This is a genomic window from Kitasatospora sp. MAP12-44, from assembly GCF_029892095.1.
Lineage (GTDB): Bacteria > Actinomycetota > Actinomycetes > Streptomycetales > Streptomycetaceae > Kitasatospora.
Genome location: NZ_JARZAE010000004.1, coordinates 7,763,454 through 7,820,224, shown reverse-complemented (window position 1 = coordinate 7,820,224; position 56,771 = coordinate 7,763,454). Strand labels below are relative to the sequence as shown.

The window sequence follows — 56,771 nt, the reverse complement described above, 5'->3', positions numbered from 1 at the left end:
ACCGCTGCGTCGTCGGCGTCGCCGTCGACCACTCCGGCGTTGCTGACGGCTCCGTTCTTGAGGCGGGCACCGAAGGTGCCGGGCGCCTGGGCCCGGGTGTCGCTGCCCTCGTCCTCTGCGGCGGAGTCCCCGGTACCCGAGGCGTCCCCGGTACCCGCGGTTCCGCGGTGGTCCAGGCTGGCGGCGTAGCGCCCGCCGGTGTCGGTGAGCTGCTGGTCGAGGCGGACCGTCAGGAAGTGGCGCAGCATGTCGGTGGTGGTCAAGCCCACCCCGGCGAAGGTGAGCAGCAGCAGAACGAGCATGCCGGAGATCAGCCGGGAACGCAGCGTCCGGAGCACCGGTCGGCCGCGGCCCCAGCGCGTCACTGCGGGACTCTGAGGACGTAGCCGGCGCCCCGCACCGTGTGGATCACCGGGGGGAAGTCCTGGTCGACCTTCTTGCGCAGGTAGCTGATGTAGAGCTCCACCACGTGCGCCTGACCGCCGAAGTCGTAGGACCAGACGGCATTGAGGATCTCCGCCTTGCTCAACACCTGCCCCGGGTGCTCCATCAGGTAGCGCAGCAGCGCGTACTCGGTGGGGCTCAACGTGATCGACCGACCGTCCCGGATCACCTCACGGGCCTGGTCGTCGAGCACCAGGCCCCCCACCTCCAGAGCCCCCTTCCGCGGCCCGGCGGGAAGGACGCTCCCGGGTTCGGCCCGGCGCAGCAGGCTGTGCAGCCTGGCCATCACCTCGGCGATGCTGAAGGGCTTGGTGACGTAGTCGTCTCCCCCGGCGGCCAGACCGGCGATCCGCTCCTCCACCGCGTCCCGCGCGGTGAGGAAGAGCACGCGCACCTCGGGCTGCTCGGCGTGGATGCGCCGGAGCACCTCCACTCCGTCGAACTCCGGCAGCATCACGTCCAGCACCACCGCATGCGGCCGCCAGTCGGCGGCGGCCGCGACGGCGGCCGGACCCGTCGTCGCCGCGCGGGCCTCCCAGCCCTCGTAACCGACCGCGGCGCAGAGCACCTCGACCAGGTCGGGCTCGTCGTCGACGACCAGGATCCGCTGCCGTGACCGGTTGAGGTCGGGGGCGATGTTCATAGCAGTTCCTGCGATTTCTGGTCGACGAGCAGAGACGAGAGGAGTCGGGAGGAGAGGAGAGGGCGACGGCGCGGGCAGCTCTGAGGCTCCCTCAGAACTCGCTGCCCGCGCCGGTCCCGCTGAAGCAACGTCAGCCGTGCGTCACGCACTTGGCAGCACTGTTGGACCACAGGCCCTGCAGGTCGAAGCTGCCGGTGCTGAGCGGGACGAAGGCGTCCATGTTCTCGCACTCGTCGCCGATCTCGCCGCCGCCGCCGTTCCAACCGATGCTGGGCCAGGTGTCGGTCACGGTCTCAGCGTACTCGTGGGTCTCGGTGGACTCGATGCCGGAGAGGGCCCGGCCGTCGGTCAGGGTGGTGCAGCCGTCGACGCCGGTGTCCGGGACGTAGGGCAGGTTGGTGTAGGCGAGGTTGCCGTACGACGAGGCGGTGTAGTCGTGCCAGGCGCAGAACCCGCTGCTGGGGAACCCGTCCGGGTGGGTGCCGGTGGCGGAGAGGATGACGTACTGGGAGTTCAGGTTGGCGGCCTGGGTGGTGTTGCCGAAGTGCTTGGCGGCCTTGACCGCCTCGGCGGCCAGCTGGGCGGCGGTGGCACTGGAGGGTGCGGCGGCGGCGTTGTCGAACCAGGTGCCGACCAGCGGGGTGGTGGTCGGGTGGACGATGTGGGTCCCCTTGGTGCCGCAGGTGCTGGTGCCCTTGGCGACGCCCTCGCAGTACTGCGACAGGATCGTGCCCCAGGTGTCCTGGCTGCCGTAGAGGCCCTTGAACATGGCCTGCATGTCGGGGGCGACACCGGCCGGGTCGTTGGACCACTGCGAGCCGTAGAACACCAGGTAGACCTTCGGCGTGGGCGAGACCACGCCCTGGGTGGCGCTGGAGCCGACCTTCAGGGTGTTGCTCGACGTCGCCATGGGCTGGATGCCCTGGTGGATCGGCTTGACTCCGTGGTGGCCGGTGACGGCGGCGGCCGGGCCGGCGTTGGCGAAGGAGGTCGCGCCGAGCGCGGCGAGGCCGACCACGGCCAAGGCCCGGGCGGTGAACGAGAAGGGGCGAATACGCATGGTGGGGGTTCTCCCGTGTCGAGGGGGGTGCACGGCGTTCGCGGTAGCTCCACGCACCCAACCAGTCCGCCCCGGGAGGCGTCTATACGCGGGACATGACAAGGTGCCAGTTTTTACGGATTCGTCATCAGGTTTCGGCAGCATTTCCCGCGCGAGGCGCACATACCGGGAAAAAGGCGCGACTGGGACACGTGCGCCGGCGCCGCAGCGGCGGCAGTGCCGCCAGGCCTTTGGCCGAGGCCCGCCGACACTGCCGCCGCGACAGGTCGACCACGAAATTCAGAGGAAACTCAGAAGTTGACCTCTTCGGGCACCGATTTCGCGGAAACCATTGAGAAGTTTCTCAAAGCTATGGATACTTGGCAGCCAGTCCGGCACCATGCCAGGATTGCCCCACCGCAGCGGCGTTTGTGCGCCGATGACGGCCTATCGGGTAGGTGCGGGCATGCGCACTGTCCCGATCAGCAGTGGCCCGGGCTTTAGACAGATCGCCCACTCCGCGACACTCGCCAATTCTCGGCGGGGCGTCACTCGGGAGCACGGTCTTTCCCTGGACGACTGTCGACTGTTCCCGCCGGGTGAACCCGTGGGGTCGGGGGCGCGAGGGGGTCTCGCACACCCGGCGGGGGCTGCCGACCCACTGCTCCTCTCCGCACCTCCCGCCCGTCCGACTCGGTGAGACGCCGTCCGCGCCGCCGAGCCCACACCGGGGCAAACCCTCCCAGTAGCGGCACCCTCCTGCCCGGTCACCGGGGATTCGATGCGCGAGACGCACGATCCCCGACGGAACCGACACCCCCGCCAGGACGTCGGAAAAATACGCGACAGTCCGTCAAATAACCCTTTGCCCACGTCCCCCCAATCTATTCAGTTCTATTCAGTTAATAACTACGCGCGTTGACGGCGACTTCCGCACGAGGCAGCTGACCTGGGGAGACCCACTTCCTATGAGTTTCCTGACTCTCACCTGTTGACCGCCGTTCACCAACTCTGCTTTGCTTCATCCCGGCAGGCGGCGGACCACCCCCACATGATGACGATTCATCAGCTCCACGGTCTGCACCGGCGTCGGTTCCACCCTCATGTGCGAGGGGCGGAGAGCAATTCGGCGGAATGCATTTCCGGCTTTCCGTTTCTCTCCGTTGTGCGGTCTTCCGGCGCAAATGTGCGCATTGCCGTCTGCCCTGTCCACGCAACGAACCACCCGTCGCCCACCGGCGTCCGGGTGGTCGGCACGAGAAGAGGCACCCTCGATCATGGGTAGTTCCCCCACCAGCCGCCACGCGGGACGTACGGCGCTCACCGGCGTCGCCTCGCTCGCGCTCGCCATCGGCGGCCTCGCCGCCGCCGTCCCCGCCCAGGCCAGCACGGCTTCGGCCTCCGCGGCGGCCTCGCAGAGCGCCAACCCCTTCTCCCCCACGTACCAGCACGCCTACCGGCACGGTGCGGTACCGACCCTCCAGCAGACCGCCAAGATGAAGGGGTGGGCGACCACCCACGCGGCGACCGCGGCGGCGACCGGCCCCGAGACGCTGTCCTACGGCGGCGGTGTCGACGGTATCGGCGTCCAGAGCGGCCACTCCAAGGTCTACCTGGTGTTCTACGGCTCCCAGTGGGGCACGCAGGGCTCGGACGCCAGCGGCAACGCGACCTTCAGCGGTGACCCGAGCGGTGTCGCGCCCGTCACCCAGCAGATGTTCAAGGGCATCGGCACCAACAACGAGCTGTGGTCGGCCGACCTGACCCAGTGGTGCGACGGCCCGAACGTGGCCACCGGCGCGACCAGCTGCCCCTCGAACGCCAACTTCATCCCGTACCAGGCCGGTGGCGTGCTCTCCGGCATCTGGTACGACAACTCGGCCGCCTCGCCGAGCGCCGCGACCGGCAACCAGCTGGCCCAGGAAGGCATCAAGGCCGCCGGCCACTTCGGCAACACCACGGCCGCCGCCAACCGTGACGCCTACTACGTCGTCATGTCGCCCCACGGCACCGACCCGGACGGCTACCAGGACCCCAACACCGGGTACTGCGCGTGGCACGACTGGAACGGTGACACCACGCTGACCGGCGGCGCGGCCGCCTCGAGCTACGGCGACATCGCGTTCAGCAACCAGCCGTACAACACCGACCAGGGTGCGGGCTGCGGCGTCGGCTTCGTCAACTCGCCCGGTACGACCGACGGTTACACCATGACGCTCGGCCACGAGTGGCACGAGATGATGTCGGACCAGAACCCGGCCGGCGGCTGGACCAACCACACCGGTGACGCCACCTACAACGGCCAGGAGAACTCCGACGAGTGCGCCTGGCTCAAGCCTGGCACCACGGGCGGCGCGGCCAACATCGCGTTCGGCACCGGCACCTTCGCCGAGCAGGCCAGCTGGTCCAACGACACCAACGCCTGCTCCATCTCGCACCCGATCGTGGGCGGCGGCTCGACCGGCGGCAACACGGTCACCGTGACCGCCCCGGGCAACCAGTCCGGCACCGTCGGCACCGCGGTCTCGCTGCAGGTCAGCGGCTCTGACAGCGCCTCCGGCCAGAGCCTGACCTACTCGGCCACCGGCCTGCCGGCCGGCCTGTCGATCAGCTCCACCGGCCTGATCACCGGCACCCCGACCGCTGCCGGCACCTCGACCGTCACGGTCACCGCCAAGGACAGCACCGGCGCCACCGGCAGCACCACCTTCACCTTCACCGTCGCCGCCGGCTCCACCGGCTGCACCGCGGCCCAGCTGATCGGCAACGGCGGCTTCGAGACCGGCTCCGCCGCTCCGTGGACCGCGACCGCCGGTGTCATCAACAGCGACACCGTCTCCGAGCCCGCCCACTCCGGCAGCTACGACGCCTGGCTGGACGGCTACGGCAGCGCCCACACCGACACCCTGTCGCAGGCCGTCACCATCCCGGCCGGCTGCAAGGCCAGCTTCAGCTACTGGCTGCACATCGACACCGCCAAGACCGGCAGCACCGCGGCCGACAAGCTCACCGTCACGGCCAACGGCACCACGCTGCAGACCTTCTCCAACGTGAACGCCAACACCGGCTACGCCCAGGAGACCGTCAACCTCTCGGCCTACGCCGGCCAGACGGTCACCCTGAAGTTCACCGGCGTCGAGAACTCCTCCTCGGCGCAGACCAGCTTCGTCATCGACGACGCCGCGGTGAACGTCTCCTGACGCACCGCACCTGAGAACACCTGAGAGCACCGGGGTGGGCCACCAGGCCCGCCCCGGTGCTCTCGTTTCCGGGGGGATCCGATTCGCACTCTCGCGCGTCCGATCCGTGTCGGCCGCGACGCGGTCACTCGGGGGAGAAGATGGAGACCATCATGACCATGAAAAGAACTGCCGCAGCGAGCTTCGCCCTGCTGGCTCTGGCCGGATGCGGCTCGACCGCCACGGTCACGGCCGGATCCCCGTCCACGGCACCGAGCCCCGCCGTGGTGGCACTGGACGAGCACGCCAACCACACCACCGTCGACGTCGCCGTCGGCGCGACGATCCGGATCGACCTGCACAGCACCTACTGGTCCGGCGTCACCAGCTCCGCGACACAGCTGGTCCAGCCGATCTACACCCCCTCCTCCTCGCTCTCCCCGTCCTGTCGCCCGGGCGGCGGCTGCGGGACGGTCAGCAGCAGCTTCGTGGCCCGCACGGCCGGTTCGGCCCAGCTGACCTCGCAGCGGAGCAGCTGCGGGGAGGCCATGCCCTGCGCCCCCGACCAGCGCACGTTCACCGTCACGATCAAGGTCGGCTAGGGCCGTCCGTCGTCCGTCCGGCGCGTCGTCCAGGGGGATAGCCCCCGCGGGGGTCGGGGGCGGTCCGGATGGGTTGTCAGAACCGTTTGGCCGAGGCTGAGGGGACGGAAATCGACGGCCGCCGGAGGCGGCCCGGGCCTGGGGGACGGTCGGCATGCGCGGATGGGGAACAGAGAAGCGGCTCGGCGGGCGGGGCGGATCGCCGGCCGCTGCGGCTGCCGCGGCGGCCGTGAGAATCGGCGCCGGCCGGCTCGGGTTGCTCCCGCTGCTGCTGCTGCTGTGCCTCGCGCTGGCCCTGCTGCCCGCAGGACGCGCGGCGGCGGCCGCTCCCGCCGGTGTGCCCGCCGGTGTGGTGGCCACCGAGGTCTCCTTCGCGGGGGTCGGCGGCATCGCGTTGCACGGAACAGTGGTGGCGCCGGCCGCGCGGGGAGCGGCCGGCGTCCACCCGGGGCTGGTGATGCTGCCGGGGGCGGGGCCCGGCGGGCGGGCGGAGCTGCGGACGGCCGCGGAGGCGTACGCGCGCCACGGGGTGGTCACCCTCATCTACGACAAGCGGACGGCAGGCTACTCGACGATCCACCGGGACTACTCGCTGCTCGCCGGCGACGCGCTCGCCGCCCTCCACCTGCTCCAGCAGCGCCCGGACGTCGACCGCGGACGGGTCGGACTCTGGGGGCTCTCCGAGGGAGCATGGCCTGCCTCGCTCGCCGCCGGCCGCTCCGCCGACGTGGCGTTCCTGATCACCGCCGGCGCGGTCGGACTCACTCCCGCCCAGCAACAGGCCTGGGCCTACGGCGAGTTCCTCCGTCACCACCAGGTGTCCGGCTCCCTGCTGAGCACCCTGCAGAACACCTCCACCCGGCAGCTGGTCGGGGCGGGGCTGTTCCCGGAGGCCGACTACGACCCGCTGCCCGCCTGGGAGCAGGTCCACCAGCCGGTGCTGGCCCTCTGGGGGGACCTGGACCGCGAGGCCGCCCCTGCGGAGAGCTCGCAGCTCATCCGGCAGGCACTGGACCGGGGTGGCAACACGCACTACACGATCCACTTCGTGCCGGGAGTCCGCCACAACCTCAACCTGACCGCCGACGGCGGCTTCGACCGGCCCTCCACCCTGCCGGCCGACTACGCCGACTACGAGAGCTCCTGGATCCGGCGGCTGGGCAACGGCGGCGTCCTGCCGCCGGCCAGCGTCGACCCGGCTCCGCCGCAGGACCGGCAGAGTCAGGCGCTCGCCCCGCTGCGCGGATACGAGTCGCCCTGGCTGCAACTCGCGGCGCTGCTGCTGTTCGCCGCCGGCTTCGCCGGATACCCGCTGGTCGGCGCGGTGCGGATGCTGCGCGGTGGCCGGCGCCCCGCGCCGCTGGGCCGCCCGGCCCGCTGGCTCGCCGGAGCCGGGTTGGCGGCCACCGTGGGAACGCTCGGTTACCTGCTCTTCTCCGTGCTGACGGCCGCCAACCTGATCGGACCGGTGCTCCTGGGCCGACCGCTGCCCTGGCTCGCCGCCCAGTGCCTGGCGGTAGTCACGGTGGTGGCCGCCGGCTGCACCGCGATCGCCTGGCGGCGCTCCCGCCCTGTGCTGTCCTGGTCGGAGCGGACCCGGCTCGGCCTACTGCTGGCAGCCGGCGCGGTGTTCGTCCCGTGGGCCCTCTACTGGGGCCTGCTGCTGCCCTGACGGTGATGTCGTAAATCCTGTCAGTGGCGGGCTGTTGAATCAGTGTCGTGACCGTCCACGACCTCATCGCCGTCCTGCCCGCACCCGCCGTACTCCTGGAGCGCTGCCGGGCCTTCGCCGTGCTCGACGCCGTACTCGACCCGCACGCTCCGACCCACACCTTCGAGCCCGCCTGGCGTGACGGGGTGGCGCTGGCCACGATGGAGAACGGCTCGGGAGACCAGTACGCTCTCGCGTTCGACCCGGCCGGGGTGTTCCTCTACGGCTTCGACCACGAGTGCGACGCCACTCCGTGGCGCGAGCAGCCCCGCGCCCACTGGCCGGGGCTGCTCGACGGGCTTCCGGCCTCGCTCGCGCGCTACGCCGGCGAACCGGCATTCCAGTTCGACGACTTCTTCGACGCGACCGTCTGCGCCTGGCGCGAGACCGGGGACACCGCGTGGCGATGCGGTGCCGTGGTCTTCGAGGACGGGGACTCGGACGGCGCGGAGTGGCTGTTCGACCTGCTGGCCGACGGCGGCGCCGAGGCGTACGCGGAGTACGCCTCGGCGTACTTCGGCCGTCCGATCGACCGCCCTGCGGTGGCGTCGGTGCTCGCCGGCCTCCCACTCGCCCCGCAGACCGTCGCCGCTCTCGACCCGTCGGCGGACTTCGCGGCGGTCGCCGCCGTGGCGACCGCCATCGGCTTCCCGGTCCGCACGACGACTGCGGCGCCCTGACCACTGGTCCGCCCGGGCTCACCGCTCAGTGCTCAGTGCTCAGTGCCGATGGTGGTTGTCGGGCTGGGCCGGGTCACCGGGGTGCTCCAAACCCGGTACCAGGGTGAGGCGTTCGGCGCGGGCGCGGTCGAGCCAGCGGACGAAGGCGATCCGCTGGGCACAGCCGCGCAGATGCTCGGCCGGGTCGGCGGAGTCGGAGACAGGGACCGGGGCGGAGTCGGGGACGGGGTCGGGGTGCGGGTCGAGCAGGGTCGCCGTCCACGCCCCGACGGTGACGCTCTCGCCCGGGGGCGCGCTGCGCAGTGCGGCCGCCAGGTCGGCCGGGAGGGTGGCCGGGTCTGCCTCGAAGTCCCCGTCGGGCGTGCTGAGTTGCCAGCGGGTCGAGGGCTGCCGGCGAGTGGCGGCGAGCGCCGCGAGGTAGGCGGTGGTCTCCGCCGTGGTGGGCCCGACCTCGGCGGTCACCGCGGCGAAGACGGCCCGGACGGCCGCGCTGCCCTCGTAGGCGGCCGCGGCGATCGAGCCCAGCTCGACCGCCGCCCGCTGGTCCAGGCGCACGGGCGGGGTGGCGGCGCAGTCCAGGCCGCGCGCGGTGGCCTCGGCGCGGCAGAGCTCCTCGGTCAGCAGCACCTGGGCGACCCAGCGGGTCAGTTGGCGGTCCTCGGCGCTGCCGGGCGCGGGCAGCGCCGAGGCGCGCGGGCCCTGGCGCAGGGTGAGCAGCCGGCGGTCGAGCTCGGCCCGCGGCAGCGGACGCCCGTCAAGCAGGCCGAGCACGCCTGGCGGTGCGCTCACGCCGTGCTGCGCGCTCATGGCGCGACCACCAACTCGACGGTGGGCGCGTACTGGCAGCGGCCGAACCACATGACCTTGGTGACCGCCCACGAGACGCCCGGATCGGCGTCCGGCGGCGGCGCGATCGCGAAGGCCACCGTCTGCCGCTCCCCCGGCGCCAGCGCGAAGCCGCGCACCGGCTCGCCGACCACCTGCCAGCTGCCCCACGGGGAGACCGTCTGCAGCTCGCCGCGGATCTCGCCGCGCGTCCGGTTGATCAGCACGACCACCAGCTCGGCCCGCCCACCGGGCGCCACCCGCACGGACGTGTCCGCGACCTCGACCGTCAGGCCGGTGTCGCGCCCGGTCGCCGCCTTGCTGCCCTGGGCCTGGCTCCAGCCGTCCGGGAGTGCGCCGCCGACCGGCAGCAGCTCGGGCAGGTCGCCGACCGCGACGGTCGCCACGTCCTCGACCTGCTGCCCCGCGTACTCGGTGCGCACGGCGACGAAGTAGAGGCCCGGCTGCGCGTCGGCGGCCGGGGTCACGGTGACCGGGAAGCGGACGTGTCCACCGGCCGCCAGCCGGTAGGGACGGCGCCGGGGCCCGACCTGCCAGCCCTCGGGCGCGATCACCTCGGCGGTGCCCTCCACCGCGGCGTCGCGCAGGTGCGAGGCGAGCACGGCGGACAGCTCCAGAGGCTCGCCGCTCCGGGCGGTCAGCAAGCCCGGGCTGACGCCGACCGAGACCGGCAGATAGCCCAGCGGTGCGGGACCTCGGTTGTGCAACCAGTAGCGGGCGTAGACGGGTTGGGCGATCTCGCGGACCGGACCGAGCGGCCTGCCGCCGGTCATGGCCTCGAACGGCGTGGCGAGCAGCGTGGCGACCTGGGCACCCGTCAGCGTGAGCTCCCGGTCGCCGGCCTCGGCCGCCTCCACAGCCGGCACCTGCGGCTGTTCGAGCAGATCGGCCCAGCGCAGCAGGCCGAGCCGCAGCGCGCCGCCCAGCCGGGCGGTGCCCCCCAGACCGGTCGACTCCACCAGCCGCAGCGTCACCCCGCCCGCCGGGTCGACGAACTCCGCCGAACCGGCGGCCATCGGGTTGCCGGTCGGCTTGAGGGCTCCCAGCCGCACCGCGCGCGCCGGCTCGACCCGCAGCCAGGAGTGGGTGGCCGGCAGCGGCCCGTCGCCGGCCGGGAGCAGCCGGGTGAGCAGCGCGTGGTTGAACTCCTGGCCCTGCGAGGGCAGCGCCAGGGCTCGCCAGTCTCCCTCCCCGGAGACCAGCGCATAGCTGAACTCATGTGTCCAGTGCTGGAGTTGGAAGGAGGAGCCATCCGGGGCGGTGCGCCGCGGCGGGTCGATCCAGACGCCCGAGGGCCAGCCGGTGCAGGAGCGCAGCAGCGAGAGGTGCAGGGCGCCGGTGGGATCGACGGCGAAGCCGGGCAGCCCGTAGCTGAGCAGCGCGGCGGTGTGGTCGACCAGCCGTTCGGAGCTGGGGAGTTCACCGGCGCAGACGGCCTCGATCCGGGCGTCGTCGAGGTCCGCCACCAGCGCGGCAGGGTCGGTGACCAGCAGGGCGGGCAGCGCGCGCAGGTCGCGCAGGTCCGCGTTCGGCTGCCAGACCTCGGTCAGTGGCTTCTCGGCCGGCACCCAGACCCGGCCGCGAGCGGCCAGCAGGTCCGCCGGGCCGGCGCCGACCCGCTCCAGCAACTCCCGTGCTGCGGCGTTGGTTTCGGGGCCGCCCAGGATGATCCGGAAGTCCGGCAGGTTGGAGTCGACGTCGAGCCAGCCGTAGCGGGACCGGTCGGCGCTCGCGGTGGTCGCCGTGACGCCGACCGCGGCGAGCGCCACCACCAGGTCGCGGGCGTCGGCGGCGGCAGCGGGGTCGGGGACGACCACCTCGGCGACGCCGAGCGCGCGATCGCCGAGCGGAGCGCCGTCCGGGGCGGTGAGCGCGACGCGGGCGGTGGCGCTGAGGCCGAACCAGGTGTTGGCGGGGTTGTCGAGGGTCCAGGGAGCCTCGGCCACATCCACGTCGGGCAGCCCGAAGCCGCGGCCGACGACCGCGTCGGCGACCTCGCTGACCGGCAGCGTGCCCGGCAGGTCGAGCGGGAAGCGCAGGCGCAGCAGCCGGTCGGCGCAGGCGTGGTCCAGCACCCGGGTCCGGCAGTCGACGCGGTCGACGCCGTGCCACAGCGTTACGGTCTGCTCGTAGCGGAGGCCGTCGACGGTGCCGGTGACGAGCAGCCGCTCGCCCAGCGGTCCCACCTCACGCCGCACCGCAGCCGCGCTCTCCCGCGCGCCCACCACCGGGCCCTTGGGCAGCAGGTGCCAGGGGCCCTCGCCGAAGTCGGGGTGCTGCGGGTACTCCTCGTACATCCGCAGCTCGTTGCCGACCTGGCCGGACCGGATCAACTCCCGCTCGTGGAGCTTGTCGTGGACGCTGCTCAGGCCACCGCCGCGCTCGGGGTCGGCGGTGACCCGGTAGCGCCGGTTCTCGATCGTCAGGCCATCGCCGGTCTGCCACAGCGCATCTGACAGTCCGTCAACCACCCGCCAGGTGCGCCAGCCCAGGGCCGGTACGTCCTCGGCGTGGAAGTGCAGCGTGCCGCGGTCGACCGCACAGGCCACCGGCACACCGGTGTCGTCCAGCACCCGGACCTGCGCCAGGTCCGCCGGAAGGCGGACCGAGACGGTGCCGGAGCGGTCGAAGGAGAGCGTGTTGGTGACCACGACGGCCTGCCCCTCCCCCGTGGTGTCGATCCGGCCGACCAGCGCGTCCAGCGCGGTGTCACGCACCCGGGCGGCGAGGTCGTGGGCCTCGCGCCACCCGCCGAGCAGGTCGAGGTAGACCTGGTCGGACTCCGAGCCGGTGACGGCGTCGTGGTGGGCGCCAAAGGCGAGATGGCGCCAGGCCTTGTCCAGGGCGGCCTGCGGATAGCTGCCGAGGCCCTGCAGAGCGGCGATGGTGGCAAGCTTCTCGGCATCCAACACGGCGACCTCGCCGGCCCGTTGGGCCTGCTTGGTGTCGATGTAGGAGACGTCCTTGCCGGTGTAGACCGGGTTCATGTCGCGGGTCTGCGGGCACGGTCGGCGCCCGGTGGCGGCGAGTTCGGCCCGGACCGCGCTCAGGAAGTCGCGCGGGATCGCGCAGACGAAGCGCGGCCAGCGGTACTTGGCGGCCCAGGAGCGGTGGATCTCGGTGACCCACTTGTTCGGCGGCGTGTAGTCGGTCCCCACCGGCAGCAGCAGGTTCCTGGTCGCGCCGACCGGCTTGAGCTTGCGGTACAGCGCGTAGACGGCCTCCTCGGCGGTGGCGAGATCGGCGGAGGAGTCCATCCACCAGCCGGCCGAGTAGTGGTTGGGCATGTAGTGGGTGAGCACGCCGCGACCCGAGGGCGCGATCCACTCGAACTCGCTGGGGAACTGCATCACGGTGGCGTCGTCCTTGGCCACCTGGAAGTTCTTCTGGATCGGGCCCCACTGGTGGAACGGCCCGCGCGCCCAGGCGCTGCCGGTCAGCCCGGCGTCGGCCGCGTAGCCGGGGAACTGCGGGTCGTGGCCGAACACATCCAGCTGCCAGGCGGTCTGCGGGTCACCGCCGAGGATGTCGCGCTGGTAGCCGATGCCGTGCACCAGGTTGCGGATGGTCGTCTCGGCGCCGGTCAGGTTGGTGTTCGGCTCGTTGTAGGTGCCGCCGACCAGCTCGACCTGGCCACGCTCCAGCAGTCGGCGCAGGTCGGCGCGGCGCTCGGGGTGCTGGTCGAAGTACGGCTTGAGGTAGTCGACTTCGGCGAGCACGAACTTGTAGACCGGGTCGCGCAGGGCCAGCTCGAGATGCGCCTCCACCAGGGCGAAGCCGTTGCGCTCCCAGAGCGGCCGGGTGGTGGCGTCGCCGCAGAGCAGCTCCCAGGGCGAGGTGTAGGCGGCCTGGGTGTTCCACCAGACCGGGTCGTAGTGGAAGTGCGAGACCAGGTACATGGTCCAGCCCGGCTCGGCGACGGTCACGACGGCCTCGGCGCGGGCCCCGCCCGCAGTGACGGTGACCGGGATCTCGGTGCCCGGTGCGGCGGCGTCCGGCAGTTCGAGCGGGACTTCGACCGTACCCGTGCCGGTCGCCTCACCGCGCACGCCCGTTCCGTGCACGGTGACCGGGGTGGGCGGGCCTTCGATGACCACCCGCAGCACCTGGCGCGGTGCGTGCTCGGTGCCGACGAACAGGTCGGTGCAGTCGACAGCGGTGATGGTGACCGGCACGGGTCGTTCCTCTCTGACGGACGGCGGACGACGGAGGACGGACGACGGACGACGGACGACGGAGCTCAGACGGACGGGAAACCCGGGAGGCCGGTGCTCAGCCCGTCCAACGCGTGCGAGCAGACGCAGTCACGGACCGTCGGCAGGTTCTCGACAGCCCGGAAGAGCACCGTGCGCAGCCGGTCCACGCTGCCGGCGAAGACCTCCAGCACCTCGGCATGGGTCACCCCCTCCCCCGACTCGACGCCGGCGTCCAGGTCGGTGACCAGCGCCAGCGAGCTGTAGCAGAGCCCCAACTCCCGGGCCAGCACGGCCTCCGGGTGGCCGGTCATGCCGACCACCGACCAGCCGCTGGCGGCGAACCAGCGCGACTCGGCGCGGGTCGAGAAGCGCGGGCCCTCGATCACCACCAGCGTCCCGCCGTCCACCGGCTCCCAGGCCAGCGCTCGGGCCGCCGCCAGCGCGGCGGCCCGGCCGTCGGGGCAGTACGGATCGGCGAGCGAGACGTGCACGACGGCGGGGACACTGCCATCGGGCAGCGGCAGCCCGTCGTAGTAGGTCTGCGACCGCCCCGAGGTGCGGTCCACGAACTGGTCGGGGACCAGCAGCGTGCCCGGCCCGTACTCGGCGCGCAGGCCGCCCACCGCGCAGGGTGCGATCACCTGGCGCACGCCCAGCGCGTGCAGCGCCCAGAGGTTGGCCCGGTAGTTGATCCGGTGCGGCGGGATGCCGTGCCCGCGCCCGTGCCGGGGGACGAACGCCACCGACCGCCCGGCGATGGCACCGACGAAGAGCGAGTCGCTGGGCGGGCCGTAGGGCGTGCCGACGGTGATCTCGGTGACGTCGTCCAGCAGGGCGTAGAGGCCGGAGCCTCCGATCACCCCGATCTCCGCGGTGGCGGCGGTCATGGCGGAACCCTTCGCTCGGTGCCGGTGGGGAGCGCAAGTCACGCTCCCCACCGGCACCTTACGAGGGCTCGGGCACTGCGTCGGGCACATCGCCCCTTACGGAACACGAACGGTACGGACGGTACGAACGGTCAGTGGTGCACGGTCGGCTTCAGCGCCTGCTTGAACGCCGGTACGTGCCAGCGGCCCTGGATGGCGATGTCCTCCTCGTTCTCCCCGGAGTGCCGCTGCTGCCAGTACGGGTTCTCGTGCGGCAGGTGGCCGCTGACTCTGCCGTACATCCCGAAGGTGGCGAGCACCAGCCCGAAGGCGAAGCTGAACAGCACGTTGGCCATCCGGAAGGCCAGGTGGTTCCAGGAGCTGTCGAGTGCGCACAGGCCCACGAAACCGGCCACGAAGAAGATCATACCGACGCTCATGTTGATCCAGGAGGCGATATTGCCGCCGATCACCGCGCCGATCATCAGAATGGCGCCGAAGACGATGGACAGCACGCCCAGCGCGCCGTTGCTGGAGAGACCGGCGATGTTCTTGCCGGTGACGGCCAGATAGCCGGGCTGGCCGGCCACGCCGAAGCAGCCCCAGATCAGCAGAAGCAGTCCGCCCAGGCCGGCGCCGAACCGGTAGACCTGCGCCAGGCGGTGGTCGATGGGGAGTTCGTTCTGGAGTTTCATTGCGGCCTCCACCAAGCGGTCCCAGAGTTCACGGACGACCGGTCGTCTCCACGCTACGCCTGTCGGCGCTCCTTCGAACGGTTGGCGACCGCGAGCGCCCAGAGCACCAGCGGCACCTGCAGCGGCAACCGGGCGAAGGCGAGGCGCTTGGCGAGCGGGCCGCGGTCGCGCCAGTCCAGCGCCATCTTGACGTTGGCGGGGAAGACGGCCGCGAAGAAGCCCGCGCTGGCCAGGCCGCCGACCCGCCGGGTGGCGGGCACCGCCACCGTGGCGGCGAGCGCGAGCTCGGCCACCCCGCTGGCCTGGGTCCAGACCCGCGCGCCGCCCGGCAGCCACTCGGGGACGATCGCGTCGAACTGCCTCGGCTTGCGGAAGTGCGCGGCACCGGCCGCGCCGAGCAGGGCGGCCAGCACGTACGGGGAGAGGCGGCGGAGCGACAAGGAGGACCTGCTTCCGGTCGGAACGAGACTGGTGTGAACGAGGTGGCTGGAGACAGATTACCGGCCGGTAGCAACCTGCGGAATGTTCGAGCGAGCGCGAATTGACAGAACCTCATGCACAGTTCGAACGCGAGGCGTAGCGTGACCCTCTGCACACGGATCGAAGCAGCGGACGACCCTGCTCCACTCGAACCCGCAGGGCTGCCGCTGCCGCCCGCCCCGATCGGGGCGGCCTACCAAGGGAGTCTGCAAGAGATGTGCGGGATCACCGGCTGGGTGGCGTTCGACCACGACCTGACGACCCAGCAGCAGACGCTGGACGCGATGACCACGACCATGATCTGCCGCGGCCCCGACGCGGGCGGCGTGCACCTGACCCCGCGTGCGGCGTTCGGCCACCGACGGCTCGCGGTGATCGACGTCGAGGGCGGCGTGCAGCCGATGACCGTCGAGGAGGACGGCCGGCTGCTGGCCTCACTCACCTACAGCGGCGAGGTCTACAACCACCTGGAGCTGAAGGCCGAGCTGGAGAGCCACGGGCACCGATTCCGGACCCGCAGCGACACCGAGGTGGTGCTGCGCGCCTACCTCCAGTGGGGCAGCGGCTTTGTCGAGCGGCTGAACGGCATGTTCGCCTTCGCCATCTGGGACAACCGCAGCGAGGAGCTGCTGCTGGTCCGGGACCGGATGGGCGTCAAGCCGCTGTACTACTACCCGACCGCTGATGGCGTGCTCTTCGGCTCCGAGCCCAAGGCGATCCTGGCCCACCCCACGGTCGACCCGGTGGTCGGCCTGGACGGGCTGCGCGAGCTGCTCTCGCTGGTCAAGACCCCCGGACACGCCGTCTACGAGGGCATGCGCGAGGTCCGCCCCGGGCACTTCGTGCGGGTGCGCCGCCAGGGCCTGACCGTCCACCGCTACTGGGCCCTGGAGGCCCAGGAGCACACCGACGACCTGGACACCACCATCGGCACGGTCCGCGGCCTGCTCGACGACATCGTGACCCGCCAGCTGATATCCGACGTTCCGCTCTGCTCGCTGCTCTCCGGCGGCCTGGACTCCAGCGCGATCACCGCGCTGGCTGCCCGCGGCCTGGCGGCCGGCGGCGCCGGGCCGGTGCGCTCGTTCTCGGTCGACTTCCTCGGACAGACCGAGAACTTCAAGCCCGACGCGCTGCGGGCCACGCACGACGGCCCGTTCGCCCACCTGCTGGCCCGGCACGTCGGCGCCGACCACAGCGACATCGTGCTCGACGCGGCAGCGCTGGCCGACCCCGGCAACCGCAAGGCCGTGCTGCAGGCCCGCGACCTGCCGTCCGGCTTCGGCGACATGGACACCTCGCTCTTCCTGCTGTTCCGCGAGATCCGCCGGCACTCGACGGTCGCGCTCTCCGGCGAGTCGGCGGACGAGGTGTTCGGCGGCTACCCGTGGTTCCACCAGCCGGCCGCCGTGGCCGCCGACACCTTCCCCTGGCGCGCCGCGGCCGAGCAACTGGCCGGCCCGGGCGTGGCACCGCGCGAGGGCCTGCTGGACCCGGACCTGCTGGCCCGCCTCGACCTGGCCGGCTACGTCGCGGACAGCTACCGCACCGCGCTCGCCGAGGTGCCGCACCTGCCCGCCGCCGACCCGCACGAGCGTCGGATGCGGGAGATCTGCTATCTGCACCTGACCCGCTTCGTGAACCTGCTGCTGGACCGCAAGGACCGGATGAGCATGGCCAGCGGCCTGGAGGTGCGGGTGCCGTTCTGCGACCACCGGCTGGTCCAGTACGTCTTCAACACGCCGTGGGCGATGAAGACCTTCGACGGCCGGGAGAAGAGCCTGCTGCGCGCGGCCACCCGGGACGTGCTGCCGACCGAGATCGTGGAGCGGGTCAAGAGCCCCTACCCGAGCACCCAGGACCCGGGCTACCCGCTCGCCCTGCACACCGAGCTGACGGCGCTGGCCTCCGACCTCAAGGCACCGGCGCAGGGGCTGCTCGACCAGGCCGCGCTCTCCGCCGCCATCGCCCCCGGCAGCGACCCGCAGGCGGCGCGCGCCGGCGCCGAGGTGGTGCTCGGTCTGGACGGCTGGCTGCGCGAGTACCCGATCTCGCTGCGGGTCTGACGCAGCGGTCCGGCCGCCCCGCACCCCGGGGCGGCCGGACCTCCCAGAACGGTCTTAGCGGTACTCGTCCTCGTCGACCGGGACCTCCCGGCTCTGCTCGACCGCGTCGCCCTCGTCCGCCGCGGCGTCCAACGGGAGCTCGCTGAGCGGGGGCACCGCCTGCGAGGCCGGCAGATCGGCCTCGGGATCCTCCGGGTCCAGCGACTCGACAGCGAACTCCGTGGCGTTGTCGGACATGACCTCACCCCTCACGGCTCGGGGACCTCGGCGGCCCCTGCTGTGCCCAACACTTACCCGACCAGACGCGCCCCACTCAGGACCCTCCCCCGCACGTCGGCGTGTTGCCGCCGACGGCCACTCGGCGCACCAGCGCTTGCGCCGACGCGTACGGCGGCCACGCTGGAAGGATGGAACAGCGCGCACGCGAGGAGAGAGCGGCGAACTACGCCTACTGGTCGCTGCGGGTCATCTCCTTCCTGATCGACATGCTGGCCTGCTGGATGCCGAACATCGTGGCGGGCGTGGTCGACCCCGACAACACCGCGCTGCAGGTCGGCCTCCTCGCGGTCTCGATCGCGCTGCTCGCCTTCAACCGCTGGTACCTGGCCGGCCGGACCGGTCAGAGCTGGGGCAAGCGGCTGATGGAGACCCGGCTGGTCCGCCTGGACGGCGGCAGCGGCAGCGACGGCGAGATCGGCGTGCTGAGGTCCTTCCTGCGCGACCTCGCCCATCTGCTGGACACCCTGCCGTGCCTGCTCGGCTGGTTCTGGCCGCTCTGGGACACCCGGCGGCAGACTTTCGCCGACAAACTCGCGGGCACCGCGGTGGCCGACGAAGCCGAGAGCCCTGCGGCGATTCCGGCTCGCTGAGATCCGCCGAGCTCCGCTGAAATCCGCTTTCCGTACACGTTCTGCATATGGGCCGCATATCAGCAGGCAGCAGGCCTGTTGGGAAATCCTCGCGGGTTGACAGCGAGTTCCCCGGAGGGCTTTTCTCTAACTCGTCAACCCTTGTTCCGGGAATTCTCGACGAAGTGGGGTCAGCCTCGTGCCCGTGCCAATCCCCCTACCGTCGAACCCACCATCGAACCCACCATCGAACCCACCGTCGGACCCGCCGTCGGACCCCCTAGCGGTCGGCGCTCCTGAACGCCGCGAGCAGCGACTGCACGGCGACCTCGCTCCGGTTGAGCACCGCCGACTGCAGCGAGGCCATCGTGCGCGAGGGCTCCACACCCAGATCGGCGCGCAGCAGCCGACGGAACTCCTGGTAGCAGGCCAGCGCCTCGGCCAGGTCGCCGCTGCGGTGGTGGGCTGCCATCAGCACCGCCCACGGCCGCTCGCGCAGCGGGTGATCGGCGATGATCGCGCGCGCCCGCAGTACGGCCTGCGTGCCAGGTCCGGCGTACAGGGCCGCCTCGGCGAGGTCCTCGCAGCAGTGCAGCCACAGGGAGTCGAACGCGCACAGGCGCCGGCGCAGCCGCGAAGAGCCCGCCGCGTCCGCGCCGGCCGGCCCGCGCCACAGCGCCAGCGCCTGGCCTAACACCCGCTCGCTGTCGGCGGAGTAGCCCTCGTCCAGCAGCCGGCGCCCGCCGCGCACCAACTCGGCGAAGCAGCGGTGGTCCACCTCGCAGTCAGGAGCATCGAGTTGGTAGCTGACGCCGAGCCGACCGGCACGCGGGCCGGAGACCACGCCGCGCCCCGCCACCAGCAGCTCCTTGCGCAACCGGCTCACGTACTGGCGCAGGTTGGCGTGGGCGGAGGGCGGCGGCTCGTCCCAGAGCAGCTCCACCAGGCGGGCCTGCGACATCCCGGCGCCGGGCTCCAGGCTCAGCGCCGTCAGCGCGCCCCGGACCATCACCGACGCCGGCGCCCGCTCCACTCCCCCGGCCTCGATGCACACCGGCCCGAGAATCCGGATCACCGCAGCCCCCTTTGATCTGTTCAGAACACGCGATTCTAGCGCTCGGCCGACCAAGCCCACTTGAGAGGTGTCCAAGATGACCCGCAGTCAGCAGGCCGACCAGGCCTACCAGGTGGCGGTGGTCGGCGCCGGCGCATCCGGGACGCTGGCAGCGGCTCGCCTGCTCCAGCACGCCCGTACCCGTCAACTGCGCCTGGACGTACGGCTGATCGACCCGGCCGAGGCCGGCCGAGGCGTCGCCTACGGGACGCAGGATCCGCGCCACCTGCTGAACGTACCGGCGTGCAAGATGAGCGCCTACGGCGAGGACCCGGGGCACTTCCTGCGCTGGGCGAGCACGCAGCAGGACACCGCGCCCGACCCCGGCGAGTTCCTGCCCCGGCGGCTCTACCACCGCTACCTGGTGGACGTCCTGGCGCGGGCGGCCGAGCCGGGCGCCGGCGTCCGGCTGCACCACCTGCGCGAGCGAGTGCTCGGCCTGAGCGCGCACCCCGACCGGGTCGCACTGCGGCTGCGCCCCAAGGCCGAGGAACCCGCCGCCGAGGAGCTGCACGCCGACGCCGTCGTCCTGGCGCTGGGCAACTTCCCTCCCACGCTGGGCTGGGCGCCGCCCGAGCTGCTCGAGTCGCCGCACTTCGTGGCCGACCCGTGGGCGCCCGGCGCGCTGTCGGCGGTCCCTGCGGACGCCGATGTGCTGCTGGTCGGCACCGGGCTGACCATGGTCGACGCCGCGCTCACCCTGGACCGCCCGGGCCGGGTGGTGTACGCGGTGTCCCGCAACGGCCTGCTCCCCGAGCCGCACGCGGCCGGCCTGCTGCCCGAGCTGGCCCCGCCGGTGCTCGACGAGTCGGCCGACCCGCGCGCCGCGGCACTCCGCCAGATCGCCACCAGCCGCCGCCTGCACGGGGACTGGCGCCCGGGCGTGGACAGCCTGCGGTCGGTCACCGCCGCGCTGTGGCAGCGGCTCGACCTGGCCGAGCGGGCCCGCTTCCTGGCCGAGGATCTGCGGCACTGGGAGGTTCACCGCCACCGGATCCCGCCGCGCACGGTGAGCGCCCTGGACAGCGCGCGGGCGGACGGGCGGCTGCGGATCGGCCGGGGCGAGGTGGCCCAGGTGGTCGAGACCGCTGCCGGCCTCAAGGTCCAACTCGTGGACGGCAGCATCCTGGAGGTCGGCGCGGTCATCAACTGCACCGGCTCGCAGGCCGACTTCCGCCGGTCGATCGACCCGCTGGTGGACGCCCTGATCGAGTCCGGCGCGGCCCGGCCAGGCCCGTGCGGCCTGGGCCTGGACACCACCGGGGCCGGCCTGCTGGTCCCCGGCTCCGGTTCGGCGCCGTCCCCGCTGTGGACGCTGGGCCCGCTGCGCCGCGGCAATCTGCTGGAGACCACCGCCATGCCGGAGATCCGCGACCAGGCCGACAGCCTGGCCGACGCGCTGCTGGCGGCGCTCGTGCGGTGACCATCGGGCGAACACTTGGTGCCTGACAGGCGAACAGTTCGATCGGCCGCCCCGGAATTCCCGGTTCAGGGCGACCCCGGCCGCCCTGAGCGCCACGTCTGCCCGGTTAGGGTGCCGACAGCTCCCGCACCCGACAGATCGGATCCCCTCGTGTCCAGCAGCTGGCCCGCCGGCCCCCGCCGTGTCCTGGTCGTCGGCATCGACGGCGTCCGTCTCGACCTCCTGCCGGAGCTGGACACCCCGCACCTGGACTCGGTCGCGGCCGCCGGCTTCCTGGCGCCCGTCGAGGTGGACGACGCCACGCCCACCATGTCCGGTCCCTGCTGGGCCACCATCGCCACCGGCGTGGGCGTGGCCAAGCACGGGGTCTTCGGCAACCACCTCGGCGGCAACCGGCTGAACGTCTTCCCCGACTTCACCACCCGGCTGGCCACCGTCCACCGCCGCCGCACCTTCGCGGTCGGCGGCTGGGAGCCGCTCTTCCTGGCCCGCCAGGGCGGCCCGCTGTTCGCCGCACCCGGCCGGCTCGCCTACATCGCCCCGCTGGAGGACACCCCCGAGGCCTGGGAGGTCTGCGACGAGCGGGTGACGGCCGAGGCTACGTTCATCCTGGGCGGCGACGACGATCCGCAGGCGTCCTTCGTCTACCTGGGCGCGGTGGACGAGACCGCGCACTTCCTGGGCTGCGGCGAGGAGTACCGGCAGTCGATCCGCACCGCCGACCAGCGGCTCGGCCGCCTGCTGGCCGCCGTCCGCGCCCGCCCGGGCTACGCCGAGGAGGAGTGGACGGTGATCGTGGTCACCGACCACGGCCACCTCGACCAGGGCGGCCACGGCGGGCGCAGCGAGTTGGAGCGCACGGCCTGGGTGGCCGCCTTCGGACCGGGCCTGGTCCCCGGCGCGCCGGTGGAGACGGTGCGCCACACCGACGTCGCCGCGCACGTGTACGCGGCGCTCGACATCGCCCCGGACCCGCACTGGACGCTGGACGGCCGCCCGTTCACCCCGGCGGCGAGCCTGGTCTGACCCGCGTCGCTCGAGACCTCAGAGCGGCTTGACCAGCGTCTCGAAGGCCAGGTCAGGCCGCTTGGGGATGCCGAACCGCTCCTCGCCGTAGGGGAACGGCGAGAGCACCCCGGTGCGCTGGTACCCCCGGCGCTCGTACCAGGCGATCAGCTCGGAGCGCTGGACGATCACCGTCATCTCCAGCAGCGCGGCCTGCCACTGCTCGCGGGCGTAGCGCTCCGCCTCGGCGAGCACGGCCCGGCCCAGGCCGCCGCCCTGGCTGTCGGGCCGCACCGAGAACATCCCGAAGTAGGCGCGCTCCCCGCGCCGCTCCAGCTGGCAGCAGGCCAGCAGTTCGCCGTCGCGCTCGGCCAGCAGCACCCGGCTGTCCTCGCGGGCGAGCAGCTCGGCGACCGCGGCCGCGTCGGTGCGCCGGCCGTCCAGCAGGTCCGCCTCGGTGGTCCAGCCGGCCTTGCTGGCCTCACCCCGGTAGGCGGACTCGACGAGCGCGACGAGCGCGGCCGTGTCGCTCCCGGTCGCGGGGCGGAAGGCCAGGACGGCGGCGGATTCCATGCGGTACTCCAAACGGACGGACGATTGCTCTCCCCCGCATGCTGCCACAGCCGGGACACGCCCCGGATGGCTCACAGGATGGCGGCTTTGCGGCACCCGCGAGCCAGGATGAGGGGATTTGTCCGTCCACTTCGAGCTCCAGGGGACTTGCCGCCATGCATCCGCGCGTCTTCGCGATCCTCACCGCGTTCCTGCTCGGGGCCCTGGGCCTCGGCGCGGTGGCCGTCACCGAGTGGGTCCCGCCGAAGCGCGGGGCCCCCGCCACCGGGGTCCTCGCCGCGGCGGCGGGCTCGGCCTCACCCACCGGGGACCCGGCGGTATGGACCCGCAGCACCCTGCGGAACAAGTTGATGGCCGAGATGACGGCCACCGACCCCGGGGTCGCGCTGGCCGACCTCGACCAGATCACCAAGAAGGACCCCTATACCGTCCGGTTCTGCCACCCGGTCGCGCACGAGCTGGGCCACGCCGCCGTCAAGCGCTACAACCGCGACTTCGCCAAGGTGATCTCCTTTCCGCACGACACCTGCGCGGAGGGCTACCTGCACGGCGCGGTCGAGGAGATGCTGGCCACCTCCAGCGACCCGGGCAGCGACCTGCTCAAGCTGTGCGCCCCTGAACTGCGGGGTCCGTGCGTGCACGGAGTAGGCCACGGCACGATGTTCGTCGCCAAGCAGGACGTGCCCACCGCGCGCACCCTGTGCAACAGCTTCGGCAACGACCACCTGCGGATCACCTGCTCCGAGGGCCTGTTCATGCAGCTCTTCGGCCCGGACGAGGAGGATGAGAAGGCCAAGGCGCAGCTGCCCGCCGACAAGCTCGCCGCGGAGCCGCTCTACCCCTGCCCGGAGCAGCCGGCGCTCTTCCAGTCCGCGTGCTACTTCTACGCCCCCACCTTCTTCCTCAGCAGCCACGACTACCCCGACCACCCGGAGGTGTACGCCCAGGCGCTGAAGTGGTGCCTGGCCGGCCAGGCCACCGGCGGCGCCAACGACTGCAGTCGCGGCGTCGGCTCGCGGACCATGAAGTACAACCTGGACCGCGAGGACTGGGTCGGCCAGCAGTGCGCCTCGGCCGCCGACGGCTGGCAGCGCAAGGCCTGCGCCGAGGGCATGGTCAGCTACTACACGGTCAACTACACCGACAGCGGCGCGGCCGCCCGGCTCTGCGGCAAGCTGACCAACACCGAGATCGCCCGCTACTGCCGCTCCGCCGCCGGGCTCTCCGCCTCCTTGGACTAAAACCGACCGGTCTCCGCCCGTACGATCATCCCCATGCCCGAGTCCTTCCGCGAAGCCGCCCACGCCACCGCCGACCTGGTCGCCGACTACCTCCAAGGGGTTCCCGGCAACCCGGTCTGGCAGCCGATGGACCCGGCGGCCCGGCAGGCCCTGCTGGACGCGCCGCTGCCCGCCGAGGGGCGCGCCCTGGCCGAGCTGCTCGAGGTGATCGGCGCGCAGGTGATGACGGCGCCGATGGGCAACGGGCACCCGCGGTTCTTCGGCTGGGTCAACTCGGCGCCGGCCCCCGCCGGGGTCCTGGCCACCCTGGCGGCGGCCGCGATCAACCCCAGCTCGGCGGGCGGCGACCACGCGGACGTCCACCTGGAACGGGCAGTGGTGCGCTGGATAGCCGAGCTGGTGGGGTTCCCGCACCCTCCCGGCGGCGGCCTGCTGACCTCGGGCACCTCGATGGCCACCATCGTCTGCCTGGCCGCCGCCCGCGGCCGGGCGGCGGCCCGTCTCGGCCACGACGTGCGGGCGGACGGCCTGGCGGGCCTGCCGCCGCTGGTCGGCTATGTCAGCGGCGAGACGCACTCCTGCGTGCGCAAAGCCGCCGAGCTGCTGGGCCTGGGCAGCCGGCAGCTGCGCACGGTGGCCACCGACGCCGAGGGCCGGCTGGACCCGGCCGCGCTGCGCGCGGCGGTGGCCGAGGACCGGGCGGCCGGGCGGCTGCCGTTCCTGGTGGTCGCCTCGGCCGGCACGGTGAACACCGGCGCGGTGGACCGCTTCGAGCCGATCGCCGACCTCTGCGCGGAGCAGGGCCTGTGGCTGCACGTCGACGGCGCGTACGGCGCCTTCGGCGTGCTCGACCCCGTCATCGCGCACCGCTACGCGGGCCTGGCGCGCGCCGACTCGCTCGCCCTGGACCCGCACAAGTGGCTCGGCGTGCCGGTGGACTGCGGCTGCGCGCTGGTGCGCGACGCCGAGGAGCTGCGGGCGACCTTCAGCCTGGTCCCCTCCTACCTGCGCGACGAGGAGGCCGGCGGGCTCGGCTGGTTCTCCGAGTACGGCACCGAGCAGACCCGCCCGTTCCGCTCGCTCAAGGTCTGGGCCACCATCGCGCACCGCGGCCGCAGCGGCATCGCCGCCGACATCGCGCACTGCACCCGCCTGGCCCGCCGGCTCGGCGAACTGGTCGAGGCCGACCCGGCGTTGGAGCTGCTGGCACCGGTGGAGACCTCCATCGTCGCCTTCCGGGCCCGCCCGGTGGGCCTGCCCGAGCCGGCCGTCGACGCGCTCAACCAGGCGCTGCCGCTTGCCGTCCAGCGGCGCGGTCGCAGCTTCGTCACCGGGACGGTGCTGGACGGGCGCGAGGCCGTCCGGGCCTGCCTGCTCAACGCCGCCACCACGGAGGCGGATCTGGCCGTCCTGCTGGCCGAGGTACGCTGCGCGGTCGATGAACTGACTACCCATCAGTAGCAGTTCGTACTACGCCGAAGACATTAACCGGCCGGTCACAAGGCATTCGTGATCGTGAAACACCCGCAGGGCATCGTGATGGCATGACTGAGCTTCCTGTGCCGCCCCAGCCCGACCAGCAGCCCTCGCGTGCCCGGCGCCGCAGCAGAGCGGACCGATGGCGGCACGACGCCGTCGAGCTCGCCGCGGTCTTCCTGGCCGTCGCCACCGCCGATCTGGTCGCCGACGTGGTGGTGCACGGCCACGACGGACCGGTGCTGCTGGTCTCCTCGGCCTTCGCCCTGATCGCCACGGCGGTGTTCCACTCCTGGTGGCAGCACCGCCATCCGCACGGGCCACCGGGCCCCGAGCCGACCGCACCGCCCGGCGGCTCGGCCCTGCCGCCCGCCGAGACCGTGCTCTGGCGGCTGCGGGCCACCGTCTCGGACGCACCGGGCAGCCTCGCCACGGTCTGCGCCGCGCTGGCCGAGCTGCGGGTGAGCATCATCTCGCTGCAGACCCACCCGCTGCCCGAGGCCACCGTGGACGAGTTCCTGCTGCGCGCGCCGCGCGAGCTGTCCCGCTCGGTGCTGGCCGGCGCGGTCGCCCGGGCCGGCGGACGGGAGATCTGGACCGACCCGGCCGACGCACACGACCTGGTCGACCTGCCGACCCATGTGCTGGCACTGGCCACCCGCACCGCGCTGGACGCCGCCGAACTGCCGGTCGCGCTGCGCCGGCTCTTCGGCCAGTGCGCGATCCGGCAGTTCCCGTCCCTCCCGGCGGACCAGGACGCGCCCAGCCTGGCGGGCCATCTGATGCGGCTACCGCTGCCGTCCGGCGGTCTCGTCGAGCTCTCCCGGCCGCATCTGCCGTTCACCCCCACCGAGTTCGCCCGGGCCAAGGCGCTGGTCGAGCTGGACGCGGTGCTCGGCCCGCGAGTCCCGCAGGTCGCCGCCCGGCTGAGCCTGCCGGCCGGCGCCGACCTCACCGTGCGCCGGGCCGACCCGGCCGACAAGGCCGAGGCGCTGGCCATGCACCGGCGCTGCTCCAGCGGCACGCTGCGCCGCCGCTACCACGGCCCGGTGGCCGACGCGGACCGCTACCTGGAGCACCTGCTCGACCCGCGGCACGGCCAGACCCTGGCCGTGCAGAGCGCCGACGGGCGGATCGTCGCGCTGGCCCACCTGATGTGGGACGACGACAGCGCCGAACTGGCCGTCCTGGTCGAGGACGACTGGCAGCGCCGGGGCCTGGGCCACGACCTGCTGCGCCGGATGGCGGCGCTGGCGGCCGAGGCGGGGGTGGCCACCGTCTACGCGGTCACCCAGGCCGCGAACACCGCGCTGATCGGCGCGATGCGCAAACTGCAGCTGCCGCTCGACTACCAGGTCGAGGACGGCACCCTCGTGATCACCGCCCACCTGGCGGGCGCCACCGAGCAGTTGCCCACCCCCTGGCCCGCCGTCCCGGGGCGCTGATCGGATCGCGTCACTGCGCAACAGGGGGCGTGGCTCGGCCTGCTCCGGACAAGCCGTTAGGCTGAGCCCGTCCCTGCCGCCCAGCGGCCCGACCAGGCCAAGGGGGGTCGTCAGCAACAGGAGGAACCCCTGAGCATGCCAGGCACCGGATCGGAGGCCGCAGCCCACGGCGCGCGCGACTCCTCACTGCCAGCCCGCGCCAAGCTCGCCGTCACCGCCGGCAAGGTGGCCGCGGCCGCCTCCCGGTCGGTCGGCCGCGGCAGCGGCTCGGTGATCGGCGGCAAGGTCGCCCTCAAGCTGGACCCCGACCTGCTCGCCAAGCTCGCCGACCACCTGGACGTCGTCCTGGTCAGCGCCACCAACGGCAAGACGACCACCACCCGGCTGATCGCCGAGGCGCTGCGCGCCGCGGGCCCGGTCGTCTCCAACGCGCTCGGCGCCAACATGCCGGCCGGCATCACCGCCGCGCTGGCGGGCGGCAGCGACGCCCGCTACGGCGTGATCGAGGTGGACGAGAAGTACCTGGCCGGCGTTGCCCGCGACACCAGCCCCAAGGCCATAGCGCTGCTCAACCTCTCGCGCGACCAGCTGGACCGGGCCGCCGAGACCCGGATGATGGCCGAGAAGTGGCGTGAGGGCCTGCAGAACACCGAGGCCGTGATCATCGCCAACGCGGACGACCCGCTGGTCACCTGGGCCGCGTCCTCCTGCCGCCGGGTGGTCTGGGTGGCCGCCGGGCAGGCCTGGAAGGAGGACGCCTGGTCGTGCCCGTCCTGCGGCGGCGTGATGCAGCGCCCCGGCGACGACTGGTACTGCCAGGAGTGCGGCTTCCGCCGCCCGCAGCCGCACTGGGCCCTGTCGGGCCAGCACGTGGTCGACCCGAACGGCGCCGCGTGGCCGATCCACCTGCAGCTGCCCGGCCGGGCCAACCTGGCCAACGCCACCAGCTCGGCCGCCGTGGCCGCGGTCTTCGGCGTCCCGCCGCAGGTCGCGCTGGAGCGCATGCAGTCGGTGGCCGCCGTGGCCGGCCGCTACGACGTGGTCTCCTACCAGGGCCGCGACGTGCGGCTGCTGCTGGCCAAGAACCCGGCCGGCTGGCTGGAGACCTTCTCGCTGATCGACGGTCCGCCGGCCCCGGTGATCCTGTCGGTCAACGCCATGGACGCCGACGGCACCGACACCTCCTGGCTCTGGGACGTCGACTACGAGCGGCTGGCCGGGCACCCGGTCTTCGTGATGGGCCAGCGCAAGCTGGACCTGGCGGTCCGTCTGGAGGTGGCCGGGCTCCAGTTCCACGTCGTGGAGTCGCTGAACGAGGCCGTCCGGATGGCACCGCCCGGCCGGATCGAGGCGATTGCCAACTACACCGCCTTCCAGCAGCTGCGCAAGGTGGTGGCGAACTGATGACGATGCCACCGCCGCACGGATACGAACCGCAGCAGCAGCACTACGGAAGGGCCTCACGGATGAGCGACAGCAGCCTGCGGCTGGTCTGGATCTACCCGGATCTGCTGAGCACCTACGGCGACCGCGGCAACGCGCTGGTCGTCGAGCGCCGGGCCCGCCAGCGCGGCCTGGCCGTCTCGCGGATCGACGTCCGCTCCGACCAGGCGGTGCCCACCAGCGGCGACATCTACCTGATCGGCGGCGGTGAGGACCGCCCGCAGCGGCTGGCCGCCGAGCGGCTGCGCCAGGACTCGGGTCTGGCCCGGGCCGTGGACAACGGCGCGATCGTCTTCTCGGTCTGCGCCGGCTACCAGATCCTCGGCCACGAGTTCATCAACGACCTCGGCCAGCGCGAGCCGGGCCTGGGCCTGCTCGACGTCTGGAGCACCCGCGGCGAGGGCGCCCGCAGCGTCGGCGACGTGCTCGCCGAGCCGGACCCGCGCCTGGGCCTGCCCACGCTGACCGGCTTCGAGAACCACCAGGGCGTCACGCACCTGGGCCAGGGCGTCTCCCCGCTGGCCTCCGTCACCCACGGCGGCCCGCACGGCGGCGGCAACGGCGACGGCAGCGGGACGGAGGGCGCCTGGCGGGACACCGTCTTCGGCACCTACCTGCACGGCCCGGTGCTGGCCCGCAACCCCGCGGTCGCCGACCTGCTGATCAAGCTGGCGCTGGACGTGAACGCGCTCCCGCCGGCCGACACCACCTGGTACGACGCGCTGCGTGCCGAGCGGATCGCGTCCATCGGCCAGCCGTCCTGACACCCGCCTCCACCCGCGCACGTCCTGGCTCCGACCGCCCTTGTCCAGCATCTGGCGGCCGGAACCAGGACGCAGCGAAAGTAAGAGAATAAGAACCGACCGGCTGCAACACCCTCCTCGGCATCCGGCCGCACACCGCGTGGGAGCGTCGACGACGCCGCCCCCTCGCCTGCTCCCACCTGGCCGGAGGCGGGGGTCGCTATGATCAGCTTCGGGCAGGAATGTCCGATCTGAGCCTTCGCCACCTCGGCGCGACCAGGGGTGGCTGCGAGGCGGTAGTCCGGCCGTCCGGTCCTTTTCGGGAGTTGCGAACAACGATGCGTATTGGTGTGCTGACCAGCGGCGGCGACTGCCCCGGCCTGAACGCCGTGATCCGCTCCGTGGTCCACCGGGGGGTGGTCGACCACGGCGACGAGATCATCGGGTTCCAGGACGGCTGGCGAGGCCTCCTCGAAGGCGTCCACCGTCCGCTGACCCTCGACTCGGTCAGCGGCATCCTGGCCCAGGGCGGCACGATCCTGGGGTCCTCCCGGGTCCAGCCCAGCCACCTGCGGGACGGCGTGGAGCGGGCCAAGAAGTACTGCGACGACCTCGGCATCGACGCGGTCATCCCGATCGGCGGCGAGGGCACCCTCAAGGCCGCCAAGCTGATGAGCGACGGCGGCCTGCCGGTGGTCGGGGTCCCCAAGACCATCGACAACGACATCGCCTGCACCGACGTCACCTTCGGCTTCGACACCGCCGTCTCGGTGGCCACCGAGGCGCTGGACCGGCTGAAGACCACCGCCGAGTCCCACCAGCGGGTCATGGTCGTCGAGTTGATGGGCCGGCACACCGGTTGGATCGCGCTGCACGCCGGTATGGCGGCGGGCGCACACGCCATCGTCGTGCCGGAGCGCCCGTTCCACATCGACAAGCTCACCGAGGTGGTCCGCGAGCGCTTCGACCGCAACAAGAAGTTCGCGATCGTGGTCTGCGCCGAGGGCGCCAAGCCCGAACCCGGCACCATGCACTGGGAGGAGGGCGTCCGGGACATCTACGGTCACGAGCGCTTCACCGGTGTCGCCAACCAGCTCTCCCGCGAGCTGGAGCACCGCCTGGGCAAGGAGGCCAAGCCGGTCATCCTCGGCCACACCCAGCGCGGCGGCACGCCGACCGCGTACGACCGGGTGCTCGCCACCCGGTTCGGCTGGCACGCCGTGGAGGCCGTCCACAAGGGCGCCTTCGGCCAGATCACGGCCCTGCAGGGCACCCAGATCAACCTGGTCCCGCTGGCCGAGGCGGTGGCCGACCTGAAGACCGTCCCGCCGGAGCGCTACGTCGAGGCCGAGATGGTCATCTGACAACCCGCCCGACCGCACGCGTCGGGGCCCGATCCTCGGCGAGGACCGGGCCCCGACGCGTATCCCCGGGTCCGCTCAGCGACCGCCGGCGGCGAGACGACGCCGCGGCCGAGCAGCTCACCCGCTCCCTGATCGCGTCCGCGTCAGCCCCCCAGAAGGAGGGGCGGGCGCAGCGGCCCTGACGGCCGCCCGTAGGGTGGGACCCGACGAAACTCGGACGAACCGGACCCTACGCGCGGCCCGGCCGTCCGTGAGCGCACGGAACACGGAAGCGGGGCTGCCGATGGACGGCATGACAGGGATGCACCAGCACGGCGGGGTCGGGCTCGGCCCGTTCTCGCTCTCCTCGGTGCTCACCTGGTCGCCCGACTGGCCGTTCCTGCTCGGCTGCCTGCTGGCGCTCGGGCTGTACGCCGCCGGCGTGGTCCGACTGCTGCGGCGCGGCGACGGCTGGCCGGTCGGGCGCGCGGTGGCCTGGACCGCCGGCGTGCTGACCATGGTGTTCGTGACCTGCTCCGGCCTGAACGACTACGGCATGGTGCTGTTCAGCGCGCACATGATGCAGCACATGGCACTCAGCATGCTGGTGCCGATCCTGCTGCTGCTCGGCGCGCCGATCACGCTGTCGCTGCGCGCGCTGCGCCCGGCGGGCAAGGGCCGGCCGCGCGGGCCGCGCGAGCTGCTGGTGGCGCTGCTGCACAGCCGCTACGTCAAGGTGATCTCGCACCCGGCCTTCACCATCCCACTCTTCATCGCCAGCCTCTACGGCCTCTACTTCACCCCGCTCTTCGACTTCCTGATGCAGTCGCGGCTCGGGCACATCGCGATGATGCTGCACTTCCTGGCGGCCGGGCTGCTCTTCTTCTGGCCGATCATGGGCGTCGACCCGGGCCCGCACCGCCCGGGGTACGTGATGCGGATCATCGAGCTGTTCATGGGGATGCCGTTCCACGCCTTCTTCGGGGTGGCGGTGATGATGGCGACCAGTCCGCTGGTGACCACCTTCACGGCGGCCGGTGCGCCGCCCGGCACCGACCTGATGGCGGACCAGAAGATGGCCGGCGGGATCACCTGGGCGTTCGGTGAGATCCCCACCGCGGTGGTGCTGATCGCGCTGGTCTTCCAGTGGGCCAAGTCCGAGGAGCGCACGGCACGGCGCGGCGACAGGGCCGCCGAGCGCGACGGCGACGCCGAGCTGAACGCCTACAACGCCTACCTCGCCTCCCTGGAGCAGCGCGGCAGCCGCGCGGCGGGCAGCAACTGAGCCTTCCCCGCTCCGGGTGCCGGCCCGGGTGGAGGGTGACACCCGATCAGCGGTGCCAGGGGCCTGCGGCAAGATCGCGGGGCCCGGTTATCCTGGCACCCACCCGTTGCTTCGGTCCGGCCTGCTCGGCACCGTGACTCCCTGTCGAGGACTCCATGACCCCTGCCCTCCGAGCGGCCACGACCATCGGGGCGAGGGGTTGAGCAGCCTCGTCAGTCCGATCGGGACCGGTTCGAACCGCACGGGGGCGTGGTCCCGGCAGGCCCGCGCCGCGCTGCACCGGCCGGTGGTCGCCGCTACCCTGCTGGCCCTGGTCCTGCACCTGCTGTGGGCGCTGTTCCTGGCGAGGAACGCCGGTGACCTGGCGGCGCAGTACGCGTGGACCGACTTCATCCGCAAGAACCCCGACTCCAGCTACAACCTGTCCTGGTACGGCGGGATGTACACGGTCTCGTACAGCGTCCTGTCGCCCTATGTGATGGGCCTGCTGGGCGTGCGCACCACCGGCGTCATCGCGGGCACGCTGACCGCGGCGCTGGCCGCCCGGCTGCTGGAGCGCTCGCCGCTGTCGCGGCCGATGGCGCCCGCGCTCTGGACGGCGTTCGCGATGTGGTGCAACGCCGCGTCAGGGCGGGTGACCTTCGCGCTCGGCTGTGCGGCGGGCCTGGCGGCGGTCATGCTGCTGTTCCCCGAGGCGCCGCGGCGGGCCGGGCGGACCGCCGCGGTCGCCGCCCTCGCCACGCTGGCCACCCTGAGCAGTCCGGTGGCCGGGCTGTTCCTCGGGGTGGCCGCCGCCGCGCTGTTCCTGACAGGCCGACGGCGGGAGTCCTACGCCCTGGTGCTCGGCCCGATCCTGGTGATCGCCGGCACCTCGCTGCTCTTCCCCTTCTACGGTGTGCAGCCCTTCGACTGGTACGTCGCCCTGCCGATCGCGGCCGCCTCCGCCCTGCTCGCGGCGCTGATGCCGCGCCAGTGGCGGGTGATGCGGCTCGGCGCGGCCGTGTACGCGGTGGGCGTGCTGCTCACCTGGATGGTGCCCTCGCCGATCGGCAGCAATGTCGAGCGCCTGCTGCTGCTGTTCGGCGGCGCGGCGCTGCTGGCCGCCGTCCTCGATCCCGGGACGCACCCGGCCGGCGCGACCGGGTGGGGGGCCGCGCTGAGCGGTTGGCGGCGCGTCACGCTCGGCGTCGTGTTCCTCGCGGTCGCCGGGTGGCAGATCGCCACACCCGTCGGCGACCTGATCAGCACCGTGCCGGCCCCGGCGTCGGCGCTGCCGGCCGCGTCGATCGTCAGCGAGCTGCACCGGGTCGGCGCCGACCGGGGCCGCATCGAGGTGGTCCCGCTGCGCAGCCACTGGGAGTCCTCCGCGCTCGCGCCGTACGTCGACCTCGCGCGCGGCTGGAACCGCCAGGCCGACGTCAGCCGCAACCCGCTCTTCTACACCGACACGCCCCTGAGTCCGGCGGCGTACCACGCCTGGCTCCAGCGCTGGGGCGTCGGCTATGTGCTGCTCCCGCCGGACCGGCCGGACGACGCCGCGGTGGACGAGGCCCACATCGTCGCGGCCGGCTACCCGTGGCTGAGCCTCGTCTGGGGCGACGAGAACTGGCGGCTCTACCGCGTCACCGACGCGACGCCGCTGGTCGCGGCGCCCGCCACCGTCACGCAGGCCACGGCGGCCGCGCTGACCCTGGAGGTCCCGTACGCCGGGCCGGTGCTGCTGCGGATCCCGTGGTCGCCGTGGCTGGGCGTCCGGGGCTCCGACCAGGCCAGCCGCGGCTGCCTGGCCGAGTCCGGCGGCTGGACCATGCTGTACGCCCCCGAGCCCGGCACCTACCAGGTGGCCGGCCGCTACAGCCTCAACCCCAGCAGCCCCTGCGCGCACGGCTGACGGGCCCTGGGCCCGGTGACCGCGGTGGCCGCGGTGGCCGGCGGGTCAGGGCGCGACCGAGGGCTGCGGCGGCGCGGCGAGCAGTCGGCGCAGCGCCAGCCCGTCGGGGGCGACGGCGGTCAGCAGGTGGGCGGTGGCGCTCGGGCCGGGGAGGGTGAGCAGGGCGCAGTCACCGCCGGCGGGTTCGGGCGGCGGTTCAAGCGGCGGTAGGCCGACGGTGAGGAGCTGGCCGGCCGCACGGTGGGCGGCCAGCACGGCGGGGCCGTCCCAGCCCGGGGCGCCGGGGCCGAGGTCGGTGCACTGGTCCAGGATCAGCTGACCGGCCCGGCGGACGGTCAGCCGTGAGGTGAGGCGCCCCGGCACGCCGTGGACGGTCCAGTCGTGGCGCCGCCCTAGGATCTGCTCCTCCCGGTAGCGCAGTCGGGCGCCGGCGGCCAGGGTGATCCGGGTGGTCAGCAGCAGGTGGCTGCCGGCCGCCGCGACCACCGGCTCGGGCAGCCACTCCAGCAGCGCGCCCGCCGCCACCGTCAGGTCGACGTGGTAGCTCGCGGGCCCAGGGCGCGGTCCTGGCAGGCTGACGGTGGCCGCCACCGAGGTGACCCGCAGCCACGCGCCGGCCGCCACCTCGGCCGCCAGCGCGATCCGGTCGCCGCCCAGCGGCCCCGCCATCGCCCCGACCAGCGCCACCTCCGCCGGCACGGCGGCCCCCGGCGCTCGCGGCCCGCGCAGCCGGCGCAGCGCCAGCGGGCCGGCGCCCGCCAGGACCGGCAGCACCGTGACGCCGCGCCCGTCCAGCGCCGCCAGGATCCGGGCGGGCGCCGGCGGCGTCAGTGCGAGCGCCACGCGCCGAGCCGTCCCCGGACCCAGCGGGTGATCGGCTCGACCCCGTCCGGCTGGACCAACGAGCAGAACACCGTGGGCAGTTCGCCGCGCTGCAACTCGGCGTCGCGGGCCATCACCGCCAGGTCCGCGCCGACCAGCGGCGCCAGATCGGTCTTGTTGATCACCAGCAGATCCGAAGTCGACACCCCCGGACCGCCCTTGCGCGGAATCTTGTCGCCGCCCGCGACATCGATGACGAAGATCTGCGCGTCCACCAGGCCCCGGCTGAAGGTCGCGGTCAGGTTGTCGCCGCCGGACTCCAGCAGCACCAGGTCCAGCGGTCCGACGGCGGCCTCCAGCTCCTCCACCGCCTCGAGGTTGGCCGAGATGTCGTCCCGGATCGCGGTGTGCGGACAGCAGCCGGTCTCCACGGCGGTGATCCGCTCGGGTGGCAGCACCGCGTGGCGCAGCAGGAATTCGGCGTCCTCGGTGGTGTAGATGTCGTTGGTCACCACGGCCAGTGACAGCTCGGCGCGCAGTGCCCGGCAGAGCGCGGCGACGGTCGCCGTCTTGCCCGAGCCGACCGGTCCGCCCAGTCCGATCCGCAGGGCCCGGCGGCCGCCACCGGGCGCCGGTGCTGCAGCGGGAGCCGGCCCGGCGGCGGGAACTGGCACGGCGGTGAGAACTGGCACGGCGGTGGGAACGCCGAACTGGTCGGTGGGATGGTCACGATGCAAAGAGTCTCCCCTTCCAGGAGTGCTGCCGCTCGGCATAGAGGTCGAGCAGCGGGGCGGACGCGGCCGGGAGCAGCTCGCCGTCCTGTTGTCGGACCGCCTCGGCGGCCGCCTCGGTGGCCGCGCCCGCCACCGCGTCGACCTCGGGTGCGAGCCGGGCCAGTACGGCGATCACCTGGTAGGGGTCGAGGCCCAGCAGGCGGGTGCAGGCGGCGGCCGGGCCGTTGACGCTCTCGTGCGCGGCCGTGAGCGCCGCCTCACCGGGGGCGAGGCGGGCCGCGCGGGCCGCCCAGCCGAGCACCACGCTCTGGTGCGCGCCGCCCGGGTGGGCGGCGGCCAGCCGGTCCAGCGCCGGATCGGGCCAGCAGGCCCGGGCGGCGCGCAGGAGTTGGCGCCCCAGCCGGCGGCTGGTGGCGCGCAGCGCGGGCGACGGCGTCCGGGCGTCGGCGGCCTCGTCGAGGGCGGCCGGGTCGAAGCCGTCGGCGGCCGCCGCCGCGAGGCCGGCCGAGGTCAGGCCCGCGGTGTGCAGCCGCCCGGTCAGGAAGGCCGCCAGGTCGGCGGCGTCCCGGACGGCGCCGGCCCGGACCGCCGCCTCCGCGCCGCCCGAGTGGGCGTGGCCGCCGGCCGGGAACCGTCCGTCCGCGAGCAGCAGCAGGGTGCTGTTCAAAAGAGGAAGTACCGCTGGGCGAGCGGCAGTTCGGTGGCGGGAGCGGCGGTGACCGGCTCGCCGTCGATGGTCACCGTGAAGCTGTCCGGGTCGACCCGGACCTCGGGGCGCGCGGTGTTGTTGACCATCTGCTCCTTGGTGACGGCGCGGGTGCTGCGCACCGGGGTGAACGCCTTGTCCAGGCCCAGGCGTTCGGGCAGGTGGTCGTCGATCGCCTGCTGCGCCGTGAAGTTGACGGAGTTGAGCGCCGGAGCGCGCCCCTTGGCGCCGAACATCGGCCGGGGAAGGCGCGGTTGGGGGGTGGGGATGGAGGCGTTGGCGTCCCCCATCTGGGCCCAGGCGATCTGCCCGCCCTTGATCACCAGATCGGGCTTGACGCCGAAGAAGGCCGGCGTCCAGAGCACCAGGTCGGCCAGTTTGCCCGGTTCGACCGAGCCGATCTCATGGTCCATCCCTTGGGCGACCGCGGGGTTGATGGTGTACTTGGCGACATAGCGGCGGGCCCGCTGGTTGTCGGCCCGCCCGTCGCCGGGCAGCGCCCCGCGCCGGGCCTTGAGGCAGTGCGCGGTCTGCCAGGTGCGGCTGATCACCTCGCCGATCCGGCCCATCGCCTGCGAGTCCGAGCTGATGATCGAGATCGCGCCCAGGTCGTGCAGGACGTCCTCGGCGGCGATCGTGCTGGGGCGGATCCGCGACTCGGCGAAGGCCAGGTCCTCGGGGACCGAGGGGCTCAGATGGTGGCAGACCATCAGCATGTCGAGGTGCTCGTCGACCGTGTTGACGGTGTGCGGCCGGGTCGGATTGGTCGAGCTGGGAAGGATGTTGAGCTCGGAGACGATGCTGATGATGTCGGGCGCGTGGCCGCCGCCGGCCCCCTCGGTGTGGTACGCGTGCACGCCGCGTCCGGCGATGGCGGCGAGCGTGTCGGCGACGAAGCCGGCCTCGTTGAGCGTGTCGGTGTGCAGGGCGAGCTGTGCGCCGCTCTGCTCGCAGACCCGCAGGCAGGCGTCGATTGCCGCGGGCGTCGCACCCCAGTCCTCATGGATCTTGAAGCCGACCGCTCCGCCCCTCAACTGGGCATGCAGGGCTGCTTCGTTGACCGTGTTGCCCTTGCCGGTCAGCCCGATGTTCAGCGGGGTCGCGTCCAGCGCGGCGAACATCCTGGCCAGGTGCCAGCCGCCAGGGGTGATGGTGGTGGCCTTGCTGCCCTCGGCCGGACCGGTACCGCCGCCGACCAGCGTGGTGAGCCCGGAGGAGAGTGCCTCCTCGGCCAACTGCGGGGCGATGAAGTGCACATGGGTGTCGATGCCGCCCGCGGTGAGGATCCGCCCGTTGCCCGCGATCACCTCGGTCTCCGGGCCGATCACCAGCGCGGGGTGCACGCCGTCCATGGTCTCGGGGTTGCCGGCCTTGCCGAGCGCGCTGATCCGCCCGTCGCGGATGCCGATGTCGGCCTTGACGATCCCCCAGTGGTCGAGCACCACGGCGCCGGTGATCACCGTGTCGGGCGCGCCGTCGGCCCGGCTCGCCCGGCTCTGGCCCATCGACTCGCGGATCATCTTGCCGCCGCCGAAGACCGCCTCGTCGCCGCCGGCACAGCGGTCCTCCTCGATCTCGATCAGCAGGTTGGTGTCGGCGAGCCTGATCCGGTCACCGGCGGTGGGCCCGTAGAGCTCGCCGTAGCGTTCGCGGGTGACGATCAGGCCGCGCCTCGGCTCGGCCATCCCAGCCATGTCGGCCCCGTCAGCAATCTCAGCCATCGAGTGCTCCCGCGGTCTCGCCGCGCAGCCCGAACACCTCGCGCCGGCCACCGAGCGGGACCAGTTCGACCTCCATCGGGATCCCCGGCTCGAAGCGCACCGCGGTGCCCGCCGGGATGTTCAGCCGGCGGCCGCGGGCGGCCGCCCGGTCGAACTCCAGCCCCGGATTGGCCTCGGCGAAGTGGTAGTGCGAGCCGACCTGCACCGGCCGGTCCGCGCCGTTCAGCACCCGCAGCGCGGTGACCGGCCGGTCGGCGTTGAGCATAATATCGCCCTCGCCGTACAGGACTTGACCTGGCATCACAGGATCTGGCGTCACAGGATCGGCCCGTGGACGGTGACCAGCTTGGTGCCGTCCGGGAAGGTCGCCTCGACCTGGACGTCCGGGATCATCTCGGGGATGCCGTCCATCACGTCCGCGCGGCTGAGCACCCGGCGGCCGGAGTCCATCAGCTCGGCCACCGTCCGGCCGTCCCGGGCGCCTTCCAGCAGGTGCGAGGTGATCAGGGCGACCGCCTCGGGGTGGTTGAGCCGCAGCCCGCGGGCCCGCCGGGAGCGGGCGACGTCGGCGGCGACGTGGATCAGCAGGCGTTCCTGCTCATGGGGAGTGAGCCTCATCTGCGCGCACCTCGCGGGGAGTTCAGCGGGCGCGGACACAGCGCTGTGCCGCGGTCGTGGCCGCAACCGTAGCGGACCTCCGGCCCGCTGGGGAGACCGCCGTGACGTGTCGGTCGGCGCGCGCGGCCGGGCGCCGCGAGCCTTCGGCGGCCCACCTGCCACGACGGCCTGTAGTGGAGCACGCACAGGGCGTGCGTCCTGCCTTCGCACGCCCCTGGCACGCCCGGTGGTGGCACGCTGGAGAGCGTGGCAGGCGGTGAAAGCGATGACGGTGTTTCGTGACTGGCTGGTGTTCCGCGACCGTCGGGACGCCGGGCAGCAGCTCGGCGCCCGGGTGGCCGGCTGGGGAGCCGACGATCCGGTGGTGGTCGGCCTGCCGCGCGGCGGCGTCCCGGTGGCGTACGAGGTGGCCCAGGCGCTCGGCGCGCCGCTGGACATCCTGGTGGTGCGCAAGATCGGCGCGCCCGGGCAGCCTGAGCTGGCGCTGGGCGCCGTCGGCGAGGGCGGCATCCGGCTCTACAACCACGACATCGTGGACGCCCTCGGCATCACCGCCGACCACCTCGACCGGCTGACCGAGGCCGTCAGCGCCGAGGTGGCCGAACGCACCACGCTGCTGCGCGGGTCGCTGCCGCCGCTGGAGCTGTCCGGGCGCGCGGTGATCCTGGTGGACGACGGCATCGCCACCGGAGCGACCGTCCGCGCGGCGATGGCGGTGCTGCGCCGGCGCGAGGTGAGCGAGCTGCTGCTCGCGGTGCCGGTGACCGCGCCCGAGGCGCTGCGGGTCCTCGGCCCACTGGCGGACGACCTGGTCTGCCTGAGCGCGCCGCCCTCGTTCCAGGCAGTCGGACAGTTCTACCGAGACTTCGACCAGACCAGCGACCAGGAGGTCCGGCGGCTACTCGGCGTGCCCGAGGGCGCGGCGTAGCGGTTGTGGGACCGGCCGGCCGGTGATTCAGTCGGTGCCGACAGCACCACCCGCAGTTCCTTAAGCATCATGATCCGCCAGGTCCGGAAGGATTCTCATGCCTGAGAACCATGACGCAATCGTCGTAGACGCCAAGACCGAGGGCGGAGGCGGCTGCCCTGTCGCGCACGCGCGCGCCCCACACCCGACTCAGGGCGGCGGAAACCGCCAGTGGTGGCCCGAACGGCTCAATCTGAAGATCCTCGCCAAGAACCCCGCCGTGGCCAACCCCCTCGGTGAGGGGTTCGACTACGCCGAGGCATTCAAGACCCTCGACCTCCCTGCGGTGAAGCGGGACATCGCGGAGGCGCTGACCACCTCGCAGGACTGGTGGCCCGCCGACTTCGGCCACTACGGCCCGCTCATCATCCGGATGGCGTGGCACAGTGCGGGCACCTACCGGATCAGCGACGGCCGCGGTGGTGCCGGGGCCGGCCAGCAGCGCTTCGCTCCCCTCAACAGTTGGCCGGACAACGCAAGCCTGGACAAGGCCCGTCGCCTGCTGTGGCCGGTCAAGAAGAAGTACGGCCGGAGCCTCTCGTGGGCCGACCTGATGATTCTCGCCGGCAACGTCGCCCTGGAGTCGATGGGCTTCAAGACCTTCGGCTTCGGCGGCGGCCGTGCGGACGTCTGGGAGCCCGACGAGGATGTCTACTGGGGTCCCGAGACCACCTGGCTCGACGACGAGCGCTACACCGGCGACCGCGAGCTGGAGGAACCCCTCGGCGCGGTCCAGATGGGCCTCATCTACGTCAACCCCCAGGGCCCGAACGGCAACCCGGACCCGCTCGCTGCGGCCCGCGACATCCGCGAGACGTTCCGCCGGATGGCGATGGACGATGAAGAGACGGTCGCCCTGATCGCGGGCGGTCACACCTTCGGCAAGACCCACGGCGCGGGGCCGGCGGAGAGCGTCGGCCCCGACCCCGAGGCCGCCCCGATCGAGCAGCAGGGCCTCGGCTGGAAGAGCTCCTTCGGCACCGGCAAGGGCGACGACGCGATCACCAGCGGTCTCGAGGGCGTCTGGACGAATACCCCGACCACGTGGGACAACAGTTTCTTCGACATTCTGTTCGGCTATGAGTGGGAGCTGTTCCAGAGCCCCGCCGGTGCGTACCAGTACCGGCCGAAGGACGGCGCCGGGGCCGGCACCGTGCCCGACGCCCACGACGCGTCCAAGAGCCACGCCCCGACCATGCTGACGACCGACCTCTCGCTCCGGGTCGACCCGGTGTACGAGCCGATCTCCCGGCGTTTCCACGAGAACCCGGCCGAGTTCGCCGACGCCTTCGCCCGGGCCTGGTTCAAGCTGACCCACCGCGACATGGGCCCGGTCGTGCGCTACCTCGGCCCGGAGGTCCCGGCCGAGCCGCTGCTGTGGCAGGACCCGCTGCCCGCGGTGACGCACGCACTCGTCGACGCCGAGGACATCGCCTCCCTCAAGAGCCGGGTTCTCGCCTCGGAACTGTCGGTGTCCCAGCTCGTGTCCGCCGCGTGGGCGTCGGCCTCGACCTGCCGCCGCGGCAGCGACAAGCGGGGCGGTGCCAACGGCGCGCGCATCCGCCTCCAGCCGCAGAGCGGGTGGGAGGTCAACGACCCCGACCAGTTGACGATGGTGCTGCGCACCCTGACGGGTATCCAGGAGGCCTTCAACGCGTCCCGGACCGGTGGCACGCAGATCTCGCTCGCCGACCTGATCGTGCTGGCCGGTGCTGCCGCCGTCGAGCAGGCCGCCAAGGAGGCCGGCTTCGACGTCGAGGTCCCCTTTGCACCGGGTCGCGTGGACGCGTCGCAGGAGCAGACCGACGTGGAGTCGTTCGCCGCGCTCGAGCCGACCGCCGACGGGTTCCGCAACTACCTCGGGAAGGGCAACCGCCTGCCGGCCGAGTACCTGCTGATCGACCGGGCGAACCTGCTGACCCTGAGCGCCCCCGAGCTGACGGTCCTCATCGGTGGCCTCCGAGTCCTCGGCGCGAACCACCAGCAGTCGCCGCTCGGCGTCTTCACCGCAAGCCCTGGTTCTCTGACCAACGACTTCTTCGTCAACCTGCTCGACCTGGGCACGACGTGGAAGGCTACATCCGAGGACGCGAACACGTTCGAGGGTCGCGACGCGGCCACGGGCGAGCTCAGGTGGACCGGCAGCCGTGTCGACCTCGTCTTCGGGTCGAACTCCGAGCTGCGCGCGCTGGCGGAGGTCTACGCGAGCGATGACGCGAAAGAGAAGTTCGTGAACGATTTCGTCGCGGCGTGGGACAAGGTGATGAACCTCGACCGGTTCGACCTCGCCTGATCGTGACGTCCAGGTCGGCCCGCGCTGCCCGACCTGGACGTCCTCAGTCCGAAGGGCCTCGACATGGCAGCCCGGATGTAGCCGGCCATCTGCTCGCAGAGCTGCTGGACGTCGGAGTAGTGCGGATTGGTCAGAAGACTCAGATGGCAGCGAGCGCTTCGGCCACGGTGTGCGGGCCGGAGAGCAGTTCCAGGGTGCGGCCGACGGCCGGGGCGGGGTCGGCCAGCAGGGCGGCCAGCACGGCGGCGACGTCCTGGCGGGGGACGGCGCCACGGCCGGTGGACTCGGCCAGCCGGACCAGCCCGGTGCCAGGGTCGTCGGTGAGCCGGCCCGGGCGTAGTACGGTCCAGTCGAGGGCGCGGCGGGCGCGCAGGTCGTCGTCGGCGGCTCCCTTGGCGCGTAGGTAGGCGCCGAAGACCGGGTCGGCGCCGTCGGGCGCGGCGGCGTCGGCACCCATCGAGGAGACCATCACGTAGCGTCGCACGCCCGCCCGTTCGGCCGCGTCCGCGAGCAGGACGGCCGCCGCGCGGTCGACGGTGTCCTTGCGCTCGGCCCCGCTGCCCGCGCCCGCGCCGGCCGCGAAGACCACGGCGTCGGCACCGGCCAGCACCGCGGCGACGGCGTCCAGGCCGGCCGACTCCAGATCCAGCACCACCGGCTCGGCGCCGAGCTCACGCAACTCCTCGGCCTGCTCGGCCCGCCGGATCAACCCGACCGCCCGGTCCCCCCGTTCGGCGAGCAACCGCTCCAGCCGCAACCCGATCTGCCCGTGTCCACCCGCGATGACGATACGCATGACGCCCACGGTAGCGGGGTGGCACGCCGCCACCGGGGAGCACCGCGTTGTGCGTTCGCTGCGTCATCCACCGTCACCTGCTCAGTGGCGGCCGATGACGGTCCGGCGCAGCTGGTGCGCGACCGCGTCCCGGCCCTCCGGCGTGGGCGGTGCGTAGCGGGTGCTGGCGGAGGTCCATTCGCGCAGCGCGTGCCGGAACGCGTCGAGGTGCATCGCGAACCGGGCGGTGTCCTCGATCAGGCCGTCCCGCGCTGCCGATAGGCGCGCCTCGTCGGAGTACTCCCGCAGCGCGCAGCGCAGCCACCAGAACCGCCGCTCCTCCGCGTGCAGTTGCTCGCGCACTTTGTCCCGGGCGACAGTGGGTGGCAGGCCCTCGCTACGGGCCAGCGCATCCAGCGCGGTGAACCTGTCGCCCGAGCCCGCCGCCAAATCGTTGGCCAGATACCCGCACGCCGAGAACGCGGCCAAAAAGGACTGCACCAGCGGACTGCACCAGTCCGGCGTGACCACCTGCTGCGCCAACTCCGTCCACATCGCGGCCAGCACCATCCCGCCATCAGGAGGCCGGATGCTCATGTATTCCCGCAGCGTCGGCACTCGACCCGGCTGCACGAAATCGACCAACTTCCCGTGCGCCGCCTCGATCCAAGCGACCATATGGCCCTGGTACCGGTCCCACCAGTCCCCCGGCATGACCTGCCGCGTCCGCTCCACCAGATCAGCGAGCGCCCGCACGACCGGGTGATCGTCCGCATCGACCGGCTCACTCCCCTCCACCGTGTCAACCAGCCGCTCAACGAACCCACCCACGTCCAGCGGCGCCGCCTCCCGCAACTCCACGTCGAGCACATCGTCCAGCCGCCACGTCAACAACGCCCACTGCACCGCCAGTTGCAACGGAGCCCCCGAAGCCCCCGGCCACGCCCGCAGACACAACCCGACATACCCATGCCCGAGATAGACGTCCGGGTCCGAATGAAGCCCGTGCTCCACCATCCACGTCCGCGCGCCCACATATACATCCGTGTGCCGCCGATCCGTCAAGGTCCCCATCAGGACCCCTCCCCGGCGCGGGCGGTGCGACGGGCCTTCACACACGGGGTGCAGCGGACGATGGTGGTGTCCTGCACGACGCCAGAGTTCACAGGAGTGGTGATGGTCTCGCCACGGTGCAATGGACCGTCGGCGGTGCCGCAGTCGAAGCACTGCTCTCCGCTGAGCTGCGCCGCAGTGAGTTGGCCGGGTGGGACGGTTTCGGGCATCCTGAACCTCATATCGCTATCCGTCGCTGAGCGAGTACCGAACGTCGCTGCCGACCTCGTTATCGTCGACCCCAGTGAGGACCTCCTCAAGGCCGCCAAGAGGACTCTTATAGGACTCCTTAAGGACGTCAGAGAGATTCCTGAGCCATCAAAGTCCCTTAAAAGGCCGCTCTGCCAGTACCGTTGAGGAAACGCCCGGCCCCTGGAGTCCACGTGCCTCGACCCAACGGCAACACCGCACTCAAAGCCGCCCGGCAAGCCGCCGGGCTCTCCTCACAGCAGGCATTCGCCGATGCCCTGAGCACCGCAGGCCGCCAACTCGGAATGGGGGAAGTCGTCGTGAGCCTCCGTCAGATCCGCCGCTGGGAATCCGACACGCCCCCGTGGCCCCAGGACGACTACCAGCGGCTCCTTACCCAGGTGCTCAATCTGCCGGTCGAGGAGCTCGGGTTCTGCGCACCCTGGGAGCGCGGTAGCAGCACGCCTTCGTCGGCGGCGCCCATCGCCGTCCGGCCCAGCGGCAGTCCGACCGCCCTGCGGGCAGCGCTGCCCCGGCCATCGCAGAGCTCTCCCGTTCAACCAGCCACCATCGGCGCGGACTTCGCGATAGTGACGGAGGCTCACCGGCGCCTCTACTGGAGCGTCGCGCCAGCCACCCTCGTCCAGGCCGTCAGCGAGCACGCCAACTTGGGTACCGCGCTGCTCGGCGAAACGTCCGGCGTCGCCCGCCGCATCCTCGCCTCCGCGCTCGCCGAGACGCTGCTGCTCGCGGCGCGGATCCAATTCTTCGACCTCCGGCAGCCCGACCAGGCCGACGCGACGCTCGTCCGCGCACTCCAGGCCGCAGGCGAGGCTGACGACACGCTGCTCGGCTCCGCCGTCCTCGGACACGCCGCGTTCATCCCAGCCTGGGTCGGCCGGCGAGACGACGCCGCCGAACGGATGGCAGCGGCCCGCACCTACGCCCGGCGCGGCCCGGCGTCCGCAGAGCTACTCGCGTGGCTGGACGCCACCGAAGCGGAATGCCTCACCCGCTGCGGGGACCACCGCAGTGCGCTCGCGTTGCTGCACCGCGCGGAGGACACCCTGACGGTCGGCAACGCCAACCAGTCCCCGGACTGGCTGACCTGGTTCAGTCCGGTCCGGCTCGCCGCGTTCAGGGGGCACACCGAGCTGACCGCCGGGCACCTTCCGCAGGCACGTGCCACCCTGGAGACCGTCCTCCAGGCCCTGGAACACAGCGACGGCAAGCAGCGAGTCGTTGTCCTCGGCGACCTTGCCGCAGTCGAGGCAGCCAGCGGCCATCCCGAAGCGGCGTGCGCCCTCCTGGAGCGGGCTCTCGACCAGCTCTCGGCTACCTGGTACGCCACCGGCATGGACCGGGTTCGGGAGGCACGCCGTGCGCTGGCGCCGTGGCAGGATCTGGCCGCCGTGCAGCAGGTCGATGATCGCCTGTACAGCTGGTCGGCTACCCTCAGCTCGCTTCAGCGTTGAACTTGGCGATCAGCTCCGGCAGTTCGTCCAGGGAGTCGATCCGGAACGTGGCCTGCTCGGCGGTCGGCTCCTGCTGCTGGATCCAGCCCCACGGACCGCGTCGGATCAGAGCGGTGCGCATCCCGGCGGCAACGGCCGGCAGGACGTCGTTGTCGAGCCGGTCCCCGACGTACAGGATCTCGCCCGGGGCGGCGGGTGTGACCTCGGCGACCCGCTCGAAGAAGAGCAGATCCGGCTTGCTAGCGCCCCAGTCGTCGGACGTGCCGATCAGGTCGACGTCGCCAGTGAACAGCTCGCGCAGGATCTTGCCGGCGCGGACGGTCTGGTTGCCGGCGATGGCCAGCCACAGGCCGGCGGCCCGGAGCCGGGCGAGCGCCGGCCGCACGTCCGAGTAGAGGTCGTCCTCGCCGAAGGTCTCCGGCTTGCCGGCTGCGGCGCGCCGCTCGCGCTCCTCGTAAAGGTCGAAGCCGGGGCGGAAGATCTGGAACGTCTCACGGTAGTCGCGCCCCTCGGCGATGACGGCCCCGAACTGGGCGACGAAGGTATGCCGGGGCACGCCGAGCCAGTCGGCCCAACTCCCGTACTCCCGGGTCTCGTCCACCAGGCACTCGCCGACATCGAACACCACAGCCTTGATCGTCATGACGGCAGCGTAACCGGGCCCAACGAGGGTTGTCAGCGCTGCCCTCTTCGATGTGCCACCGACCACCTCGCCGCCCGGACTGCCACCGAGGCATACGCTGCAGCCGTCAGCGCGACCGGTACCCGCACCTTTCTGACGTACAAGGGGCTCGGGCCGATGGAGGCTTCCGGGTCAAGCCGGAGCACGAGACACAGGTCGAAGACGCCGACGCTGCGCACGCGATCCTCCGAGGCCTCGGGTACGCGCCGACCATCGCATTCGAGAAGCGGTGCCGCAACTACTCGTTCCAGCTGGACGGGCGCGACTTCCTGGCCACGCTCGTCCAGGTCCCGCAGAGCCAGGGGACCTTCATCGAGCTGGAGACCCAGACAGAGCAGGAGGAGCCGGCGGAAGCGCTCGGCGCGGTGCAGGCCGTCCTGGCCGCGCTCGGGATCGGCGAGAGTGACCTGACGACCGAGCAGTACACCGACGCGGTCGCTGCGACTCGCTGAGCTGAGTGAAACGCGCACCGCACTGGCGAGTCAGGTTGCGACGGCCAGCTCGGCCAGTTCGGTCAGGGAGTTGACGTTCCAGTCGGCGGCCTGAGCTTCGTGGTGGTCGGCCAGGAGGTGCCCGATCGGGCCGCGGCGGAGATGTGCGGCGCGCAGGCCGGCGGCGCGAGCGGGGGTGATGTCGTTCTGCGGGTGATCGCCGACGTACACGATCTCGTGGCGCTCGGCGGGGGCCCAAGCGGCGACCCGCTCAAAGAAGTCGGCGGAGGGCTTGGCGACACCCCATTCGGCGGAGGTGGCGATTGCGTCCGCGGGCAGCCGCAGGTCGCGCAGGAGTTGATTGACGCGTGCGTTCTGGTTTCCGGCGATGCCGACCCAGATCCCGGCGTCGCGCAGGCGTTGGAGGGCCGGCCGTACGTCGGGGTAGAGGTCGCTCTCGTCGAGGTGTTCGTCGCGGCCGGCGGCCCGGCGGGCGTCCCATTCGGCGGGGACATCGCAGCCGGGTCGGATGAGCCGGATCGCTTCCGCATTGTCGAGGCCCTGCGCGACGACGGCGCCGACGAGCGCGGACATGGTGTGCGGGGGAACGCCGAGCCAGTGGGCCCAGTCCGCCCAGTAGCGGGTGTCGGAGGTGAGCGTTTCTCCGATGTCGAACACGGCTGCCCTGATGGCCATGGCGTCAGCGTAACCGGGCCTGACGAGGGCTGTCAGCGCCGCCTCCAAGGATCGCGGCGTACCCGACGGCCCCGAGGGAGGCGTCATCCAGCCGCTTGGCCTCCGTCCTATGTCCTGGCGGGTCAGCTCTGGGGGTGTGCGGCTGGGGCGTTGGGGCGCAGGCAGTCGAAGACGAGGGCTGCGAGGCGGTCGGGGCGGGCCGTGTCGGCACGTTGGCGCTGAGCGGTGAGGGCGGCCAGGACGATCGCCTGCACATCGGCGGCGTCCACGTCGGTCCTCACCACGTTGGCCCGCTGGGCCCGTTCCAGTAGCGCCGCGAAGATCTCCCGCAGGTCAGCGGCCGCCTGCACGGTCGCGCTCCCCAGGTTCGTCCCTGCGTCGGCGATCGCATCAGCGAGGTCCTGCTTGGCGTGGGCTTCGCTGGTCATCCGGATCAGGAAGGCAAAGAACGCCGATCCGGCGTCGCCGGCCTCGTCGACCTCGTCGGCTTGCAGAGCGGCGCGCGCGTCGCGAGTGAGCTGTTCGAGGTGCTCGATGACGACGGCCTCGAAGAGCGCCTCCTTGGTCGGGAAATGGCGGTGGACCGTGCCCGGCCCGACCTCGGCCCGGCGGGCGATCTCGTCCAGTGGCACGCCGATCCCCTCGGCGGCGAAGGCGTGTCGCGCCGCCTGCAGGATCCGTTCCCTGTTTCGCCGTGCGTCGGCTCGCAGCGGTCGCTCGGTGCTCAACTGTCCTCCCGTGTGAGGTTCTGGCCCTCAAGACAACCGGGGCGTGCGCCCCGTATAGTCGTAACCGGGGTTGCCGCCCCGCTTTCTCTCATGAGGAGTGTCCCATGCCTGCTGCCACCTCACGCGAGGTCGTCGACCGTCTCCTTCGCCTCACCTCCAACGGGCCCTCCGAGGAGATGGCCGACCTGTTCTCCGAGGACGCCGTCTTCGAGATGCCGTTCCTGCCCCCGGGCGCACCGCAGCAGGAGGCGGGGCGCGAAGCGTTCCGGGCCCATCTCCGGGGGGCCGTCGGACTGCAGGAGTTCGACTCTGTGGACAGCATCCAGATCCACGAGACGGCCGACCCGGAAGTCGTCGTCGCCGAGTACCGGCTCCACGGCCGGGTCGTCGCCACCGGGAAGCGCTTCGCCTTCGACATCGTCATGATCGGCCGGGTCCGCGGCGGGCTGATCGTCTGGTCGCGCACCTACTCGAACCCGCTCGACGGCGCGATCGCCTTCGACAGGGTCCATGGCCTTCTCACGGGGCTGACCGCCGCGTAGCTGTCAGGAGCTGGGCTGTCAGGACGTGGGCAGGCGGAAGCTCGCCAGGATGCGGTCGGCGGCCAGCGTGGCGGTCAGGGTACCTTCGCGGACCTGGTGTTCGAGGTCGGGGACGATGCGGCGGACCTCGGGGTGGGCGTGCAGCTGGGAGAGCAGCTGGTCGTGCACCATCGCCCAGGTCCAGTCGACCTGCTGGTCGCGGCGCTTGGCGGCCAGCGCGCCGGTCGCGTCCAGGATCTGCCGGTGCTGCTGCAGGCGCTCCCAGAGCACGTCGAGGTCGGTGCCGTCGCGGCCGCTGCAGGTCAGCACCGGCGGGGTCCAGACGGCGTCCGGTGCCTGCATCAGCCGTAGCGCGCCCGCCAGTTCGCGGGCGGCGGCGCGCGCCTCGGGCTCGTGGGCGCCGTCCGCCTTGTTGACGGCGATCAGGTCGGCGAGCTCCAGGACGCCCTTCTTGATGCCCTGCAGCTGGTCGCCGGTGCGGGCCAGGGTCAGCAGCAGAAAGGAGTCGACCATGCCCGCGACGGTGGTCTCGGACTGCCCGACGCCGACCGTCTCCACCAGCACCACGTCATAGCCGGCCGCCTCCATCACCACCATGCTCTCGCGGGTGGCCCGGGCGACCCCGCCGAGCGTGCCGGAGGTGGGCGACGGCCGGACGAACGCGGCCGGGTCCACCGCGAGGCGCTCCATCCGGGTCTTGTCGCCCAGGATGGAGCCGCCGGTGCGGCTGGAGGACGGGTCGACGGCGAGCACCGCGACCCGGTGGCCGCGGCCGGTGAGCAGGGTGCCCAGCGCGTCGATGAAGGTGGACTTGCCCACCCCGGGGACGCCGGTGATGCCGACCCGGACGGCCTTGCCCGAGTGCGGCAGCAGCTGGATCAGCAGCCGCTGGGCGAGCTCCTTGTGGTCCGCCCGGGTGGACTCGACCAGGGTGATCGCCCGCGCGATGTAGGCGCGGGAGCCGCCGAGTACGCCCGTGACGTAAGCGTCGAGGTCGATCGCCTTGGCCATCGGGTCACAACTCGTGGCCGAGCGACGCGGCGAGCGTCTTCAGCAGGTCGTAGGCGGCGTCCGGGATCACCGTGCCGGGCGGGAAGACGGCGGCCGCGCCGGCCTCGTAGAGGGCCTCGAAGTCCTGCGGGGGGATCACCCCGCCGACCACGATGGTGATGTCCTCGCGTCCCGCCGCGGCCAGTTCGGCGCGCAGCGCGGGCACCAGCGTCAGGTGGCCGGCCGCCAGCGAGGAGACGCCGACGATGTGCACGTCGGCCTCCACCGCCTGCATGGCCACCTCGGCGGGGGTCTGGAAGAGCGCGCCCACGTCGACGGTGAAACCGAGGTCGGCGAAGGCGGTGGCGATCACCTTCTGGCCGCGGTCGTGGCCGTCCTGGCCCATCTTGGCCACCAGGATGCGCGGACGGCGGCCCTCGGCCTCCTCAAAGGCCTCGACCAGGTCCCGGGTCTTCTGCACGGCGCTGGACGCTCCCGCCTCGTCGCGATACACACCGGAGATGGTACGGATCTGGCCGGAGTGGCGGCCGTAGACCGCCTCCAGCGCGTCCGAGATCTCGCCGACCGTCGCCTTGGCGCGGGCCGCGTCGACGGCGAGCGCCAGCAGGTTGCCCTCCAGCGTGCCGCCCGGCTGCGCGCCGGCCTCGGCGGAGGCGGTCAGCGCACGCAGCGCCGCCTGGCAGGCCTCCTCGTCACGCTCGGCGCGCAGCCGGCGCAGCTTCTCGATCTGCTGGGTGCGCACCGAGGAGTTGTCGACCGCGCGGACCTCGATCTGCTCGTCGGTGGCGACCCGGTACTTGTTGACGCCGATCACCGGCTGACGGCCGGAGTCGATCCGGGCCTGGGTGCGGGCCGCGGCCTCCTCGATGCGCAGCTTGGGGATGCCCGCGTCGATGGCCTTGGCCATGCCGCCGGCCTCCTCGACCTCCTGGATGTGCTGCCAGGCGCGCGCGGCGAGGTCGTGGGTGAGCTTCTCGACGTACGCGCTGCCGCCCCAGGGGTCGATCACCCGGCAGGTGCCGGACTCCTGCTGGAGCAGCAGCTGGGTGTTGCGGGCGATCCGGGCGGAGAAGTCGGTGGGCAGCGCGAGCGCCTCGTCCAGCGCGTTGGTGTGCAGCGACTGGGTGTGGCCCTGGGTGGCGGCCATCGCCTCCACGCAGGTGCGGGCGACGTTGTTGAAGACGTCCTGGGCGGTCAGCGACCAGCCGGAGGTCTGCGAATGGGTGCGCAGCGAAAGCGACTTGGGGTTCTTCGGCGCGAACTCCTTGACCAGCTTGGCCCAGAGCAGCCGGGCCGCGCGCAACTTGGCGATCTCCATGAAGTAGTTCATGCCGATCGCCCAGAAGAACGAGAGCCGGGGCGCGAAGGTGTCCACGTCCATACCGGCCGCGAGACCGGCCCGCAGGTACTCCACGCCGTCCGCCAGCGTGTAGGCGAGCTCCAGGTCGGCGGTGGCTCCGGCCTCCTGGATGTGGTAGCCGGAGATGGAGATGGAGTTGTAGCGCGGCATCTTCTGCGAGGTGTACGCGAAGATGTCGGAGATGATCCGCATCGAGGGCTGCGGCGGGTAGATGTAGGTGTTGCGGACCATGAACTCCTTGAGGATGTCGTTCTGGATGGTCCCGGCCAACTTCTCGGGCGGCACGCCCTGTTCCTCGGCGGCCACGATGTAGAGGGCCAGCACCGGCAGCACGGCGCCGTTCATGGTCATCGACACCGACATCTTGTCCAGCGGGATGCCGTCGAAGAGCTGGCGCATGTCGTAGATCGAGTCGATGGCCACCCCGGCCATGCCGACGTCGCCGGTGACCCGGGGGTGGTCGCTGTCGTAGCCGCGGTGGGTGGGCAGGTCGAAGGCGACCGAGAGGCCCTTCTGACCGGCCGCCAGGTTGCGGCGGTAGAACGCGTTGGACTCCTCGGCGGTGGAGAAGCCGGCGTACTGGCGGACCGTCCAGGGCTGGTTGACGTACATCGTCGGGTACGGGCCGCGCAGGTACGGCGCGATGCCGGGGTAGGTCGACAGGAAGTCGACGCCGGCCAGGTCCTCGGCGGTGTAGAGCGGCTTGACGGCGATGCCCTCGGGGGTCTCCCAGAGCTGCTCGTCGACGTCCTTGCCGGTGGCCTGCTGCCAGCCCGCCCGCCACTGCTCGGAGCCGGCGGCGCTTTCGGCACCGTCGAGGTCGACCTCGGTGAAGTCGGGGATCATCACAGCGCTCCGATCTCGTCGAGGACCGAGGTGAGGACGGCGACCACGTCGCTGCCCACGAAGACGAACTCGTCCACCCCTGCCCGTTGGTAGGCCTCCCGCTGCTCGCCCGGCCGGCCCGCGAGCAGCACCGTGCGGGCGCCGGCGGCCTTCAGCGCGGCGGCCACCGCCTCGGCCTGCTCGCCGTACAGCCGGTCGCTGGAGCAGAGGCAGGCCACCGTCGCGCCACTGGCCGTGAAGGCCTCGGCGAGTGCCTGGGCGTCGTCCGCCTGGCCGAGCACCGTCTCGATGCCGCCGGCCTGGAAGAAGTTGGCGGCGAAGGAGGAGCGCCCGGCGTGCACGGCGGCCGGGCCGATGGCGGCCAGGAAGAGCCGGGGGCGCTCCCCCGTCCGGGCCAGGCGGGCGTCGGAGCGGGTGCGCAGCGCCTCGAAGGCCTCCGAGCGGCGCACCCGCGGCAGGCCGCCGGCCGGCGGCGCGGGGGCCGGTTCGCGGACCACCGGCAGCTCGGCGAGGTTGGGGAACTCGCTGACGCCGGTGATGGGTTCGCGGCGGTGCGCGAGGTCGGCCGAGCGCTGCGCCCAGGTGTCGGCGATCCGCTCGCCCACCAGGCCCGAGCGCAGTGCAGCCAGCTGGCCGCCGGCCCGCTCGATCTCCTGGAAGAAGGCCCAGGCGGCCTGCGCGAGCTCGTCGGTGAGCTGCTCGACGTACCAGGAGCCGCCGGCCGGGTCGATCACCCGGGCCAGGTGCGACTCCTCGAGGAGGATCGACTGGGTGTTGCGGGCGACCCGCCGGGCGAAGGCGTCCGGCAGGCCGAAGGCGCTGTCGAACGGGAGGACGGTGACCGCCTCCGCGCCGCCCAGGCCCGCCGCCAGGCAGGCGATGGTGGTGCGCAGCATGTTCACCCACGGGTCACGCTCGGTCATCATCACCGAGGAGGTGACCGCGTGCTGGCGCTGCGCCGCCGCGCCGGAGGTGGCGCCGCTGACCTCGGCCACCCGGGCCCAGAGCCGGCGGGCGGCGCGCAGCTTGGCGATGGTGAGGAACTGGTCGGCGGTGGCCGCGTAGCGGAACTCCAGCTGGGCGGCGGCCGCGTCGACCGACAGGCCGGCGGCGGTCAGCTCGCGCAGGTAGGCGACGGCGGTGGCCAGCGAGCAGCCGAGCTCCTGGGCGGTCGACGCGCCGGCGTCGTGGTAGGCGAGCGCGTCCACGGTCAGCGCGCGCACCCCGGGGTGGTCGCGGTGGCAGCGCACGGCCAGCGCGGCCGCGTCGGCGAGGTGGCGGGCGGTGTCGCCGTCCTGGCCGGTACGGGCGAGCAGGCCCAGCGGGTCCGCGCCGAGGTTGCCCGAGGCGGCGTCGGCCGGCACCTGGCGCTCGGCGTAGACGGCGAACAACTGGTCAGCGGCGGCGACGAATTCGGCGCCCGGGTCGAGGACGACGGGGGCCAGGTCGAGATAGACGCCCTGCAGTGCCTGCGGCAGCGCGGCGATCGGCAGGCCGGCCTCGCCGACGGTCAGCCAGAGCGAGGCGACGCCGTTCTCCAGGTCCGCGAGGATCGCCTCGTTGGCGCGCTTGGGGTCCGGCTGCGCGTGCTGCTGGCGCACGTCCCACCCGGCGACCGCCGAGCCCTGCGGCCGGCTGCCGCGCAGATACGGGGCGAAACCGGGGTAGCCGGGATCGCCGGCCGCGTCCTCGGCGGTGTACAGCGGACGGACGCGCAGCCCGTCCTCGACCTCGGTGGCGAGTGCCTCCTCGGCCAGTGCACCTTCGACGTTCTGCGTCAGACCTGACTTGCGCAGAACGCCTTCGACAAGCCGCTGCCATTGCTCACGGGTCGCATCCGGGAACTCGGCGGCCAGGGGGAGCCCTTCGGGCGGGACCGTCATGAGGGAAGGTTAGAGCTGACGGGCCCGTGACAGGAGATCAAACCGGTGTGACCTTTCCCTCTCTGCACTCCAGGAGCCCTGGAGTGCAGAGAGGGACGCGCTGCGGAGCACCCGTTCGGACGCCGGCAGGTGCGGTGACTCGGGTTGACGCCGTGGCAGTGAGCGGCAGGCAGGCAGTCAGCGGCCGACCGCGGCCAACTCCTCGCGCAGCGCCGCCAGCACCTCGGGTCCCGACTCCACGGTCAGGAAGAAGTGGCCGCCGGGGAACATCCGCAGCGAGCTGTCCGCCGTGGTGACGCCGGCCCAGAGCTCCAGGTCCTCCTTCGACATGGAGTCCTCAGTCCCGCCGAACACGGCGACCGGGCAGTCGAGTTGCTCGCCCTCGGTGCGCCTGAAGGTCGCGCAGATCCCGTAGTCCGCCCGCAGGGTGGGCAGCACCATCTCGACCAGCGCGGGAATCGCCAGCACCTCGGGCGGAGTGCCGCCCATCGTCCGCAGCTCCTGGACCAACCGGGCGTCCGACCACTGGGGGCGGTCGTGGCGCGGCTCGAACCGATCGGGCGCCGAGCAGCCGCTGACGACCAGCCGGGCCGGGGTGCGCCGCCCGGCGCGCCGGGCGGCCAGCGCGACGCCGTAGGAGATCATCGCGCCCATGCTGTGCCCGAACAGCACGTACGGCCGGTCAAGGAAGGGCTGGATCGCGGCGTACGCCTGGTCCACCGCCTCCTGGTAGTCGGTCAGGTGCGGCTCGGCGATCCGGGTCTCCCGCCCGGGCAGCTGGACCGCCAGCAGTTCGACGTCCGCGGGGAGGCTCGCCTGCCAGGTCCGGTACATCGTCGGGCCGCCGCCCGCGGGGTGGAAGCAGATCAGCCGCAGCCGGGCGCCGGGCCTGGGCTCCGGGTTGCGGATCCACGGCGTGCTGGCGGGAGCGGCGGCATGGTCGTGCGGGAACATCGGAGCAGCCCTTCATGCGGCGGGCCCCGGCCGGCGACCGGAGCGGGCTCGGGGTCGAGCTGCACAGGAATCTACGCTGCTGGGAGCGGCCGGTGCAGGGTGGGTGGCATCGTGCCCGCCCACCCTGCGCCGGTCGGTCTCAAGCGAGTGCGTCCTGTTCGAGGTCCTCCTCCAGGTGCCAGTGCAGGTCGCGGATGCCCGGCTCCAGCGAGAGCCGGGAGACCACCTGCTCCAGCGCCTGGGCCACATCGCCGCTGATCGCGACGGTGGCCCGGATGCTGGTGGCCTCGTCCGGACCGCGACGGGCCCGCAGGCCGGTCGGCGCCAATCCGGAGGCGGCGAGGGCCTGCAGCAGCAGCGCGCGGATATGCGACTCCGAGCGCCGCTCGCACTCCAGGTGCAGGGTGGCGCGGACGGCCTCGTCGGGGTCGCTGCCGGCCGCGGGGGCCCGGTCGAGCAGGTGGCCGGCCGGGCGCAGCACCAGGTGCACGGCCAGCACGGTGAGCGTGCCCAGCACGGCGAAGCCGAGCTTGCCGGAGGCGGCCAGCACCCCGACGGCGGCCGAGCACCACAGCGTGGCCGCGGTGTTCAGGCCGCGCACGCCGCCGCCGTCGCGCAGGATCACGCCACCGCCGAGGAAGCCGATCCCGGAGACCACATAGGAGGCGACCCGGGTGGGGCTGCTGCTGTCGGCGACGGCCTCGCTGTAGAGGACGAACAGGGTGGCGCCCGTCGCGACCAGCGCGTTGGTGCGCAGGCCCGCCATCCGGGCCCGCCACTGGCGTTCGACGCCGATCAGGGCGCCGCAGCCGACACCGGTGGCGAGCCGGATCAGGAAGTCGAGGGTGGTCAGGGTGTGCATGGGAGATCCCCTCTCATCGATCGACTGCCAGGTCGGTCAGCTGCTGAGCGCGAGGGTGACGAGCTTGAAGATGACCATGATCATGGCGACCAGGAGGTAGCCACGCAGGGCGCTCATGCCGACCTTGCGGGTGGCGGACATGGCGGGCTTGGTGAGGGTCTCCAGCGGGGGCATCCGCCAGCTGTCGCGGCCGGTGCGGTCGATGTCCTCCATGGTGGCGGTGCGCTTGCGGGTGAAGGCGTAGCCGGCGGCCAGGACGCCGACCACGCCGCAGCCGGCCATGATGTCGAGGATCGCGGCGGCGGTGATGTTCGGGAACAGCACGGAGGCGGTCAGGATGATGGAGAGGGTGACCAGGACGCCGACGACGAACGAGGTGAAGGCGTTGATCTTGGGGCCGTTGACCCAGGGGCCCAGCACCTGCTTGTCGTTGCAGAGCAGCAGCAGGAAGACCGAGGCGGAGGGCAGCAGCACACCGGCCAGCACCTGGACGCCCTGGGTGAGCAGGCCGAGCGGCGAGCCGGGGATCAGCACGATCGTGGCGGCGGCGGCGACCAGCGCGGCGTAGACGGCGTAGAAGCCCTTGGCGTTGCCGACGCCGCGGTGCAGCGAGTGCTTGATGCCGAAGACGTCGCCGATGGCGTAGGCGGTGGAGAGCGAGACGGCGAAGGCGCCGATGATCGAGGCGTCCAGCAGGGCGATCGCGAACAGCACGCCGACCAGCTTGCCCGCGTGGGCCTCCAGGCCCTTGGCCACGCCGGCCGCGTCGGTGAAGTGGCTGAAGCCGTCGGTGCCGGCGAAGGCCGCGGCCGAGGCGCCCATCAGGGCGGCCGCGCCGATGACGACGATGGCGATGCCGATCCAGAGGTCGACCTTCTCGTACTTCATGAAGCGCGGGGTGATCCGCTTGTCGATGACGTACGACTGCTGGAAGAAGAGCTGCCAGGGGGCGACGGTGGTGCCGACGATGCCGATGATCAGCAGCATCACGGTGGAGAGGGCTCCGGCGCCGCCGGGCATGTTCGGCACCACGAAGTCGTGGGCCATCTGCGAGGCCTTCGGGTGGACCAGGAAGTAGATCGGGATCAGCAGCAGCGAGCCCGCGCACAGCGCGATGGCGATCCGCTCGAAGCGGCGGAACGAGCCGGTAAAGGCGGAGGCGATGATGATCGCGGCGGCCAGCACCACCGAGGCGACCTTGGGCAGGCCCAGGTATCCGGTGGCCAGCGTGATGCCGATGAACTCGGTGACCAGCGTCAGCGCGTTGAGCAGGAACAGGTCGATGACGCTGAACGCGCCCCAGAACTTGCCGAAGCGCTCCAGGATGAGTCGGGCGTGGCCGACGCCGGTGACCGCGCCCAGGCGCAGCACCATCTCCTGGTTGAGGTAGAGCACGGGGACCAGCAGCAGCAGCGTCCACAGCAGGTGGGTGCCGTAGTTCTGGCCGGCCTGGCCATAGGTGGAGAAGGCGCCGGCGTCGTTGTCGCCGACCATCACGATCAGGCCCGGGCCGACGATGGCCAGCAGGGTCTTGAGCTTGGCGGACAGGCCGCGGCGCTCGCCGTGGTCGTCGAGCTTGATGGTGCCCATCGCGCCCTGGATGTCGCCGATGTGGGCGTCGTCCAGGACCGCGGCGCGCGGGGTGGTCGCGGTGGGGTCGAGCGTGGCGTTGGTCATGGCGGGTCTCTCCCGGGCCCCTCTCGGGGGCGGTGAGGGCACGCAGCAGCAATCCGCCCTGCGAACGCGCGGCCCGGGCTCGCCGCTACGACCAAAGGCCGTACGGTGCTGGGGACTTGGCGTGGTTACGCGCAGAGAAGGTGGTTACCGCGTGCCGGTGGACAGCGAGGACGGGCGGGTGCGGGGCCGTTTATGGCCCGGACTACTGCTGCTACTCGAATCCATGTCACTCGCCTCCTTCCGGTCGGTGCGCCTTCAACGGCGCGATATCGACGCGGCAAGGAGCGACCGGCACGCCGAAAACGGCCGGTACACCCCAACTCGTCAGAGCTTTGGCACTCCACGGCGTGATCCTGCCTTTGAGGCGGGAAGCCACTTGGGATCAACCCTTAGGTCGGGAAGATCTGTC

The 56,771-nt window shown here is 72.3% G+C and carries 50 protein-coding genes and 1 riboswitch (2 of these 51 cut by a window edge); of the genes, 21 read left to right on the top strand and 29 right to left on the bottom strand.

Annotated elements, in window-relative coordinates; genetic code table 11:
* The 3 genes from P3T34_RS35640 to P3T34_RS35630 form a co-directional block, all read right to left on the bottom strand.
* Positions 1-302 carry the 5' portion of a HAMP domain-containing sensor histidine kinase gene (locus P3T34_RS35640; protein WP_280672588.1) on the bottom strand. It extends 1,168 nt beyond the left edge of the window, so the window shows 302 of its 1,470 coding nt (coding positions 1-302); the start codon lies at positions 300-302; its stop codon lies beyond the left edge, outside the window.
* 59 nt (positions 303-361) lie between these two features.
* Positions 362-1,087: a response regulator transcription factor gene (locus P3T34_RS35635; protein ID WP_280670352.1), complete on the bottom strand. Its 726-nt coding sequence runs from the start codon at positions 1,085-1,087 to the stop codon at positions 362-364.
* 130 nt (positions 1,088-1,217) lie between these two features.
* On the bottom strand, positions 1,218-2,147 hold the full coding sequence (locus P3T34_RS35630) for a hypothetical protein (RefSeq protein WP_280670350.1): 930 nt from the start codon (positions 2,145-2,147) through the stop codon (positions 1,218-1,220).
* Between the two features lie 1,256 nt (positions 2,148-3,403).
* Between P3T34_RS35630 and P3T34_RS35625 the strand changes: the two genes are divergently transcribed.
* The 4 genes from P3T34_RS35625 (at position 3,404) to P3T34_RS35610 (ending at position 8,298) form a co-directional block, all read left to right on the top strand.
* On the top strand, positions 3,404-5,326 hold the full coding sequence (locus P3T34_RS35625) for a putative Ig domain-containing protein (protein WP_280670348.1): 1,923 nt from the start codon (positions 3,404-3,406) through the stop codon (positions 5,324-5,326).
* Positions 5,327-5,478: 152 nt separating this feature from the next.
* Positions 5,479-5,907, top strand: a complete 429-nt coding sequence (locus P3T34_RS35620) for a hypothetical protein (RefSeq protein ID WP_280670346.1) — start codon at positions 5,479-5,481, stop codon at positions 5,905-5,907.
* Positions 5,908-6,136: 229 nt separating this feature from the next.
* Positions 6,137-7,579: a prolyl oligopeptidase family serine peptidase gene (locus P3T34_RS35615; RefSeq protein ID WP_280670344.1), complete on the top strand. Its 1,443-nt coding sequence runs from the start codon at positions 6,137-6,139 to the stop codon at positions 7,577-7,579.
* A 47-nt stretch (positions 7,580-7,626) separates the two neighbouring features.
* Complete coding sequence (locus P3T34_RS35610) at positions 7,627-8,298, top strand: hypothetical protein (RefSeq protein WP_280670342.1); 672 nt, start codon at positions 7,627-7,629, stop codon at positions 8,296-8,298.
* A 39-nt stretch (positions 8,299-8,337) separates the two neighbouring features.
* On the opposite strand, the gene P3T34_RS35605 is transcribed toward P3T34_RS35610, so the two are convergent.
* The 5 genes from P3T34_RS35605 to P3T34_RS35585 all read right to left on the bottom strand — a co-directional run bounded on the left by P3T34_RS35605 (position 8,338) and on the right by P3T34_RS35585 (position 15,341).
* Positions 8,338-9,105 (bottom strand): hypothetical protein, encoded by a 768-nt coding sequence (locus P3T34_RS35605; RefSeq protein WP_280670340.1) that lies wholly within the window; start codon positions 9,103-9,105, stop codon positions 8,338-8,340.
* Entirely contained in the window at positions 9,102-13,319 is a 4,218-nt protein-coding gene (locus P3T34_RS35600; protein WP_280670338.1) for a glycoside hydrolase family 38 C-terminal domain-containing protein, read from the bottom strand. Before P3T34_RS35600 ends, P3T34_RS35605 begins: the two co-directional genes overlap by 4 nt.
* Positions 13,320-13,384: 65 nt before the next feature.
* Positions 13,385-14,227, bottom strand: a complete 843-nt coding sequence (locus tag P3T34_RS35595; protein WP_280670336.1) for an S-methyl-5'-thioadenosine phosphorylase — start codon at positions 14,225-14,227, stop codon at positions 13,385-13,387.
* Between the two features lie 131 nt (positions 14,228-14,358).
* On the bottom strand, positions 14,359-14,901 hold the full coding sequence (locus tag P3T34_RS35590) for a DUF4383 domain-containing protein (protein WP_280670334.1): 543 nt from the start codon (positions 14,899-14,901) through the stop codon (positions 14,359-14,361).
* Positions 14,902-14,954: 53 nt separating this feature from the next.
* Complete coding sequence (locus P3T34_RS35585) at positions 14,955-15,341, bottom strand: hypothetical protein (protein WP_280670333.1); 387 nt, start codon at positions 15,339-15,341, stop codon at positions 14,955-14,957.
* A 255-nt stretch (positions 15,342-15,596) separates the two neighbouring features.
* Between P3T34_RS35585 and asnB the strand changes: the two genes are divergently transcribed.
* Positions 15,597-17,447, top strand: a complete 1,851-nt coding sequence (gene asnB, locus P3T34_RS35580) for an asparagine synthase (glutamine-hydrolyzing) (RefSeq protein ID WP_280670331.1) — start codon at positions 15,597-15,599, stop codon at positions 17,445-17,447.
* Between the two features lie 54 nt (positions 17,448-17,501).
* On the opposite strand, the gene P3T34_RS35575 is transcribed toward asnB, so the two are convergent.
* On the bottom strand, positions 17,502-17,684 hold the full coding sequence (locus tag P3T34_RS35575; protein WP_280670329.1) for a hypothetical protein: 183 nt from the start codon (positions 17,682-17,684) through the stop codon (positions 17,502-17,504).
* A 170-nt stretch (positions 17,685-17,854) separates the two neighbouring features.
* On the opposite strand from P3T34_RS35575, the gene P3T34_RS35570 reads away from it, so the two are divergent.
* A complete protein-coding gene (locus tag P3T34_RS35570) occupies positions 17,855-18,316 on the top strand; it encodes an RDD family protein (protein WP_280670327.1) in 462 nt (153 codons plus the stop codon).
* A gap of 259 nt (positions 18,317-18,575) precedes the next feature.
* Here P3T34_RS35570 and P3T34_RS35565 read toward each other — a convergent pair whose 3' ends face one another.
* Positions 18,576-19,370, bottom strand: a complete 795-nt coding sequence (locus P3T34_RS35565) for an AfsR/SARP family transcriptional regulator (RefSeq protein WP_280670325.1) — start codon at positions 19,368-19,370, stop codon at positions 18,576-18,578.
* A 76-nt stretch (positions 19,371-19,446) separates the two neighbouring features.
* Here P3T34_RS35565 and P3T34_RS35560 point away from each other — a divergent pair, with 76 nt between their 5' ends.
* Together P3T34_RS35560 and P3T34_RS35555 are read left to right on the top strand one after the other, a co-directional pair.
* Positions 19,447-20,832: an FAD/NAD(P)-binding protein gene (locus P3T34_RS35560; protein ID WP_280670323.1), complete on the top strand. Its 1,386-nt coding sequence runs from the start codon at positions 19,447-19,449 to the stop codon at positions 20,830-20,832.
* Positions 20,833-20,982: 150 nt separating this feature from the next.
* Positions 20,983-21,858, top strand: a complete 876-nt coding sequence (locus tag P3T34_RS35555) for an alkaline phosphatase family protein (protein WP_348534733.1) — start codon at positions 20,983-20,985, stop codon at positions 21,856-21,858.
* An 18-nt stretch (positions 21,859-21,876) separates the two neighbouring features.
* Here the strand turns inward: P3T34_RS35555 and P3T34_RS35550 are convergent, their stop codons facing one another.
* Complete coding sequence (locus P3T34_RS35550) at positions 21,877-22,410, bottom strand: GNAT family N-acetyltransferase (protein ID WP_280670321.1); 534 nt, start codon at positions 22,408-22,410, stop codon at positions 21,877-21,879.
* Positions 22,411-22,565: 155 nt separating this feature from the next.
* On the opposite strand from P3T34_RS35550, the gene P3T34_RS35545 reads away from it, so the two are divergent.
* The 8 genes from P3T34_RS35545 to P3T34_RS35510 all read left to right on the top strand — a co-directional run bounded on the left by P3T34_RS35545 (position 22,566) and on the right by P3T34_RS35510 (position 33,277).
* Positions 22,566-23,651: a hypothetical protein gene (locus tag P3T34_RS35545; protein WP_280670319.1), complete on the top strand. Its 1,086-nt coding sequence runs from the start codon at positions 22,566-22,568 to the stop codon at positions 23,649-23,651.
* Positions 23,652-23,684: 33 nt separating this feature from the next.
* The gene (locus P3T34_RS35540) at positions 23,685-25,112 is read left to right on the top strand and encodes a pyridoxal-dependent decarboxylase (RefSeq protein ID WP_280670317.1); all 1,428 of its coding nucleotides are present in this window, start codon (positions 23,685-23,687) and stop codon (positions 25,110-25,112) included.
* An 83-nt stretch (positions 25,113-25,195) separates the two neighbouring features.
* Positions 25,196-26,572 (top strand): GNAT family N-acetyltransferase, encoded by a 1,377-nt coding sequence (locus P3T34_RS35535; RefSeq protein ID WP_280670315.1) that lies wholly within the window; start codon positions 25,196-25,198, stop codon positions 26,570-26,572.
* Between the two features lie 135 nt (positions 26,573-26,707).
* The gene (locus tag P3T34_RS35530) at positions 26,708-27,976 is read left to right on the top strand and encodes a MurT ligase domain-containing protein (RefSeq protein ID WP_280670313.1); all 1,269 of its coding nucleotides are present in this window, start codon (positions 26,708-26,710) and stop codon (positions 27,974-27,976) included.
* Positions 27,977-28,038: 62 nt separating this feature from the next.
* Positions 28,039-28,779, top strand: a complete 741-nt coding sequence (locus P3T34_RS35525; protein ID WP_280670311.1) for a glutamine amidotransferase — start codon at positions 28,039-28,041, stop codon at positions 28,777-28,779.
* 317 nt (positions 28,780-29,096) lie between these two features.
* A complete protein-coding gene (locus P3T34_RS35520) occupies positions 29,097-30,122 on the top strand; it encodes a 6-phosphofructokinase (RefSeq protein ID WP_280670309.1) in 1,026 nt (341 codons plus the stop codon).
* Between the two features lie 301 nt (positions 30,123-30,423).
* A complete protein-coding gene (locus tag P3T34_RS35515) occupies positions 30,424-31,386 on the top strand; it encodes a cytochrome c oxidase assembly protein (protein ID WP_280672587.1) in 963 nt (320 codons plus the stop codon).
* 199 nt (positions 31,387-31,585) lie between these two features.
* Positions 31,586-33,277: an MFS transporter gene (locus P3T34_RS35510; protein ID WP_280670307.1), complete on the top strand. Its 1,692-nt coding sequence runs from the start codon at positions 31,586-31,588 to the stop codon at positions 33,275-33,277.
* Between the two features lie 45 nt (positions 33,278-33,322).
* Here P3T34_RS35510 and P3T34_RS35505 read toward each other — a convergent pair whose 3' ends face one another.
* Genes P3T34_RS35505 through P3T34_RS35480 form a run of 6 tightly spaced genes read right to left on the bottom strand, consistent with a single transcriptional unit; the run spans position 33,323 to position 37,878 of the window.
* A complete protein-coding gene (locus P3T34_RS35505) occupies positions 33,323-34,120 on the bottom strand; it encodes an urease accessory protein UreD (protein WP_280670305.1) in 798 nt (265 codons plus the stop codon).
* Complete coding sequence (ureG, locus tag P3T34_RS35500) at positions 34,105-34,773, bottom strand: urease accessory protein UreG (protein ID WP_280672586.1); 669 nt, start codon at positions 34,771-34,773, stop codon at positions 34,105-34,107. Before ureG ends, P3T34_RS35505 begins: the two co-directional genes overlap by 16 nt.
* 52 nt (positions 34,774-34,825) lie before the next feature.
* On the bottom strand, positions 34,826-35,500 hold the full coding sequence (locus tag P3T34_RS35495; protein ID WP_280670303.1) for an urease accessory UreF family protein: 675 nt from the start codon (positions 35,498-35,500) through the stop codon (positions 34,826-34,828).
* Positions 35,497-37,224 carry an urease subunit alpha gene (locus P3T34_RS35490; protein ID WP_280672585.1) on the bottom strand — a complete coding sequence of 576 codons (1,728 nt, stop codon included), beginning with the start codon at positions 37,222-37,224 and terminating at the stop codon, positions 35,497-35,499. Before P3T34_RS35490 ends, P3T34_RS35495 begins: the two co-directional genes overlap by 4 nt.
* Positions 37,225-37,252: 28 nt before the next feature.
* On the bottom strand, positions 37,253-37,564 hold the full coding sequence (locus tag P3T34_RS35485; RefSeq protein ID WP_280670301.1) for an urease subunit beta: 312 nt from the start codon (positions 37,562-37,564) through the stop codon (positions 37,253-37,255).
* Positions 37,565-37,575: 11 nt separating this feature from the next.
* Positions 37,576-37,878, bottom strand: a complete 303-nt coding sequence (locus P3T34_RS35480; RefSeq protein ID WP_280670291.1) for an urease subunit gamma — start codon at positions 37,876-37,878, stop codon at positions 37,576-37,578.
* Positions 37,879-38,143: 265 nt separating this feature from the next.
* Here P3T34_RS35480 and P3T34_RS35475 point away from each other — a divergent pair, with 265 nt between their 5' ends.
* Positions 38,144-38,806 carry a phosphoribosyltransferase gene (locus P3T34_RS35475; RefSeq protein ID WP_280670289.1) on the top strand — a complete coding sequence of 221 codons (663 nt, stop codon included), beginning with the start codon at positions 38,144-38,146 and terminating at the stop codon, positions 38,804-38,806.
* Positions 38,807-38,903: 97 nt separating this feature from the next.
* Positions 38,904-41,138: a catalase/peroxidase HPI gene (katG, locus tag P3T34_RS35470; protein ID WP_280670287.1), complete on the top strand. Its 2,235-nt coding sequence runs from the start codon at positions 38,904-38,906 to the stop codon at positions 41,136-41,138.
* Between the two features lie 139 nt (positions 41,139-41,277).
* Here the strand turns inward: katG and P3T34_RS35465 are convergent, their stop codons facing one another.
* From P3T34_RS35465 to P3T34_RS35455, 3 genes are all read right to left on the bottom strand, one after another.
* Positions 41,278-41,934 carry an NAD(P)H-binding protein gene (locus P3T34_RS35465; protein WP_280670285.1) on the bottom strand — a complete coding sequence of 219 codons (657 nt, stop codon included), beginning with the start codon at positions 41,932-41,934 and terminating at the stop codon, positions 41,278-41,280.
* 81 nt (positions 41,935-42,015) lie between these two features.
* Positions 42,016-42,930 carry a terpene synthase family protein gene (locus tag P3T34_RS35460; RefSeq protein WP_280670283.1) on the bottom strand — a complete coding sequence of 305 codons (915 nt, stop codon included), beginning with the start codon at positions 42,928-42,930 and terminating at the stop codon, positions 42,016-42,018.
* A gap of 56 nt (positions 42,931-42,986) precedes the next feature.
* Positions 42,987-43,196 (bottom strand): hypothetical protein, encoded by a 210-nt coding sequence (locus tag P3T34_RS35455; RefSeq protein ID WP_280670282.1) that lies wholly within the window; start codon positions 43,194-43,196, stop codon positions 42,987-42,989.
* A gap of 213 nt (positions 43,197-43,409) precedes the next feature.
* Between P3T34_RS35455 and P3T34_RS35450 the strand changes: the two genes are divergently transcribed.
* Positions 43,410-44,690 (top strand): transcriptional regulator, encoded by a 1,281-nt coding sequence (locus P3T34_RS35450; RefSeq protein WP_280670280.1) that lies wholly within the window; start codon positions 43,410-43,412, stop codon positions 44,688-44,690.
* Here P3T34_RS35450 and P3T34_RS35445 read toward each other — a convergent pair.
* On the bottom strand, positions 44,671-45,333 hold the full coding sequence (locus tag P3T34_RS35445; RefSeq protein ID WP_280670278.1) for an HAD family hydrolase: 663 nt from the start codon (positions 45,331-45,333) through the stop codon (positions 44,671-44,673). The two genes, P3T34_RS35450 and P3T34_RS35445, sit on opposite strands and share 20 nt — an antisense overlap.
* 50 nt (positions 45,334-45,383) lie before the next feature.
* On the opposite strand from P3T34_RS35445, the gene P3T34_RS35440 reads away from it, so the two are divergent.
* On the top strand, positions 45,384-45,824 hold the full coding sequence (locus P3T34_RS35440) for a CYTH domain-containing protein (protein WP_280670276.1): 441 nt from the start codon (positions 45,384-45,386) through the stop codon (positions 45,822-45,824).
* Between the two features lie 30 nt (positions 45,825-45,854).
* Here P3T34_RS35440 and P3T34_RS35435 read toward each other — a convergent pair whose 3' ends face one another.
* Positions 45,855-46,499 (bottom strand): HAD-IIIA family hydrolase, encoded by a 645-nt coding sequence (locus P3T34_RS35435; protein ID WP_280670274.1) that lies wholly within the window; start codon positions 46,497-46,499, stop codon positions 45,855-45,857.
* A 122-nt stretch (positions 46,500-46,621) separates the two neighbouring features.
* Positions 46,622-47,227 carry a helix-turn-helix domain-containing protein gene (locus P3T34_RS35430; protein WP_280670272.1) on the bottom strand — a complete coding sequence of 202 codons (606 nt, stop codon included), beginning with the start codon at positions 47,225-47,227 and terminating at the stop codon, positions 46,622-46,624.
* Positions 47,228-47,331: 104 nt separating this feature from the next.
* Between P3T34_RS35430 and P3T34_RS35425 the strand changes: the two genes are divergently transcribed.
* Positions 47,332-47,769: a nuclear transport factor 2 family protein gene (locus P3T34_RS35425; RefSeq protein WP_280670270.1), complete on the top strand. Its 438-nt coding sequence runs from the start codon at positions 47,332-47,334 to the stop codon at positions 47,767-47,769.
* A gap of 18 nt (positions 47,770-47,787) precedes the next feature.
* Here the strand turns inward: P3T34_RS35425 and meaB are convergent, their stop codons facing one another.
* The 6 genes from meaB to P3T34_RS35395 all read right to left on the bottom strand — a co-directional run bounded on the left by meaB (position 47,788) and on the right by P3T34_RS35395 (position 56,362).
* Positions 47,788-48,780, bottom strand: a complete 993-nt coding sequence (gene meaB, locus P3T34_RS35420; RefSeq protein ID WP_280670268.1) for a methylmalonyl Co-A mutase-associated GTPase MeaB — start codon at positions 48,778-48,780, stop codon at positions 47,788-47,790.
* Positions 48,781-48,784: 4 nt separating this feature from the next.
* On the bottom strand, positions 48,785-50,986 hold the full coding sequence (gene scpA, locus P3T34_RS35415) for a methylmalonyl-CoA mutase (RefSeq protein ID WP_280670266.1): 2,202 nt from the start codon (positions 50,984-50,986) through the stop codon (positions 48,785-48,787).
* Positions 50,986-52,869, bottom strand: a complete 1,884-nt coding sequence (gene mutA, locus P3T34_RS35410; protein WP_280670264.1) for a methylmalonyl-CoA mutase small subunit — start codon at positions 52,867-52,869, stop codon at positions 50,986-50,988. Before mutA ends, scpA begins: the two co-directional genes overlap by 1 nt.
* 177 nt (positions 52,870-53,046) lie before the next feature.
* Positions 53,047-53,823, bottom strand: coding sequence for an alpha/beta fold hydrolase (locus P3T34_RS35405; RefSeq protein ID WP_280670262.1), 777 nt, complete (start codon positions 53,821-53,823; stop codon positions 53,047-53,049).
* A 139-nt stretch (positions 53,824-53,962) separates the two neighbouring features.
* A complete protein-coding gene (locus P3T34_RS35400) occupies positions 53,963-54,685 on the bottom strand; it encodes an MgtC/SapB family protein (protein ID WP_280670260.1) in 723 nt (240 codons plus the stop codon).
* A 36-nt stretch (positions 54,686-54,721) separates the two neighbouring features.
* Positions 54,722-56,362, bottom strand: coding sequence for a divalent metal cation transporter (locus P3T34_RS35395; protein WP_280670258.1), 1,641 nt, complete (start codon positions 56,360-56,362; stop codon positions 54,722-54,724).
* Between the two features lie 308 nt (positions 56,363-56,670).
* Positions 56,671-56,771, bottom strand: a riboswitch (M-box (ykoK) riboswitch); it runs 76 nt beyond the window's last position.

Excerpts from the sequence above, each read along its gene's own strand:
- P3T34_RS35405 (WP_280670262.1), bottom strand. The coding sequence starts at position 53,823 with ATGTTCCCGCACGACCATGCCGCCGCTCCCGCCAGCACGCCGTGGATC.
- katG (WP_280670287.1), top strand. The coding sequence starts at position 38,904 with ATGCCTGAGAACCATGACGCAATCGTCGTAGACGCCAAGACCGAGGGC.
- P3T34_RS35540 (WP_280670317.1), top strand. The coding sequence starts at position 23,685 with ATGCCCGAGTCCTTCCGCGAAGCCGCCCACGCCACCGCCGACCTGGTC.
- P3T34_RS35520 (WP_280670309.1), top strand. The coding sequence starts at position 29,097 with ATGCGTATTGGTGTGCTGACCAGCGGCGGCGACTGCCCCGGCCTGAAC.
- scpA (WP_280670266.1), bottom strand. The coding sequence starts at position 50,986 with ATGATCCCCGACTTCACCGAGGTCGACCTCGACGGTGCCGAAAGCGCC.
- P3T34_RS35475 (WP_280670289.1), top strand. The coding sequence starts at position 38,144 with ATGACGGTGTTTCGTGACTGGCTGGTGTTCCGCGACCGTCGGGACGCC.
- P3T34_RS35575 (WP_280670329.1), bottom strand. The coding sequence starts at position 17,684 with ATGTCCGACAACGCCACGGAGTTCGCTGTCGAGTCGCTGGACCCGGAG.
- P3T34_RS35395 (WP_280670258.1), bottom strand. The coding sequence starts at position 56,362 with ATGACCAACGCCACGCTCGACCCCACCGCGACCACCCCGCGCGCCGCG.
- P3T34_RS35440 (WP_280670276.1), top strand. The coding sequence starts at position 45,384 with ATGTGCCACCGACCACCTCGCCGCCCGGACTGCCACCGAGGCATACGC.
- P3T34_RS35620 (WP_280670346.1), top strand. The coding sequence starts at position 5,479 with ATGACCATGAAAAGAACTGCCGCAGCGAGCTTCGCCCTGCTGGCTCTG.
- asnB (WP_280670331.1), top strand. The coding sequence starts at position 15,597 with ATGTGCGGGATCACCGGCTGGGTGGCGTTCGACCACGACCTGACGACC.
- P3T34_RS35425 (WP_280670270.1), top strand. The coding sequence starts at position 47,332 with ATGCCTGCTGCCACCTCACGCGAGGTCGTCGACCGTCTCCTTCGCCTC.
- mutA (WP_280670264.1), bottom strand. The coding sequence starts at position 52,869 with ATGACGGTCCCGCCCGAAGGGCTCCCCCTGGCCGCCGAGTTCCCGGAT.
- P3T34_RS35515 (WP_280672587.1), top strand. The coding sequence starts at position 30,424 with ATGCACCAGCACGGCGGGGTCGGGCTCGGCCCGTTCTCGCTCTCCTCG.
- P3T34_RS35435 (WP_280670274.1), bottom strand. The coding sequence starts at position 46,499 with ATGGCCATCAGGGCAGCCGTGTTCGACATCGGAGAAACGCTCACCTCC.
- P3T34_RS35455 (WP_280670282.1), bottom strand. The coding sequence starts at position 43,196 with ATGCCCGAAACCGTCCCACCCGGCCAACTCACTGCGGCGCAGCTCAGC.
- P3T34_RS35550 (WP_280670321.1), bottom strand. The coding sequence starts at position 22,410 with ATGGAATCCGCCGCCGTCCTGGCCTTCCGCCCCGCGACCGGGAGCGAC.
- P3T34_RS35445 (WP_280670278.1), bottom strand. The coding sequence starts at position 45,333 with ATGACGATCAAGGCTGTGGTGTTCGATGTCGGCGAGTGCCTGGTGGAC.
- P3T34_RS35570 (WP_280670327.1), top strand. The coding sequence starts at position 17,855 with ATGGAACAGCGCGCACGCGAGGAGAGAGCGGCGAACTACGCCTACTGG.
- P3T34_RS35560 (WP_280670323.1), top strand. The coding sequence starts at position 19,447 with ATGACCCGCAGTCAGCAGGCCGACCAGGCCTACCAGGTGGCGGTGGTC.
- P3T34_RS35630 (WP_280670350.1), bottom strand. The coding sequence starts at position 2,147 with ATGCGTATTCGCCCCTTCTCGTTCACCGCCCGGGCCTTGGCCGTGGTC.
- P3T34_RS35480 (WP_280670291.1), bottom strand. The coding sequence starts at position 37,878 with ATGAGGCTCACTCCCCATGAGCAGGAACGCCTGCTGATCCACGTCGCC.
- P3T34_RS35525 (WP_280670311.1), top strand. The coding sequence starts at position 28,039 with ATGAGCGACAGCAGCCTGCGGCTGGTCTGGATCTACCCGGATCTGCTG.
- P3T34_RS35530 (WP_280670313.1), top strand. The coding sequence starts at position 26,708 with ATGCCAGGCACCGGATCGGAGGCCGCAGCCCACGGCGCGCGCGACTCC.
- P3T34_RS35490 (WP_280672585.1), bottom strand. The coding sequence starts at position 37,224 with ATGGCCGAGCCGAGGCGCGGCCTGATCGTCACCCGCGAACGCTACGGC.
- P3T34_RS35590 (WP_280670334.1), bottom strand. The coding sequence starts at position 14,901 with ATGAAACTCCAGAACGAACTCCCCATCGACCACCGCCTGGCGCAGGTC.
- P3T34_RS35605 (WP_280670340.1), bottom strand. The coding sequence starts at position 9,105 with ATGAGCGCGCAGCACGGCGTGAGCGCACCGCCAGGCGTGCTCGGCCTG.
- P3T34_RS35625 (WP_280670348.1), top strand. The coding sequence starts at position 3,404 with ATGGGTAGTTCCCCCACCAGCCGCCACGCGGGACGTACGGCGCTCACC.
- P3T34_RS35465 (WP_280670285.1), bottom strand. The coding sequence starts at position 41,934 with ATGCGTATCGTCATCGCGGGTGGACACGGGCAGATCGGGTTGCGGCTG.
- P3T34_RS35545 (WP_280670319.1), top strand. The coding sequence starts at position 22,566 with ATGCATCCGCGCGTCTTCGCGATCCTCACCGCGTTCCTGCTCGGGGCC.
- P3T34_RS35635 (WP_280670352.1), bottom strand. The coding sequence starts at position 1,087 with ATGAACATCGCCCCCGACCTCAACCGGTCACGGCAGCGGATCCTGGTC.
- P3T34_RS35460 (WP_280670283.1), bottom strand. The coding sequence starts at position 42,930 with ATGGTGGAGCACGGGCTTCATTCGGACCCGGACGTCTATCTCGGGCAT.
- P3T34_RS35400 (WP_280670260.1), bottom strand. The coding sequence starts at position 54,685 with ATGCACACCCTGACCACCCTCGACTTCCTGATCCGGCTCGCCACCGGT.
- P3T34_RS35595 (WP_280670336.1), bottom strand. The coding sequence starts at position 14,227 with ATGACCGCCGCCACCGCGGAGATCGGGGTGATCGGAGGCTCCGGCCTC.
- P3T34_RS35535 (WP_280670315.1), top strand. The coding sequence starts at position 25,196 with ATGACTGAGCTTCCTGTGCCGCCCCAGCCCGACCAGCAGCCCTCGCGT.
- meaB (WP_280670268.1), bottom strand. The coding sequence starts at position 48,780 with ATGGCCAAGGCGATCGACCTCGACGCTTACGTCACGGGCGTACTCGGC.